The organism is Carnobacterium sp. CS13, from assembly GCF_016653495.1.
GTDB classification, from domain to species: Bacteria; Bacillota; Bacilli; order Lactobacillales; family Carnobacteriaceae; genus Carnobacterium_A; species Carnobacterium_A antarcticum.
This window is the reverse complement of sequence record NZ_CP067364.1, coordinates 2517032-2562218: the sequence shown is the minus strand read 5'-3', so window position 1 is coordinate 2562218 and position 45187 is coordinate 2517032. Positions and strand designations below refer to the sequence as shown.

At 40.5% G+C, this 45187-nt stretch carries 30 protein-coding genes, 1 tRNA gene, 3 rRNA genes and 1 other annotated feature (1 of these 35 only partly in view); of the genes, 31 read left to right on the top strand and 3 right to left on the bottom strand.

Annotated features, from left to right (window positions below):
* The first annotated feature begins 883 nt into the window (after nucleotides 1-883).
* The 9 genes from rpmH (at nucleotide 884) to treC (ending at nucleotide 12586) form a co-directional block, all read left to right on the top strand.
* Nucleotides 884-1018 (top strand): 50S ribosomal protein L34, encoded by a 135-nt coding sequence (rpmH, locus tag JHE06_RS12100; RefSeq protein ID WP_034551597.1) that lies wholly within the window; start codon nucleotides 884-886, stop codon nucleotides 1016-1018.
* Between the two features lie 106 nt (nucleotides 1019-1124).
* Entirely contained in the window at nucleotides 1125-1463 is a 339-nt protein-coding gene (gene rnpA, locus JHE06_RS12095) for a ribonuclease P protein component (protein ID WP_058919567.1), read from the top strand.
* A gap of 35 nt (nucleotides 1464-1498) precedes the next feature.
* Nucleotides 1499-2332: a membrane protein insertase YidC gene (gene yidC / locus JHE06_RS12090; RefSeq protein ID WP_058919566.1), complete on the top strand. Its 834-nt coding sequence runs from the start codon at nucleotides 1499-1501 to the stop codon at nucleotides 2330-2332.
* A 44-nt stretch (nucleotides 2333-2376) separates the two neighbouring features.
* Nucleotides 2377-3165 carry an RNA-binding cell elongation regulator Jag/EloR gene (gene jag / locus JHE06_RS12085; protein ID WP_201088895.1) on the top strand — a complete coding sequence of 263 codons (789 nt, stop codon included), beginning with the start codon at nucleotides 2377-2379 and terminating at the stop codon, nucleotides 3163-3165.
* 904 nt (nucleotides 3166-4069) lie between these two features.
* Nucleotides 4070-5593, top strand: a complete 1524-nt coding sequence (locus JHE06_RS12080) for a helix-turn-helix domain-containing protein (protein ID WP_201088894.1) — start codon at nucleotides 4070-4072, stop codon at nucleotides 5591-5593.
* Nucleotides 5594-5745: 152 nt separating this feature from the next.
* Nucleotides 5746-7257 (top strand): glycerol kinase GlpK, encoded by a 1512-nt coding sequence (gene glpK / locus JHE06_RS12075; protein ID WP_058919563.1) that lies wholly within the window; start codon nucleotides 5746-5748, stop codon nucleotides 7255-7257.
* A 14-nt stretch (nucleotides 7258-7271) separates the two neighbouring features.
* Nucleotides 7272-9107, top strand: coding sequence for a type 1 glycerol-3-phosphate oxidase (gene glpO / locus JHE06_RS12070; RefSeq protein WP_058919562.1), 1836 nt, complete (start codon nucleotides 7272-7274; stop codon nucleotides 9105-9107).
* Nucleotides 9108-9395: 288 nt separating this feature from the next.
* The gene (gene treP / locus JHE06_RS12065) at nucleotides 9396-10907 is read left to right on the top strand and encodes a PTS system trehalose-specific EIIBC component (RefSeq protein ID WP_201088893.1); all 1512 of its coding nucleotides are present in this window, start codon (nucleotides 9396-9398) and stop codon (nucleotides 10905-10907) included.
* A gap of 23 nt (nucleotides 10908-10930) precedes the next feature.
* A complete protein-coding gene (gene treC, locus JHE06_RS12060) occupies nucleotides 10931-12586 on the top strand; it encodes an alpha,alpha-phosphotrehalase (protein ID WP_201088892.1) in 1656 nt (551 codons plus the stop codon).
* Nucleotides 12587-13226: 640 nt separating this feature from the next.
* Here treC and treR read toward each other — a convergent pair.
* Both treR and JHE06_RS12050 read right to left on the bottom strand, forming a co-directional pair.
* Nucleotides 13227-13955 carry a trehalose operon repressor gene (gene treR, locus JHE06_RS12055; protein WP_201088891.1) on the bottom strand — a complete coding sequence of 243 codons (729 nt, stop codon included), beginning with the start codon at nucleotides 13953-13955 and terminating at the stop codon, nucleotides 13227-13229.
* Nucleotides 13956-14236: 281 nt separating this feature from the next.
* The gene (locus tag JHE06_RS12050) at nucleotides 14237-15082 is read right to left on the bottom strand and encodes a 3D domain-containing protein (RefSeq protein WP_201088890.1); all 846 of its coding nucleotides are present in this window, start codon (nucleotides 15080-15082) and stop codon (nucleotides 14237-14239) included.
* An 863-nt stretch (nucleotides 15083-15945) separates the two neighbouring features.
* Between JHE06_RS12050 and mnmE the strand changes: the two genes are divergently transcribed.
* The 3 genes from mnmE (at nucleotide 15946) to JHE06_RS12035 (ending at nucleotide 19844) form a co-directional block, all read left to right on the top strand.
* Nucleotides 15946-17334 (top strand): tRNA uridine-5-carboxymethylaminomethyl(34) synthesis GTPase MnmE, encoded by a 1389-nt coding sequence (gene mnmE / locus JHE06_RS12045; RefSeq protein WP_058919556.1) that lies wholly within the window; start codon nucleotides 15946-15948, stop codon nucleotides 17332-17334.
* A 200-nt stretch (nucleotides 17335-17534) separates the two neighbouring features.
* Nucleotides 17535-19430: a tRNA uridine-5-carboxymethylaminomethyl(34) synthesis enzyme MnmG gene (mnmG, locus tag JHE06_RS12040; protein ID WP_058919555.1), complete on the top strand. Its 1896-nt coding sequence runs from the start codon at nucleotides 17535-17537 to the stop codon at nucleotides 19428-19430.
* 341 nt (nucleotides 19431-19771) lie between these two features.
* Nucleotides 19772-19844 (top strand) — tRNA-Val (locus tag JHE06_RS12035).
* Between the two features lie 82 nt (nucleotides 19845-19926).
* Here JHE06_RS12035 and JHE06_RS12030 read toward each other — a convergent pair.
* Complete coding sequence (locus JHE06_RS12030) at nucleotides 19927-20943, bottom strand: PTS transporter subunit IIC (protein WP_058919554.1); 1017 nt, start codon at nucleotides 20941-20943, stop codon at nucleotides 19927-19929.
* Nucleotides 20944-21482: 539 nt separating this feature from the next.
* On the opposite strand from JHE06_RS12030, the gene rsmG reads away from it, so the two are divergent.
* From rsmG to gntK, 19 genes are all read left to right on the top strand, one after another.
* Complete coding sequence (gene rsmG / locus JHE06_RS12025; RefSeq protein ID WP_058919553.1) at nucleotides 21483-22199, top strand: 16S rRNA (guanine(527)-N(7))-methyltransferase RsmG; 717 nt, start codon at nucleotides 21483-21485, stop codon at nucleotides 22197-22199.
* 233 nt (nucleotides 22200-22432) lie between these two features.
* Complete coding sequence (locus tag JHE06_RS12020; RefSeq protein WP_058919552.1) at nucleotides 22433-23197, top strand: ParA family protein; 765 nt, start codon at nucleotides 22433-22435, stop codon at nucleotides 23195-23197.
* Nucleotides 23187-24077, top strand: a complete 891-nt coding sequence (locus JHE06_RS12015) for a ParB/RepB/Spo0J family partition protein (protein WP_058919551.1) — start codon at nucleotides 23187-23189, stop codon at nucleotides 24075-24077. The genes JHE06_RS12020 and JHE06_RS12015 overlap by 11 nt, the downstream gene beginning before the upstream one ends.
* A gap of 20 nt (nucleotides 24078-24097) precedes the next feature.
* Nucleotides 24098-24289 (top strand): DUF951 domain-containing protein, encoded by a 192-nt coding sequence (locus tag JHE06_RS12010; protein WP_058919550.1) that lies wholly within the window; start codon nucleotides 24098-24100, stop codon nucleotides 24287-24289.
* A gap of 40 nt (nucleotides 24290-24329) precedes the next feature.
* A complete protein-coding gene (gene ychF / locus JHE06_RS12005; RefSeq protein WP_058919549.1) occupies nucleotides 24330-25430 on the top strand; it encodes a redox-regulated ATPase YchF in 1101 nt (366 codons plus the stop codon).
* Nucleotides 25431-25491: 61 nt separating this feature from the next.
* Entirely contained in the window at nucleotides 25492-26175 is a 684-nt protein-coding gene (locus tag JHE06_RS12000; protein WP_058919548.1) for a DUF1129 domain-containing protein, read from the top strand.
* A gap of 222 nt (nucleotides 26176-26397) precedes the next feature.
* Entirely contained in the window at nucleotides 26398-27879 is a 1482-nt protein-coding gene (gene guaB / locus JHE06_RS11995; RefSeq protein WP_058919547.1) for an IMP dehydrogenase, read from the top strand.
* A 168-nt stretch (nucleotides 27880-28047) separates the two neighbouring features.
* The gene (locus tag JHE06_RS11990) at nucleotides 28048-28737 is read left to right on the top strand and encodes a response regulator transcription factor (RefSeq protein WP_201088889.1); all 690 of its coding nucleotides are present in this window, start codon (nucleotides 28048-28050) and stop codon (nucleotides 28735-28737) included.
* Between the two features lie 39 nt (nucleotides 28738-28776).
* Entirely contained in the window at nucleotides 28777-29910 is a 1134-nt protein-coding gene (locus JHE06_RS11985; protein WP_082664223.1) for a sensor histidine kinase, read from the top strand.
* Between the two features lie 167 nt (nucleotides 29911-30077).
* Nucleotides 30078-31400 carry a serine hydrolase gene (locus JHE06_RS11980; protein ID WP_201088888.1) on the top strand — a complete coding sequence of 441 codons (1323 nt, stop codon included), beginning with the start codon at nucleotides 30078-30080 and terminating at the stop codon, nucleotides 31398-31400.
* An 87-nt stretch (nucleotides 31401-31487) separates the two neighbouring features.
* Nucleotides 31488-31738: a binding site (T-box leader), on the top strand.
* A 107-nt stretch (nucleotides 31739-31845) separates the two neighbouring features.
* Nucleotides 31846-33129 carry a serine--tRNA ligase gene (serS, locus tag JHE06_RS11975; RefSeq protein WP_201088887.1) on the top strand — a complete coding sequence of 428 codons (1284 nt, stop codon included), beginning with the start codon at nucleotides 31846-31848 and terminating at the stop codon, nucleotides 33127-33129.
* A gap of 161 nt (nucleotides 33130-33290) precedes the next feature.
* Complete coding sequence (msrA, locus tag JHE06_RS11970) at nucleotides 33291-33827, top strand: peptide-methionine (S)-S-oxide reductase MsrA (protein ID WP_058919542.1); 537 nt, start codon at nucleotides 33291-33293, stop codon at nucleotides 33825-33827.
* Between the two features lie 583 nt (nucleotides 33828-34410).
* A 16S ribosomal RNA gene (locus JHE06_RS11965) occupies nucleotides 34411-35972 on the top strand.
* A 207-nt stretch (nucleotides 35973-36179) separates the two neighbouring features.
* Nucleotides 36180-39099, top strand: a 23S ribosomal RNA gene (locus tag JHE06_RS11960).
* A 92-nt stretch (nucleotides 39100-39191) separates the two neighbouring features.
* A 5S ribosomal RNA gene (rrf, locus tag JHE06_RS11955) occupies nucleotides 39192-39307 on the top strand.
* The 16S, 23S and 5S rRNA genes sit together here, the layout of an rRNA operon.
* Nucleotides 39308-39506: 199 nt before the next feature.
* Entirely contained in the window at nucleotides 39507-40673 is a 1167-nt protein-coding gene (locus tag JHE06_RS12275) for an HAD-IC family P-type ATPase (protein WP_236253584.1), read from the top strand.
* A complete protein-coding gene (gene mgtA / locus JHE06_RS12270; protein WP_236253520.1) occupies nucleotides 40630-42153 on the top strand; it encodes a magnesium-translocating P-type ATPase in 1524 nt (507 codons plus the stop codon). The genes JHE06_RS12275 and mgtA overlap by 44 nt, the downstream gene beginning before the upstream one ends.
* A 317-nt stretch (nucleotides 42154-42470) precedes the next feature.
* Nucleotides 42471-43835 carry a L,D-transpeptidase family protein gene (locus tag JHE06_RS11945; protein WP_236253519.1) on the top strand — a complete coding sequence of 455 codons (1365 nt, stop codon included), beginning with the start codon at nucleotides 42471-42473 and terminating at the stop codon, nucleotides 43833-43835.
* Nucleotides 43836-43961: 126 nt separating this feature from the next.
* Nucleotides 43962-45187, top strand: partial view of a gluconokinase gene (gene gntK / locus JHE06_RS11940; protein WP_236253518.1) — the 5' portion only. The gene runs 310 nt beyond the window's last position; the window shows 1226 of its 1536 coding nt (coding positions 1-1226); the start codon lies at nucleotides 43962-43964; the stop codon falls past the right edge of the window.

Here is a 45187-nt window from a genome sequence, read left to right as displayed (position 1 = left end):
ATAGAGAACCTCCTTTATAAATGTGTCTTTCTTATTTTAGCACTTTCTTTTAAAGTTTTCCACAAGTAGTTGCAACCTGTTGAAAATTCATACAAGACTTGTCAATATAGTTATCCACAGGCTAAAATAAATAGTGTATAACTAATTTTAAAAACCTTTCTGTTAATAGAAAAGGGGAAAACTTACAGTCTTTTAATGGCTATATATCAATGTTTTTAAAAGTTATCCACAGACTCGATCTGGTATGTGTAAGAAACCGTGCACAGCTTGTTCGTTTGTGGATAACAGCTTTATAACTCAATTTTAATAAAGTACTGAAAAAAAGCTATACCGAAGGCTGTGGATAATAAAAACCGGATTGTGGATATCTTTTAGAGCACGCAAAAACAGCCATAAGCTTTTTGTTATAGTTGTTTTTCTACGGTTTTTTTTTGGATAGATAAAAAGAAAAAAGGCAGTAAAAACAGGGAAAAAATGAACTGGAAATAAAATGTAAACTGTTAAGATTTAAGCGGGAAGGAATAAAATAAAGAGAGAAAAATGAGGGGAAATCGAATTTTTTATTCATTTTACGAACATGAATAAAGCTGTTAATAGAAAAGGAAGAGATAGAATAAAATTAGAATCCATTAGAAATAGTTGCTCAATGGTTGGTATTTTTTCAGCTCGGAAACTATTTTTTTAAAGACAAGGAATAAAAAAGTGAAAAGAAGGTTCCCTATTCTTGTAATTTATGCTATCATACTGAAGTGAATGAATAAAAAAGGTTTGAAATTAATTTTGATAAGCCCGTTTTTATTTCATTAGAATAAATGAGACTGTCTTGTGCTGCTAAACAACAATATAATGAGAGATAGTTATTATTACAGGAGGTGTATTACGAATGAAAAGAACTTACCAACCTAAAAAACGTAAACGTCAAAAGTTACATGGCTTCCGTAAACGTATGAGTACCAAAAATGGACGTAATGTATTACAAAGTAGACGCCGTAAAGGCAGAAAATCATTGTCTGCATAGATCACTGAACGTCTCAGTGGTCTTTTTTTTCTTTTTTTATTAAAAATACACATACTTATAGAAGCAATTTGTTCAGGTAAAGAAAAAGAGATGAGAGGTTATTTGAATGAGAAAAGCCTATCGTGTCAAAAAAGAATCAGAATTTCAAAAAGTATTTCATCGTGGAAAATCTACAGCCAACCGGCAATTTGTTCTTTATGTATTAGACAAAAAAGAACAACCGCATTTTCGAGTAGGGCTGTCTGTCGGTAAAAAAATTGGCAATGCAGTGGTAAGAAATGCCGTTAAGCGAAGAATACGTCAAAGTTTAACAGAATTAAAGCCTCATTTAAAATCGGAGAAAGATTTTATCGTCATTGCCCGTAAACCAGCGGCAACAATGTCGGTAAAAGAAACTAAAAAGAGCTTGATCCACGTTTTGAGATTGGCTAAAATGTTAGATTAAGCTTATTTTTTTATTGAAAGAATGGGGGAAAAACCGTGAAAAACCGTAAGCGATTACTTCTTTTATTAGGAACCGTTTTGTTAGCAGTTGTTTTAGTGGGGTGTGGTACATCACCTATCACTGCTGAAAGTACAGGATTTTGGGATCGATACATCGTTTTAAACTTCTCACGTGTGATTATTTGGTTATCTGATTTATTTGGTGGAAGTTATGGATTGGGAATTATTGTTTTCACCTTGATCATCAGGATTGTTCTATTGCCTTTAATGCATGGGCAAACCAAAAGCACACGTAAGATGAGCGAATTGCAACCAAGAATCAAAGCTTTGCAAGCACAATATTCATCTAAAGATGCTGAAACACAAAGTAAATTAAAAGAAGAAACATCTAAATTGTATTCAGAAGCAGGAGTTAATCCGGTCGCGGGTTGTTTGCCTTTACTGATCCAAATGCCTGTATTGATGGGTCTTTATCAAGCAATCAGCCGAACAGAAGCGCTAAGCACCGGGAATTTCTTATGGATGAACTTAGGTAAACCAGACCCAATGTTTATTTTACCTGTTTTGGCTGCTATTTTAACTTATGCAACAACAAAATTATCAAGCATGAGCCAAGCTGAATCAAACCCGACAACCACATCTATGATGTACATGATGCCGGCATTGATTTTATTTATGGGTATCACACTGCCAAGTGCATTATCATTGTACTGGGTAGTAGGAAATGCTTTTTCTGTTGGACAAACGTTATTACTGAATAATCCATTTAAAATCAGAAAAGAACGAGAAGAAAAACTCCAAGCTGAACGTGAACGCGAACGCGCTCTAGAAAAAGCGTTAAATCCGAAAAAGAAAAAGAAAAAGAAATAAGTCTTTACTATCAATCAAGAGTAGATAGAACGGAGGATCAACAGATGGATAAGTACACGGCTCAAGCAGCAACAGTAGCAGAAGCAACTCAAAAAGGTTTGAAGCTTTTAGGTATCCGCGAGGAAGAAGCTTCTATTGAAATCGTTACTGAGGGAAAAAAAGGTATTTTAGGTTTCGGTAAGAAAGATGCGATCGTGATCGTAGAAAAGAAAAAGATAACGAAAGAACCAATGACACGAGCAGATGCAAATATTGATTCAAAAGTTTTAAGTGAGAAAAGCGAGCACACAGAAATTCAAAAAGAAGAGTTTCCAGAAGATGTGAAAGAAGCTGCTCAGTTGGATCAACAAGTTACAGATGCGAATAAAAACTCGCAGAATAACGAAGAAGCAGTGCAATTGGTTTCTGATTATTTGGCTGACATTGCTCAACAAATGGGAGCTGCTGCAACCGTAGATGTTGAAAAGTCGCGCAATCAGGTTACTTTCCATATTCATACCGAAAAAGCCGGTTTGGTCATTGGCAAACATGGTAAGACACTGAATGCTTTACAATCGCTAGCACAAGTGTTGCTGTACCATCATGCACCAACTAAACTTACAGCTATTGTAAATGTTGGAGATTATCGTGAACGCCGTGAAGCTGTTTTAAAACAATTAGCTAATCGAACGGCTGAAAGAGTTGTTCGTACAAACCTTCCTGTTTTTCTAGAACCAATGCCTGCTTTTGAAAGAAAACAGATTCATTTTTATTTGAGTAAAAATAAACAAGTTGCGACTCACTCAGAAGGCAATGAACCTCACCGTTACTTAGTAGTCGAACCGGTGAAATAAAGCGAAAAAGCTTAACAACAAGGGAAACCTTTTTGTTAAGCTTTTTTGTATGGCTCTTTGTCCAATTGTGTTGGTGACTCTTAGGGGGTGGAATTGAATTACCTCCGTAGTTTACTACTCAAGCTTTAAACGAAGCGGAAACACCATTCTTCTTAGCGTCGATTCGGCTCGTTTTCTTGTTTTTGGGACGAACGCCCTTCTTTTTGGCAGTAGTTTGTCCCGTTCTAAAGCAGACACTGCAAATGGTCAAGAAAATAGCAGTGATCCGAAAATTTCACTACCTGCAGTTGAATAGAAAAGCGACAGAGATCGCGTATTGTAAGGAGTACATGAGAAAGAAAATAACCCGATGCAAGTAGGTAGCGTTCAATAAAAATAAGTTCTAATTTCTTTACCCCTTTACCAGAATATCTTGACACTAACATCAATATTCTTATGATAGAACTTTTATTCTAACGGAGATTTTCGTCTGTCATTACTTTTAGATGCCAACACTAAAGGATAGAACCTAAAAGCAAAGATGATGGAAAGGAAAAAGGAATTTGGCTGCAGTTGTCTAACCAATTTTTTAGGCTGTATTCCTGTATGATGACAGAAGAGAGTAGAAACGCTGGTAAGATTCCTTGAAAAGGTATGCAAAGTAGAGTTTAATGAATGTAAGAGTTTCACTGAAGGAGAGAAAACAGAATGGATGTAGTTAGTATTGGAGCATCATTTGCTGAAGTAACGGCAGCTTTAAAAGTTAGAGAACTTTAATTGCTCTTTGATAAGCAAAGCCATCGAATTCTCGGCGGTCAATTCTTGTTGGAGACGACTATCCTGGCGCTAGCTGAGCAATTAGCTGTGAAAGCATTGACCAGTTGTTTTGGCAAAGAAGTTAGTCAAAAGGAGTGAGGAACTCGTTATGGAAATAGAAGATCTACTGGACAAAAGTGAACGGTATCAGGTTCGTATTTTAAGAAAGCTCCTTTTAAACGGCGGACAAATCAGCTATCGTGAATTGTTCTCTTCTTTACAGATAGCGAAACCATCTTTTGATAAGTATTTGCAGAATATACAAGATCTTGCTGCTGTATCGCCTCACCTGTTTGCATTTGAGCGAATAGATGATGAATTGGTTTTGCGGTTGGAAAAACACCACACATTGCAGGAAATTTGTTGTTTATACATCAAGGATAGCTTGAAATTTCAAGTTTTAGATTATATCTATCAATATCAGGAATTTACAGTGCCTCAATTGACCAATCAGCTTTTGGTCAGTGAAGCGTCTTTCTATCGACGCTTAAAAGAAATAAACGGTTTTCTGAAAGAATTCGATATTCAAATCCGTAATGGAAAAATGCGGGGCGAAGAATTGCAGATCCGCTATTTTTTCTTTCAGCTTTACTGGTTTTTGGAACCCTATACAAATCATCAAATAAATCATACAGATAGCTGGCAAAGCAAAACGGTCAGGGTTTTAGAGCGGAATCTGGATGTTGTGCTCCATGACCATGACCGCCAACGATTGAACCTCTGGATGATCATTACCCGTAAACGAATTCAATTGAAATACAAAACTTATTGGCAATTACGGCGATCGATAATACCTTTTCAAGAAAATGAATTGTATAAAAAACTAAAGGAAACGGTTTTTCGTTTTTTGAGCCGCTATTCATTCGAAGCAGAAGAAGAGGAGGCGATGATATTTTTTGTATTTCTAGTTTCCATGTCGATTTTGCCTGAAGAATTTTATGGAAATCAGCCTGCTGAGTTGAAGTTGATTGCTTTTCCTCATGCTGAATATTATCAGCAGCTGCTTTCAAGAATCACTCAGAATTTTGGGTTGAAGTCTTTGTCTCCGTCTTTGCTTTCTAAGACCTTCTATTATCTAACCCAGACACATCTGCTTTTATTCTTTTTTCAAGGAGATCTTCAATTTCATGATTTAGAAAATTTGTGGGAAAAGGAAAAAGCTATTGTGCGTCCGAATGTTAAACAATTTTCCTGCATACTTCTAAAGGATACGTTAAAAACCATGAATCAAAAATCAGATGAAAAAAACACACTTCAAATGAACGCTCTGGGCCGGTACCTTAGTATTCTGAAACTTGTTGAGAATGAGAGTTCTTCTAAGATCCATATCGGAATCGACTTGCAGATGGAAAAACTATATGCTGAAACAGTAACAACGATGCTCATTCAAAGTCTGGATGAGCGCAATGGAGTGAGAATGGAGCCTTACCGCAGCGAGGCTTCTTATGATTTGGTGATCACCAATACCAATGCGGCTCTTTTTGGCAAATACCCTATCAAACAAGAAGTTTATGTGCTTTCTGAATTAGGATCGACTTATGATCTCCTTCAAATCAAGAAGGAAGTGCACCTGATTTTGGAGAACAAGAAAAAAGATTTTATGCAAGATCAACTTAAAAATACACCAAAGTGAAAGGGACTCTTTCCTCATATAGAGAGGTTTCCTTTCTTTTTTGTCACTTTTTTTGGAAACGGTAAAAAAAGTTGGTAGTTTCTCCTCTGAAAAACGCGTTATGATTAGACTATAAATGAAAGAGGTTACAATTTTTTGGAGGTAAGAAAAAAATGACAGAAGAGAAATATATTATGGCGATCGACCAAGGTACAACCAGTACAAGAGCCATTATATTTGATAAAAAAGGCAAAAAATTAGCTAGTTCTCAAAAAGAAATTCCGCAATATTTTCCTCAATCAGGTTGGGTAGAACATGATGCCGTTGAAATCTGGAATTCTGTTCAAATCGTGATTGCCGGAGCTTTGATCGAACTTGGGATCAAACCAAATCAAATAGCGGGCATCGGGATCACCAATCAGCGAGAAACGACCGTTATTTGGGATAAAAAAACTGGACGTCCGATTTACAAAGCAATCGTTTGGCAGTCTCGCCAAACATCTGACATTGCAGATCAGCTTATGAAAGACGATCACTCAGAAATGATCCATGAAAAAACTGGTTTGCTGATTGATGCTTATTTTTCTGCAACAAAAATTCGATGGATCTTGGATCATGTACCAGGAGCACAGGAACGTGCGGAAAAGGGCGAACTTCTTTTTGGAACGATCGATACTTGGCTTACTTGGAAATTATCAAATGGCAAAGTTCATGTAACCGATTACTCAAATGCCAGCCGTACGATGCTATTCAATATTCATAACTTAGAATGGGACGAAGATATTTTACAATTGTTGTCCATTCCGAAATGCATGCTTCCGGAAGTGAAATCCAATTCTGAAGTTTACGGCTACACACAGAGTTTGAATTTTTATGGCGGTGAAGTTCCAATCTCGGGTATGGCCGGTGACCAGCAGGCTGCTTTATTTGGTCAAATGGCGTTTGAACCGGGCATGGTTAAAAATACCTATGGAACAGGTTCGTTTATTGTCATGAATACTGGAGAAAAACCGCAATTGTCCGGCAATAACTTATTGACGACCATTGGTTACGGAATCAATGGGAAAATCTACTATGCTTTAGAAGGCAGTATTTTTGTAGCAGGATCAGCTGTACAATGGCTGCGGGACGGCATGAGACTGATCGAAACAGCAGCTGAATCGGAAGAAGTTGCAGCTGCTGCGTCCAGCGAAGACGAGATTTATGTTGTACCGGCTTTTACAGGATTAGGTGCTCCGTACTGGGACTCAAACGCTCGCGGTGCCGTATTTGGTATGACACGCGGAACAACACGGGAAGATTTTGTCAAAGCAACCTTGCAAGCAGTGGCGTATCAAGTTAGAGACGTCATTGATACGATGTGTCTGGACTCAGGTATTGATATTCCACTGCTTAAAGTAGACGGCGGAGCGGCTATGAACAACCTGTTAATGCAGTTTCAAGCCGACATTCTAAATGTTCCCGTCCAACGGGCAGCGGACTTAGAAACAACCGCGTTAGGTGCTGCGTTCTTAGCTGGATTAGGAGTGGGCTTCTGGAAAGACTTGGATGAAATTAAATCCTTCAGTGAAGAAGGAGAACGATTCACGCCGCAAATGCCTGAAGAACGCCGCGAAGATTTATATGCAGGCTGGCAAGAAGCTGTGGCGGCTACGCAAGTGTATAAACATAAGAGCAAAAAATAAAGGAGTGGGAAAAGATGACATTCTCATCAAAAACTAGAAAACAAGCGATAGAAAAAATGAAAACCGAGACCCTTGATCTATTGATCATTGGTGGTGGAATTACGGGTGCCGGCGTTGCTTTGCAAGCCAGCGCATCTGGTATGAAAACCGGATTGATCGAGATGCAGGATTTTGCTGAAGGAACTTCTTCACGTTCGACAAAATTAGTTCACGGCGGACTGCGCTACTTAAAAACATTTGATGTGGAGGTTGTAGCAGATACTGTTCAGGAACGTGCAGTGGTACAAAGCATTGCACCGCATATCCCAAAACCAGATCCGATGCTGCTTCCGATTTATGACGAACCTGGTGCAACCTTCAATATGTTTTCAATCAAAGTAGCGATGGATCTATACGACCGCTTAGCGAACGTGACAGACCCTCGTTATACGAATTATATGCTGACGAAAGAAGAAGTGCTGGAAAGAGAACCTCAACTGCAAGGAGAAAGACTTTTAGGCGGCGGCGTTTATTTGGACTTTAGAAACAATGATGCACGTCTGGTGATTGAAAATATTAAACAAGCTGCTCAAGATGGGGCGCAGATTGCCAGCCATGTGCAAGCTCAATCGATTCTGCACGACGAAAATGGTCAAGTGAATGGCGTACGAGTATCGGACTTGCTAACAGGAGAAGAATTTGATATTCATGCCCGTTTAGTGATCAATACAAGCGGACCTTGGTCTGATTTTGTACGAGAACTAGATGAAAATGACACGACCCCGTCACAAATGCGCCCGACAAAAGGAGTGCACTTGGTCGTTGATGCTAAAAAACTATCTGTACCGCAGCCAACTTATTTTGACACTGGAGATCAAGATGGCAGAATGATTTTTGTGATTCCTCGTGAAGATAAGACTTATTTTGGTACGACCGACACAGATTACCATGGAGATTTCAATCATCCGACAGTGACACAAGAAGATGTCGACTACCTTCTTGAAATCGTCAACCGCCGTTACCCAGAAGTCGATTTGACGATTAACGATATTGAAGCCAGCTGGGCTGGTTTACGTCCGCTTATTGCTTCAAATGGCGGATCTGATTACAATGGAGGAAACAATGGCAGCCTTTCAGATAAGAGTTTCGATGAAGTCGTTGCTGTTGTATCCAAATTCCAACGCAACGAAGCAACCCGTTGGGATGTAGAAGAAGTGTTGGAGAACGTAGAAAGTACTTTATCAGAAAGCGAAGCGAGTCCTTCTTCAGTTTCACGCGGAAGCGCACTTGAAACAGCAACTAACGGTCTCATCACGCTTGCTGGGGGTAAATTAACGGATTACCGTAAAATGGCAGAAGGTGCTGTTAACCTCGTTCAAGAGACGTTGGAAAATAAATTTGATTTGTCTTACAAATTAGCGGATTCTAAAAACTATCCAGTATCTGGCGGTAAAATCGATCCTGCTAATGTCGATGAAGAGTTAGAAAAAATCGCTCAAATCGGAATTGAAAAAGGGTTGAGTAAAGAAGAATCTGTCTACTTGGCTGATTTGTATGGTTCTAATGCTCCGAAAGTTTATGCACAAATCGACGAACTGGAAGCTGTTCCTGGGTTAAGCTTAGCGGATACGCTTAGTCTTCATTATGCAATGGAAGAAGAGATGGCATTGCGGCCAATAGATTTCTTCTGGCGCCGTACCAACCATATGCTCTTTATGCGCGATACGCTAGATGCGATCAAACAACCAGTAGTAGATGAAATGGCACGTTTTTATGATTGGTCAAATGAAGAAAAAGAAAAACAAATGGAAGAATTAAACCGCACTATTGCCGAATCTGATTTATCAGAATTGAAACAACGTAACGCTTAATAAGAACCAACAAAAATAGATTTAACAGCTGAACCGCAAAGAAACTAAACGTTTCCTTTGTGGTTCGGCTGTTATTTTTTTTGCTGTATAAAGCGATTTCTTTTCTTAGCGTACGCATTTCTTGGCTCATTGAAATGATGGGAACTGTTATAATTTAACACTTGGTTTTTTTAAAAGAGGGTTTATTGATAAAAAAATATAAAACGCTTGCATTTTTGTTTAAAAAAAGGTACATTTTACTTGTATATACAAGTTGGAGAAAAGCAGTTTATAGAGGAGGAAAAAGAAATGGCGGATTACAAGCAAGATGCGAAACAGTTATTGGAAGACATTGGCGGTCCCGAGAATATTTCTGCGGTCAGTCACTGTGCTACACGGATGCGGTTCGTATTGAACGATGCTTCCAAAGCAGATGTCAAAAAAATTGAAGATATCCCCGCGGTAAAAGGCACTTTCACACAAGCCGGTCAATTTCAGGTCATTATCGGAAACGATGTCGCTACATTTTATAACGAGTTTTCAAAAATTTCCGGTAAAGAAGGAGTATCAAAAGACGAAGTAAAAGCAGCCAGTAAACAAAATCAAAACCCAATTCAGCGGGCGATGTCTGTATTAGCTGAAATATTTTCACCCATTATTCCCGCAATTGTAGTAGGGGGTCTGATTTTAGGATTCCGTAACATTTTAGAAGGCGTTCCCATGGAGTCGCTTGGTCAACTTGTAGTTGATGGTACGGCACAATTTACGAATGCTGGTGCCCCAATTTATAATACTATCGTCGATGTAAGTCAATTTTGGAACGGTGTCAACAGCTTTTTATGGTTGATTGGCGAAGCGATTTTCCACTTCTTACCAGTTGGAATCACATGGAGCATTGCTAAGAAAATGGGAACGACTCAAATTTTAGGAATTGTTTTAGGAATTACATTAGTTTCACCGCAATTATTAAATGCCTATGCCGTTGCCGAAACAGCAGCAGCAGATATTCCGTTCTGGGATTTCGGTTTTTTCCAAATTGATATGATTGGTTATCAAGCACAAGTTATTCCTGCAATGTTGGCCGGTTTCCTACTAGCTTACTTGGAATTAGGATTGCGTAAAGTTATCCCGCAAGCTGTATCAATGATTTTTGTTCCTTTCTTCGCCTTAGTGCCAACTGTATTGATTGCGCATACAGTTTTAGGTCCTATCGGCTGGATCATTGGAGGTTGGATTTCAAGTTTAGTCTATGCTGGTTTAGGCAGTTCAGTGAACTGGTTATTCGGTGCTTTGTTCGGTTTCTTGTATTCACCTTTAGTCATTACCGGGCTGCATCACATGTCAAATGCCATCGATTTGCAGCTGATCGCTGACTATGGCGGAACCAATTTATGGCCAATGATTGCTTTATCTAATATTGCTCAAGGTTCAGCTGTATTAGCTATTATTTTCCTTCATCGCGGCGATAAAAAAGAAGAACAAGTTTCTATTCCGGCAGCGATTTCTTGTTACTTAGGCGTAACAGAACCTGCAATGTTCGGGATCAACATCAAATACGTTTACCCATTTGTAGCTGCAATGATCGGTTCCGGTCTTGCTGGAATGGTTTCGACGATCTTTAATGTCACAGCCAACTCAATTGGAGTCGGCGGTCTGCCAGGGATTCTTTCAATCCAAAACCAATACTGGTTCGTATTCATTATTTGTATGGTGATTGCTATTGTAGTGCCGTTTGCCTTAACAGTCGTGTTCCGCAAATACAATATCTTTAATAAATCAGATCAAGCAATTGAAGCGAGTCAACCAGAATTAGGACAATAATTTTTTAGAAAGTAGGAATAACATTGAGTACGTTTCACGAAAAAGTCGTTTATCAAATTTATCCGAAGTCTTTTAAGGATTCAGATGGAGATGGAGTTGGAGATTTAAAGGGAATTATTGAAAAAATCCCTTATTTGGCTAGTTTGGATGTGGATATGCTCTGGCTGAACCCTTTCTTTTCATCACCGCAAAAAGATAATGGGTATGATATTTCCAATTATACTGAAATTGATCCTTTATTTGGAACGATGGAAGACTTTGAACTGCTCGTTTCAGAAGCTAAAAAGCACCAAATGGAAATTATGCTGGATATGGTTCTGAACCACACATCCATTGAGCATGAGTGGTTTCAAAAAGCATTAGCCGGCGATAAGAAGTACCAAGATTATTATATTTTAAGAGAGCCCAAAGCTGATGGTTCTTATCCGACCAACTGGGTTTCCAAGTTCGGCGGCCCGGCTTGGGCACCATTTGGAGATACCGGAAAGTGCTACTTGCATCTTTATGACGTTACTCAAGCTGATTTAAACTGGCGCAACCCGGAAGTTCGTAAAGAATTATATGAAGTGGTTAATTTTTGGCTGGAAAAAGGCGTGACCGGATTCCGATTTGATGTTATCAATGTGATTGGAAAAGAGGAAGTGCTGGTTGATGCGGAAGACAACGTAGGCAAATCATTGTATACCGACCGGCCGATTGCTCACGAGTTTATCCATGAGTTGAACCAAAAAACATTTGGACATGTAAAAGACTCAATGACTGTTGGAGAAATGTCTTCAACGACTGTAGAAAATGGTGTAGCTTATTCAAATCCTGAAAACGAAGAATTATCGATGGTTTTTAGTTTTCATCATTTAAAAGTTGATTACTTGAATGGAGAAAAATGGAGTTTGATGCCGTTTGACTTTATGAAATTGAAACAGTTGTTAGATGAATGGCAAGTCGGCATGTCGGAAGGCAATGGATGGAACGCATTGTTTTGGAACAACCATGACCAACCGCGGGGCATCAGCCGTTTTGGAGACCCTGTTAACCACTTTGAAGCTTCAGCTACCTTACAAGCGCAAACGATGCATTTGCTGCGTGGAACGCCTTATATTTACCAAGGCGAAGAGATCGGGATGACCGATCCTGGTTTCGAAGAGTTAGAGGATTATGTTGATATAGAAACATATAATGCTTATGCTGAATTGGTGGGAAAAGGGTTGTCGCATGAAGAAGCAATGGAGATCATTAAAGTGAAATCTCGTGACAACAGCCGAACGCCTATGCAGTGGAACAATGACTTGCATGCAGGGTTTACAACTGGTAAACCATGGTTGAAAGTAGCTGAGAATTTCCATAGTATCAATGTAAAGCAAGAACAAGCAACCGGCTCGATTTTAAACTATTATAAACAGTTGATTCGTTTGCGGAAAGAGATGAAAATTATCTCTGAAGGCAGTTATCGAGGAATCTTGATGGATCATCCAAGTGTTTATGGTTATGTCAGAGAATACCAAGGAGAACAATTGTTGGTATTAAATCATTTTTATGCTGAACCAGTAAGTGTTGAGATCCCGGAAGAATTCTTAAATCGCAAATGCCGCTATTTGATCGGCAACGGTGAGAAACGAGAATTGACCGAGATGTTGACACTGGCACCTTACGAAACGATTGCTTTTTATTTTGAAGCGTAAATAAAAGATCACAAAAAGAGAAAGAGCTTTAAATCGAAGTTTAAAAACTTTGATTTAAAGCTTTTTTATTTAACTATAAAATAGTGTTGGTGGGCTCGTAAGGCATGTAATTTCCTCTGGAATTTACGTATTTTCTTGTGGAAAGTCATAGAACCTCCTGGAGCCTTGGTAGTCTCCAGAAGCTTCAAATGGATATGTGTGTGCCTTAACTGTACGCTAAGATTCGACTTAAGGCACGCAAAACCCGGATACGTACCTTAACTGGACAATAAGACCCGACTTGAGGCACGCAAAATCCAGATGCGTACCTTAACTGTATAATAAAACGCGACATAAGGTATGCAAACCCATTTTGAAGGCGATATGATAAGGATGAAAAAATTCTATCCATACGGTACATAAGAACACAGTACAAATTATATGAATAAGAGAAATCAAATAGAAAAATTCTTTCAAAATAGCTGTACTATGCACGACGAATCGTCTAACAGGTTTGTAGTAAGATCACAGAATAAGTAAGTAGAGTAGTTGGTCTACTCATCAAATCGCAATCATAAAAAAACTGTAGGGCGCAATTCATCATGCACTCTACAGTTTTTTTTATTTGTATAGGATAAGGCTATTATTTTGATTCCTTTATTTAAAGAGTTTCGCTTGGGTTTCTGCGTCGGGCAAATTCAACGAAGCGGAATCGATCTAAGCGGTGACGGGATTCGGTATACTGGAAGAGTGTTGTGTCTTCCAAATAAACATCGCTTCGGACCACTACGACATGCGTATCCTCATCATGCAGATCCATTAAAAGGTGATCCTCGGCGGTAGCTGGTTCAACAGTGATTTCTTTTTGAGCATAGCCGATCACTAATCCTAAAGTTTGCTCAATATAGGTGTAGAGAGAATCATGAGCAGCAGCATCAGGCATGTCTGAAATGACCGAAGCTAAAAGGTAATCTTTGTCTAAAATCACCACTTCTCCATTCACTTGCCGTTGTCTTTCAACATAAATAGCTGGCGTTCCTTCTGGCAGTTTCAAATGTTTGGCCAAAGCATCTGGCAATGGAGTATGGATATTTTTTGTAACGATCGTTTGGCTGTTGATGTGTTGAGCCGTTTGCAATTCTTTGTAGCTCGTCAAGCCAGAAACGGGAAAGTCAAAGCGTTTCACATCCAAAACAATCGATCCTTTGCCTTGTTTTTTTTGAATGTACCCATTTTCCAATAATAAAGATAAGGCTTTCCGAATGGTTTCGCGGGACACTGCGTATTTTTTTGCTAGTTCGTTTTCACTCGGCAAGAGGTCTCCCGCTAAATAAACCTGATTCAAAATAGCCGCTTCAATCGTTAAATAAATCTCAGTGAATTTGTTCATGTAAGTTGCCTCGCATTTCTTTATATCCCTTATAGTTTAGCACATTCGGCAAAGGAAAAAACGAATCTTAATCATTTCTTTAGGAACAACTGCAGTATGGTTTGCTTAATGAAAACTGTGAAAGAAAGACCGTTTAGATTTGAGGTAATTGCTTGCAGTGAACCGATTTTATTTTATTCTAATTCTAAAAAAAGGCAAAAAAATACCCCCAAGATGTATACTGGACATCATTGGGGGTTGTTTATACCTGTTTTTGCAGTTTCAAGCCGTTTTGTTACAAATTAGTTTGAAACTTGTACATTCAATGTTTGTCTGCCAAAGTTCATTGCTTGGTTTAAGTCAGTCATGTGAATGTCGATGCGGTTTCCTTGAATAGCACTACCTGTATCGCCAGCAATAAATGTACCGTATCCTGGGACAGTAATCGTTGATCCTAAAGGAATAACACTTGGGTCTACAGCAATAACATTAGGATTTTCATTTAAATTGATTCCTGTAGCTGTTGTGTCGCTTAATTCAGGTTGGTTAGTTGAATAAGCAGTAGCTTCAACGGAGACTGTTTGGCCAGATTGTGCTGCTGGTTCAGCTGTTTGTGTTTCTGCTGGTTGTTCTTCAACAGGGGCTGCAGCTGGTTCTTCCGTTTTTTCTTCAACGGGTGCTAGAGTTGTTTCCTCTGCTGGAGCTTGCGCTTCTTCTACTGGTGCTTGTGTTTCTTGTGGAGCTTCAGCTTCTACTTCAACCGCTTCTTCAGGTTGGCTCACATCGTAGCTCACAACTTCATCTTCATTTTCAATGGTCACGGTTGAATGATCAGCTGATAAATGAATCGTGTTGCCGCTATAGATTGTATTAGCGTTATTGATATCATTGATATCGACTAATGCATTAAGGGAATTGTCTGTAGCAGCTGCTACAGAAGATAATGTATCTCCCCATTGGATAGTGTATTCTGTGCTGCCATCTTCGTTATTTTGGATATCTTGTTTAATATCATCTACTGAACGAGCTTCCCAAGTAGTAGCTTCAAATTCTGCTGCTGAGGCTTGGGTTGGGTTTGAAACAGCTACGACTCCTGTTAAAGCTAAAGTAGCACCTGCGATAAATAATTTTGATTTAAAGTTAGACATTAATTTTTACTCTCCTTTTTATTTCCTAATAGTTTTATTGACTATATTTCGTTAAGAGCATATGACTGTAGTTTCGGACGACATATTCAATTGTATGTTATACGACTAAAGGTCTCTGAAGGACTCGTTCCTTCAACATTTGCTATCCTACCACGAATACTGAAAAAATAAAGGCATTACGCTAATCGTTATGCTTTCTTATCCTGTTTGTATTATTTGGGCCTTTTTTTGTCGAAAAAACGACAAATCGGCATTTTTTGTAAGATAGGGCTTTCTTTGTAATCTTTTCGATATGTTAATGCATTATTCGTAAACTAAGGTTCTGATTTTCACTGAAAAATCAAAAATCACTCGATTTTTTATAAAAAAAAGGAGGACAATCGAAAAAAGAGAGGCTGTTTAGGTTTAAATAACAGTGTTTTTAGGTTTTTAACTAAAGCATTGTAATGTAATAAGGAGTTGTTTTTTGTTTTAAAATGGGAAAAAGCAAAAGAGCAAGATCGTTTGCGCATCTTCTATAGGAAGACTTTAGTTTTCTGCTAGCCTTGAAACGAACTTTTTCTATATAAAAAAGCCACCAAGCAGTTTATCTCATTTTTTAAACGATTAAACTAATGAAGAGTTTTTTCAATAGATAGAACTTATTCTTAACTTGCTAAAAAAAGTGAACCGAAATTATTGACAAATAGTTAGAGAACTTGTATAGTCTTAACGGAGCAACAAGAAATAGAAACTAAACCATAAAATTAAACTTATCTGAATGATAAAAGTAGTCAAAGTGCTTTATCCATTCCATTTGTCAAAAGCAAAGGGGTGGAGTGGGCACTTTTTTCGTGCAAAAAATTAATAAGGAGTGAAGGAGTTTGTCATTAGAATTTGAAACAATCGCAGCCATTTCAACGCCTCCTGGTGAGGGTGCTATCGGTATTGTCCGTTTAAGTGGAGAAAATGCAGTAGAAGTTGCTGATCGTGTTTATCGCTCAGGAGCAAAAGTTTTAGCCGAACAAAAAAGCCATACGATTCATTATGGTCATATCCAAAATCCAAAGACGAATGAAGTGGTGGATGAAGTGATGATTTCAGTCATGCTGGCTCCTAAAACTTTTACACGTGAAGACATTATTGAAATCAACTGTCATGGCGGCATTACTTCTGTTAACCAAGTACTGCAAGTTGTTTTGCAGCAGGGTGCTCGTCTAGCTGAACCTGGAGAATTTACCAAACGTGCTTTTTTAAATGGACGAATTGACTTATCACAAGCTGAAGCTGTGATGGATTTGATCCGGGCAAAAACAGATAAAGCGATGCACGTTGCTTTACAGCAACTGGATGGCAACTTATCTAGCCTGATCCGGAGTCTGCGTTCAGATATCCTAGATACATTGGCACAAGTAGAAGTAAACATTGACTATCCTGAATACGACGATGTCGAAACGCTGACGTCTCAATTACTAGTTGAAAAAGCAACTCAAGTAAAAGCGCATATCCAGCAGTTATTGCAAACAGCTAGCCAAGGGAAAATCCTACGAGAAGGACTGGCGACAGCCATTATCGGACGCCCTAATGTCGGAAAATCTAGTTTATTGAACTTTCTTTTACAAGAAGAAAAAGCCATCGTCACGGAAATTGCCGGAACGACGCGTGATGTGATTGAAGAATACGTCAATGTCAGAGGAGTTCCGTTAAAACTGGTTGATACAGCCGGCATTCGTGAAACAGAAGACATTGTCGAACGCATTGGGGTCGAACGCAGCCGACAAGCGTTGAAAGAAGCCGATTTAGTGTTGCTGGTTTTCAATCAAAATGAGCCATTATCTGAAGAAGACCTTTTATTGATTGAAGCGACGAACCAAAACCACCGTATCGTTATTTTAAATAAAGTTGATTTACCGAATCAATTAGATTTGAACAAATTAGAAACGTTGGTCGATTCCGATTCTATTGTTAAAACATCGATTTTGACGAAATCGGGAATCGATCTCTTAGAAGAAAAAATAGCAGCTTTATTCTTTGCCGGCAACACAGGAGAACGGGATGCCACTTATGTATCAAACGTCCGCCATATTGCTTTGCTGAATGACGCTGAATCGGCACTGGATGATGTGATCACAGGCATTGAGGCAGGACTGCCGGTAGATCTTGTGCAAATGGACATGACCCGTTGCTGGGATCTGTTGGGCGAAATTACAGGAGACAGCGTTCAAGATGAACTGCTCAACCAACTTTTCAGCCAATTCTGTTTAGGAAAATAAAGATAATATGCGGAGCGTTCTGTTCAGCTCTGACAGAAAAATAGAAAAGTTCCCGCAAAAGGCTGTAAGCCTTGAGGATCATTTCTTCTTTTTTCCGGAGAGTTAGAGAGCGCAGCTCAATTAACAAGATACGAACATTATTTAACTTTACTATAGAAGAAAGTAATTAATTTGACTGACTAAACGAGAGGAATGATTTGATGCAACAATATGAAGCAGGTAGTTTCGACGTCATCGTAGTTGGAGCGGGACACGCAGGTTCGGAAGCAGCTTTAGCAGCAGCCAGAATGGGAAGCAGTACCTTATTGATTACCATTGATTTAGATATGGTTGCGTTTATGCCGTGTAACCCATCGATTGGTGGGCCAGCTAAAGGTGTCGTTGTCCGCGAAATCGATGCTTTAGGCGGAGAAATGGGACGTAATATAGATAAAACTTATATCCAAATGCGGATGCTGAATACAGGCAAAGGGCCAGCTGTTAGAGCTTTACGCGCCCAAGCGGATAAATTTATGTACGCAAATGAGATGAAAAGTACACTTGAAAAAACTGAAAACTTGCTATTGAGACAAGGGATTGTTGAAGAATTGATTGTTGAAGAGGGAGTTTGTAAAGGGATCATCACGAATACAGGCGCTATTTACCGCGGAGAAGCGGTTATTTTAACAGCGGGCACATCTTCACGTGGTCAAATCATCATAGGAGAATTGAAGTATTCTTCAGGTCCAAACAACTCACAACCGTCCATTAAACTATCAGAAAGTTTGCTGGAACATGGATTTGAACTAGAGCGGTTTAAAACCGGTACACCACCGCGTATTAAAGCTTCAACGATCGATTATAGTGTGACGGCCGAACAACCTGGAGATGAAAAACCCAACCATTTCAGCTATGAAACACCAGACAGTGCTTATTTGAAAGATCAATTGTCTTGCTGGTTGACTTATACCAATGAAACAGCTCACAGCATTATTCAAGCTAATTTGCATCGTGCGCCAATGTTTACTGGAATCGTTGAAGGAGTAGGCGCTCGGTATTGTCCTTCTATTGAAGACAAAGTAGTTCGCTTCAGTGATAAACCGAGACACCAACTATTCTTAGAACCTGAAGGCCGCAACACAGAAGAAGTTTACGTCCAAGGTTTATCTAGTTCGCTTCCAGAAGATGTCCAAGAGGATGTGCTGCATTCTATTGCTGGTTTAGAGAATGCCGAAATGATGCGGACCGGCTATGCCATCGAATACGATGTTGTTGTTCCTCATCAATTGCGTCCATCATTGGAAACGAAGACCGTTGAAAATCTTTTTACTGCTGGACAAATGAATGGAACTTCTGGATATGAAGAAGCGGCTGGTCAAGGTTTAATGGCTGGTATCAATGCAGCTCTTAAAGTCCAAGGCAAAGAGCCTTTTGTGATGAAGCGGAGTGAGGGATATATTGGTGTAATGATTGACGATTTGGTAACGAAAGGAACAAGTGAACCTTATCGCTTATTGACTTCTCGCGCTGAATACCGGTTATTGCTGCGTCATGACAATGCTGATTTTCGTTTAACAGAAATTGGGTACCAACTGGGTCTGGCGACAAAAGAACGCTATGAAACTTGTTTAACGAAAAAAATACAAGTTGAAAAGGAATTGGAACGTTTAAGCACGACTCGTTTAAAACCAACGGATGAGATCCAAGCCTTTTTAGCTGAAAAAAATATCGCTCCATTAAAAGACGGTATTTTAGCCATTGATTTTTTACGTCGTCCGGAATTATCTTATTGGGATATTCTTACTTTTGCGCCTTTAGCCGAAAGTCTTCCTAAAGATGTAGAAGAGCAAATAGAAATCCAAGTGAAATATGAAGGATATATCAAAAAAGCTAATCAAAAAGTAGATAAATTAAAACGCATGGAAAACAAACGTATCCCTGAAAATATTGATTATCTTGCTATTAATGGGTTAGCTACTGAAGCTAAACAGAAATTAACTCAAATCCGTCCTGAAACGATTGCTCAAGCAAGTCGTGTCAGCGGTGTGAATCCAGCAGATATTTCAATCTTAATGGTTTACGTAGAACAAGGGAAAATCGCAAAAGTTCAAGTATAATAAACGGCTGTTTGACAAATTGTATTGGTAACTCGTGAGGGACGAAATTTCTTCCGGAATTTATGTGTTTGCTTGTAGAAAGCCATGGGACCGCTTGGAGGCTTGAATTCTCTTCATGGCTACAAGCAGACACTATTCCTCCAGAAATTTCAAATCTGTAGCATGCAAGCATTTCACTTACCAATACTAAAATGATAGAATTTAATAAAAATGCCCTGACTTTGCAAAGTCAGGGTTTTATTGTGCAGTATAACGCGAAAAGGCTTTACTTAACGTTTCTATTCGCCTATAATAAGAATGTCGGTGTTTTTGCCAGCAATCCATGTTGACAAACCACTTTTGGTTCCTTAGCTCAGTTGGGAGAGCACTACCTCGACAAGGTAGGGGTCGCTGGTTCGAGCCCAGTAGGGACCATATCTTATAACCGAAAAGAAAGAGAACAGACATCAACGTCTGTTCTCTTTCTTTTATTTGTATTGAGTCAAAGGGCAAGTTTTTATTCTACAACAAGTGCCAAGTCGCCTTTGTTGACCCATTTAACTTTTTCCATAGCTGTATTGACCACGACGGCAATAGCAATGGGTACTAAAACACCGGCTAACATATAAACACCAAAACCAACAAATCCTTGAGCTGCCAAAATATTCAAAGGCGCGATCAATGAACAAAATCCAAGTCCGCCAAGGGCGCTAGGAGCTGTAAAACCTAGAATCACTGTAGCAAGTGGTGCAGCCACAGCTGCTGCTACGATTGGCCCGATCAATACCCTTGGGTTTTTAACGATATTTGGCAATTGCACTTTAGGTGTACAAACAAATTGAGCTAAAAATCCGCCAAGATCATTTTGTCGCATAGAAACGAATGAAAAAGCCATGTACATACTCGTTGTACCAACTAGCATAGCCGCACTTGAAACGGGGTCTAAATTCAAAGCAATCGCAATTGCTGCAGAAGAAGCCGGCGACATCAAAACCAGCCCGCCTACAACCGAGATAATGGCTGCTCCGATAATAGGAGATCCAGAAACAGACGCTGAAATAAAAGCACTGACAGTATTTAATAATGGCGCAATAACAAAGTTTAAGTAATAGCCAGCGACTCCTCCAGCTAATATAGCTGTAATGGGAATAGCCATCATATCTAAAGGCGTTTTTCCAGAGATGCGTTTGCCGACAAAAGTAGCAATCGTCGCTGCAATCAAACAACCGATCGGTTCCCCAGTTGCAATAGCTAAGACGCCTTCAGCGGTCATGTGAACAGCACCTGCTCCGATCGTACCAGCAGCCATCGCACTAAAGACGGTTAATGTGTTGGCTCCCAGCATAATGGCGATACCCGCACCAATCGCCGGCGCCATCAACATTTTTGTAGCCGTTCCGATCGTCACTAAAATAGCGAGGCCAGTCATGTTGCCGATGGTTTCGAGTAATAAACCAATTCCAATCGTTACAAAAATAGCATTTGCAACCCCGGATGATGCTTTGTACATACGATCGACTAAATAATTTTTCATTCTTCTTCGCCTCCAAATAAAATAGTGTTTGTAATTTCCTGACAACGCAGCTTATGATGGTCCCAAATTTTATTCGCCCTATAAAAAAAAGACAAGCCTTTGAGTTACAAAGGCTTGTCTCATCTATTAACAGATGATTGAGCCCAGTGTACGTAAACAAGGACTCAACTAAATGAATAGTTCGAATCCTGGGTCAAATCAATAAGTTAATAATGACTAGAGTTGTCTTCATAGTAGAACAGTTAGTGGTTTGATTCATTTTCGTCGTTTTCATATAAAGCAACTCCTTTTCATTTGTTGTTGTCAGACTATTAAAAACATTCTAACTGCTATTCACACCAAAGTCAAACTTTATATTCATTAAATTCTCATTTATTGTGTTTGTGGTTATTTTAATGGCTTAAACAGCTCTCTTTTTTGGCAAAAAAGAAATAAAAGTTTTGATTAAGCATTGCACTTAGACTAGTTTTGTTATACAGTTATACAGATGAACCTGTGAAACAAAATAGTGTTTCACACTATCAAAAGGAGTTGTCTTTATGAATCCAGAAGAGTTTAAAAAAGCCCTTCACGATAAAGGGATTGACGTTACGGAGAAGCAAATGCAACAGTTTGATCACTATTTGGTCTTATTACAGGAATGGAATGAAAAAATTAATTTAACAGCTATTACGGAACAAGAAGAAGTCTACTTAAAGCATTTTTACGACTCAATAACTGCTGGGTTGTATGTGGATTTTAACAAAGGGGTCCAAAGCTTATGTGATGTAGGTGCTGGTGCTGGGTTTCCGAGCATCCCCCTAAAAATTATTTTTCCTCAATTAGAAGTAACCATTGTCGATTCTTTAAATAAAAGAATCCAATTTTTAACGACTTTAGCTGAGAAATTAGAATTAGAAGGTGTACACTTCTACCATGACCGTGCTGAAACATTTGGACAAAACAAACAGTTTCGTGAATCGTTTGATTTTGTGACGGCTAGAGCTGTGGCTCGTATGAGCGTATTAGCTGAACTTTGCTTACCGTTAGTCAAAAAAGGCGGTGTATTTATCGCTTTGAAGGCTAGCAATAGCGATGAAGAAATGAAAGAAGGACAAAAAGCGCTTGCTACATTGGGCGGCAAGTTCCGGGAAGAGTTTGTTTTTGAACTTCCGAAAGAAGCTGGCGAACGTCATGTTCTACTAATTGATAAAAAGAAAGAAACGCCAAAAAAATACCCAAGAAAACCAGGAACACCTAATAAGAATCCTTTATAGAAGAAAGCTGCTAGAAAAAGTTCTTGTCTAGCGCTTCAATAAGCATCCAAAACGGAAGCGGTACCCGAAAAACGTCTGCAGCATCTGAGACGATCAAAAGTGAATAAAGAGCGATAAATGATAGATCATTTTGAACAAATGCGTAAGGGAAAGATGCGCATGCGTATTCTTTCCCTTTTTTTATATCAAGAACATGAGAGCAAACGACGAGGATCACAAACGGAGGGAAAAGAATGGCACGAATTATAGCAGTCGCAAATCAAAAAGGCGGAGTTGGGAAAACAACTACAACAGTTAACTTGGGCGCTTGTTTAGCTTATTCTGGTAAAAAGATCTTACTGGTTGATATCGATGCTCAAGGAAATGCAACAAGTGGGCTAGGTGTGCGTAAAGTGGACGTTGAAAAAGATATTTACGACATTCTGGTCAATGAAACGCCGATTGAAGAAGTGGTTTTGCCTTCTTCAAGAGAAAATTTATGGGTAGTACCGGCTACTATACAGTTGGCTGGAGCAGAGATTGAATTGACCAACCAAATGGCTCGGGAAACAAGACTGAAGCAGGCGCTGGCGAAAGTTTCAGACGATTATGATTACATTCTAATTGACTGTCCGCCTTCATTAGGGCATTTGACGATCAATGCGTTCACAGCGAGCGATACGATTTTAATTCCAGTGCAGTGTGAATATTATGCTTTAGAAGGTTTAAGCCAATTATTGAATACGGTTCGTCTGGTCCAAAAACATTTTAATCCAGATTTAAAAATCGAGGGTGTTTTATTGACTATGCTCGATGCACGGACAAACCTTGGCTATGAAGTAGTCGATGAAGTTAAAAAATATTTCCGCGAAAAAGTTTACAAAACTATTATTCCGCGGAATATCCGATTATCTGAAGCGCCCAGCCATGGGCTGTCGATTATCGATTATGATCCACGTTCAAGAGGAGCAGAAGTTTATCTTGAGTTAGCAAAGGAAGTGTTAGCGAATGGTCAATAAAAACAGTAAGGGTTTAGGCAGAGGAATTGACGCGCTTTTTAGCGATTATTCTGATTTAGATAAAATTGATGTTTCCAGTGAACGCGTTCAGGAAATTGAGTTGGGAGATATTCGGCCGAATCCTTATCAACCTCGAAAAACCTTTGACGAGGAAGCGTTGGACGAGTTAGCACGTTCGATCAAGCAGTCAGGCGTTTTTCAACCCATTATTTTGCGCGAGTCGACTGTCAAAGGTTTTGAAATCATTGCGGGAGAACGCCGTTTTAGAGCTTCTAAACTTGCCGGTAAAACTACCATTCCAGCCATCATTCGCGAATTTGATGAAGAGAAAATGATGGAAGTTGCGGTGTTAGAAAACTTGCAGCGGGAAGATTTGACTTCGCTTGAAGAAGCAGAAGCCTATGATATGCTAATGAAGAAATTAAAATTGACCCAAGAAGAAGTTGCTACTCGTTTAGGCAAAAGCCGTCCTTACATCGCTAATTACCTGCGTTTGCTAGGGTTACCTGAAGCCGTCAAACAAATGCTGCAAGACAACGAAATTTCGATGGGTCAAGCGCGGACGCTGCTGAGTTTAAAAGAAAAGAAGCAAATCGTTAAGTTAGCAAAACGGGTAGTGAAAGATAATCTAACCGTTCGTCAGTTGGAACAACTGGTCAGTCAAATGAACCAGCCAAAAGAAAAAGTTGCTAAAGCAGCCAAAGCGATCCAAAAACCTTATTACATTCGTGAAAGCGAAGAACGGTTGATGGACAAATTTGGGACGACAGTAACCATCAATGAAAAAAATAAAAAAGGCAAAATTGAAATTGAGTACCTTTCAACAGAAGATTTGACCCGTATCTTAGATGTACTAGAAATTCAATTTGATGACGAATAAAAAAGGCAGGGTGTGAAGATATGTATGACTTGAACGATGTGGTTGAAATGAAAAAACCTCATCCATGCGGAGAAAATCGTTGGCAGATTATCCGGATGGGCATGGATATTCGAATCAAATGTACTAAATGCGGACACATGGTGATGATGCCCAGAAGAGAATTTGAAAAGAAAATGAAAAAAGTCCTCGAGCATGCTGAACCAAAAGAGTAAAATAAGCTAGAGAAATATGAAAAGAAAGAGTGAGTAAAACATGTCATTAACAGCAGGAATCGTGGGTTTACCAAACGTAGGAAAATCAACCCTTTTTAACGCCATTACCAAAGCAGGAGTAGAAGCAGCAAACTATCCATTTGCAACGATCGACCCGAATGTCGGAGTAGTAGAAGTACCGGACTATCGTTTGAATCGTTTAACAGAACTTGTTGTGCCTAAGAAAACTGTTCCAACGACGTTTGAATTTACAGATATCGCCGGAATCGTTAAAGGCGCAAGCAAAGGCGAAGGTTTAGGAAACAAATTTTTGGCGAATATCCGTCAAGTAGATGCCATTTGTCATGTGGTACGTTGTTTTGATGATGAAAACATCACACACGTAGAAGGCCGCATCGATCCATTATCAGATATCGAAACCATTAATTTGGAATTGATCTTAGCTGACTTAGAAGCCGTTGAGAAACGTTACACACGGGTTGCTAAAGTCGCACGAACAAAAGACAAAGAGGCTATGATCGAATTAGCTGTATTGGATAAAATCAAACCAGTCTTAGAAGCAGGCGAGTCTGCTCGTACAATAGAATTAGATGAAGACGAACAAAAAATCGTTAAAAACCTCTTCTTATTAACAACTAAACCAGTGTTGTATGTAGCCAATGTGGCCGAAGAAGAAGTAGCCAATGCGGATGAAAATGAGTACGTTAAACAAGTTCGTGAATTTGCTGAAAAAGAAAACGCAGAAGTTATTGTGATTTGTGCGCGTATTGAAGAAGAGATCGCTGAATTGGAAGACGATGAAAAAGAAATGTTCTTGGAAGATTTAGGCATTGAAGAATCTGGATTGGATAAATTGATTCGTTCAGCTTATTCATTATTGGGCTTTGCCACTTACTTTACGGCAGGTGTTCAAGAAGTGCGTGCTTGGACATTCAAAAAAGGCATGAAAGCACCGCAAGCTGCAGGTGTCATTCATACTGACTTTGAACGAGGATTTATTCGGGCAGAGACAGTGTCATTTGAAGACTTAGACAAATACGAAACTATGCAGGCAGCCAAAGAAGCTGGACGAGTTCGTTCAGAAGGAAAAGAATATGTGGTTCAAGACGGCGATGTCATGTTGTTCCGTTTCAACGTATAACATATAGAACAGTTGCCAGCTACACTTTTAATCAAGAGGATTCAATAAGGAGGCTTTTCCGGTGGGACAAGAGAATACAAATGAACAGGTGATTAAAAAAGAGGAGAACGAAACACTCTTTCAGCAATTAACCAAGCGTAATGACCAATACATGATGAGCTTAGACAAAGCGTTGATTGCAGCTAATATTTCTGAAGAAAGACGAGTAGAAATCTATAACGAGATGCTGAAAAATTTAATTGAAGGCCAAAAATCTGGCCAAACAGCTCGTCAATTGTATGGAACCGTCACAGAACGCACAAATATTTTGCTGTCAGCACCAAAAGAAAGCGAAACTGGACGCTCTGAAGATTGGAAAATCGTTTTAGACGGCGGCTTGATGATGGGGGCAATGTTTGCTTTCATTACAGGTATTTCTGGCTTCATCGGCAGCGGGCAAGGGTCTGAGATGGGAATCATCACGATGATTCTGAACTTTATCATCGGCGGATTTGCGATTTTATTGATTTCAAAAAATGTACCGGATAAAACAAAACCTAAAAAAGGCAGTATGTTACGTTACATTTTAGTGTCGTCAGCTGGAATGATTGGGTGGATGGTCTTAATGACAGCTTCGATGACCTTCATTCCAAGTTCCATTAATATTTTAATGCCAGCAGGCGTAAATATAGCTATTGGAGTAGCAGCTTTTGCAGCTAAAATGTATTTCAAACGCACATTAAATATTCGCGGTGGTTTATTCTAATTGTATAAAAGTGAAAGCTTCAGACCAGGTTAGTGAAAATGGTTTGGAGCTTTTTCTCATCATTTTTTTAGAAAATAGACTTTTTCTATGAGCTTTTATGGGAAAACGTTTATGAAAGCCTTATTCTGATAAACTATTCTTGACGGACCGGGGTATCTCTGTTATTTTTGTAAGTAAAATCTCAACCAAATTCAAAGGGAAATAGAAGGAGTGTTTGTTTAAATGTCGAATTGGGAAACGAAATTTGCAAAAAAAGGCTTCACATTTGATGATGTTCTCTTAGTTCCAGCAGAAAGCCATGTTTTGCCAAATGATGTTGATTTAAGTATACAATTAGCTAAAAACATTAAATTAAGCGTGCCGATCATCAGTGCCAGTATGGATACTGTAACAGATTCAAAAATGGCTATTGCCATGGCTCGACAAGGCGGTTTAGGCGTTATTCATAAAAACATGAGTGCTGAACAACAAGCAGGAGAAGTCAGAAAAGTAAAACGTTCTGAAAGTGGTGTAATCATTGATCCTTTCTTCTTAACTCCGACTCATTTGATTTCCGATGCAGAACATTTAATGGGGCGTTACCGGATCAGCGGTGTGCCAATCGTTAACAATATGGAAGATCGTCTTTTAGTAGGGATCTTAACCAACCGTGATTTGCGTTTCGTAACCGACTACAGCATTCCAATTGAAGATGTGATGACAAAAGAAAATTTAGTCACTGCTCCTGAAGGAACTTCTTTGAAAGAAGCTGAAGCCATTTTACAACAGCATAAAATCGAAAAATTACCGATCGTTGATGATGCTGGACGTTTAAGCGGCTTGATCACGATCAAAGACATTGAAAAAATTCTGGAATTCCCAAATGCTGCTAAAGACGAACACGGACGTTTATTGGTTGCTGCTGCAGTAGGAGTGACTACTGACACATTTGAACGTGCACAAGCATTGATCGATGCAGGTGTCGACGCTATTATTGTTGACACAGCACATGGACATAGTGCAGGTGTTATTCGTAAAATCAAAGAAATTCGAGAAGAGTTTCCAGAAATTACGCTCATTGCCGGAAATGTGGCGACTGGTGAAGCAACCCGTGCGTTATATGATGTTGGCGTAGACGTTGTAAAAGTCGGGATTGGTCCAGGATCGATTTGTACGACTCGTGTCGTCGCTGGTGTCGGTGTTCCGCAAATCACAGCAATTTATGATGCAGCTGCGGTTGCTCGCGAATATGGCCGTACGATCATTGCAGATGGCGGAATCAAGTATTCAGGAGATATCGTTAAAGCTTTAGCTGCTGGCGGACATGCGGTTATGTTAGGCAGCATGCTTGCTGGTACAGATGAATCACCAGGCGAATTCGAACTTTTCCAAGGTCGTCGTTTTAAAACATACCGTGGCATGGGAAGTTTAGCCGCAATGGAAAAAGGGTCAAGCGATCGTTACTTCCAAGGTGGCGTAAATGAAGCCAACAAATTAGTTCCAGAAGGAATCGAAGGTCGTGTGGCTTATAAAGGCGCAGTATCTGATATTATCTTCCAATTATTAGGCGGTTTAAAATCCGGTATGGGATATGTTGGCGCAGCGAATTTAGAAGAATTGCGTGAAGACGCTCAATTTGTCCAAATGAGTGGGGCAGGTCTCCGCGAATCTCATCCGCATGATGTTCAAATCACTAAAGAAGCACCAAACTATTCAATCCAGTAATTGAGAATGCAGCCGAATGATTCCTTCTTTTTATAATAGAGGAACATTGCTGCCATAGAAGTTGGCCGAAAGACGTTAGTGTCTTTTGGCCAACTTCTATTTTTTAACGAATTCTTTAGTAATTTCTGTTATGATAAATAAAAATACACCTGAAAATGAGGGAAATGTATGAAAATTTTAGTAGTCGATGACGATAAAGAAATTGTCGAGCTCTTAAGCATTTACATTAAAAATGAAGGCTATGAGGTAGTCAAAGCTTATAGCGGCAAAGATGCTTTAACAAAATTAACGGAACATAAAGATATTGATTTAATGGTTTTAGATGTAATGATGCCAGTACTAGATGGAATGGAAGTCGTCAAAACGGTTCGTCAAAATTCACAATTGCCTATTTTGATGTTGAGTGCCAAAACAACCGATGTCGATAAAATCAAAGGTTTAGTAACGGGTGCGGATGATTATGTGGCGAAGCCGTTTAATCCATTAGAAGTAATGGCTCGAATCAAATCTTTACTGAGACGCAGCACTTATGCAACGACTCAAGATGAACCGGATAAATTAGAAATTGGTCCGTTGATCATCCAAAAAGAATCTCACGAGGTCTGGACGCTGACCAATCAATCGATTCAACTAACTGCTTTGGAATTTGGCATTTTGTATTTATTAGCCAGTCATCCAAATCGAGTTTTTAGTGCAGACGAAATTTTTGAACGGGTATGGCAACAAGAAAGTTTGGTTTCTGCTAAAACAGTGATGGTCCATGTGAGTCATTTGCGCGATAAAATTGAAGAAGCCACTGGCGGAGAAAAAGTGATCCAGACCGTTTGGGGCGTAGGGTATAAAATCGAAGATCGTTAAGTTAGAGAGGAATCCAAAATATAGGAGTTGAACAAGCGCTTGAAAATAACCAGAAAAGAAAAGAGCAAATTGATTCTGGAAGGATTTATCACTGTCGGATTGATTGGTTTAGTCTATTATGCAGCCTTTGTCATTCTCAGTCGGGCCATATCCGCTTTCCCTGGAATTATCCGTTCTTTATGGATTTTTGGGGACGCGATCATCAGTATTCAAAGCAATCGAGTGATTTCGATTACGCCTTTTTTTGCATTTGTGCTGATCATCATAGCAGCGATAGCGATTCACTGGCGGCTGAAGAGACGTTATAAGCAAATGCAATTGAACCATGTCATTAGTGAACTGCACTACATTGCAGAAGGACATTATGAACACCGTATCGCAACGGATCTTAGCGGAGATATGAAAAAAGTCGTAGACAGTATTCACGTCTTAGTTGATAGTACCGTTAAGGCAATGGAAGAAGAGCGGAAAATCGAACAATCCAAAGATGAATTGATCACTAATGTCAGTCACGATATTCGGACACCGCTGACGTCTATTATCGGCTACTTAGGTTTAATAGAAGAAAGACGGTATCAAAATGAAGATGAACTGCTGAAATATACCCATACAGCGTATGTTAAAGCTAAACAAATGAAAGTGTTAGTAGAAGATTTATTTGAATACACACGTGTGCGTCAAACAACAACGCCTTTAAATTTAACGGAATTTGATATGGTCCAGTTATTGGAACAATTAGCTGCTGATTTTGAATTAGAAGCTGAAAAAAAAGGCATGCAAATTGAAGTAGTCAGCAAACAAGAAGTGATCCTGATGGAAGCTGACACAGAAAAAATCGTCCGCGTATTCAATAATTTGATCTCTAATGCCTTGAATTATGGAAACGATGGACAACACGTTTTTATTGAAGTGGAAAAAGTAGGGCAAGAAGTCGTGATTTCAGTTAATAACGATGGCAGCCCAATTCCTGCTCAATCGTTGAAACAACTGTTTAATCGTTTTTACCGTGTAGAAGAATCGCGTTCGCAAGAAACCGGCGGAACAGGGCTAGGCTTAGCGATCGCTCAGAGTATTATCGACCTTCATGGAGGCAGCATTTACGCAAAATCAGATAAACACCTCACGCAGTTTATCTTGCATTTTCCTTTAACTCAGCCTTCCCAAAAAGATTAAAATGTTTCACGTGAAGCAATTGCAAGAAAACAATATTTAAAAACAACTGTCTGCTAAGGGATTATCCAAAAGAGGGTTGTTTTTTTTATGAGATTTCGCTACCATAGAACAATGAGTGGATTTTGTCCATTTAAAATCGAGAGAAAACTATTGAGGAGATTTAAGGAATGAAAAAATTAACGAAATTCGGACTGGCATTTGTGATTACCCTAATGGTAGGAACTGTTCTTCCAGTTTTTAATGCAAGTATGACCGTTTCAGCTGCAGAAGCTGCTCCAGAAATTGAAGCTGCCGCTGCATTTATTATTGAACCTACTACTGGGAAAGTGTTATTGAATCAAAACGGTGATGAAAAACTGGGAATTGCTTCGATGACAAAAATGATTTCAGAATACATTATTTTTGAAGCCGTTGAAAAGGGCGACATCACATGGGATCAAACTATTCCCATCAGTGATTATGCACATAAAGTTAGTCAGAACAATTCGTTATCCAATGTTCCTTTAAGACAAGACGAAACTTATACAATTGAAGAGTTGTATCAAGCTATGGCTATTTATTCCGCAAACGGTGCAACCATAGCGATTGCTGAAGCAATCGCTGGAAGTGAACCTGAATTTGTCGACATGATGCGTGAACAAGTAGAATCATGGGGAATTAAAGACTACGAACTTTACAACAGCACAGGATTATCAAATTCCGATTTATACGGCAACCTTTATCCTGGCAGCAGCGAAGACAGCGAAAATGCTATGTCTGCTCGCGATATCGCTATTGTAGCGCAGCAATTACTGAAATCTTATCCAGAAGTATTAGAAACAACAAGTATTCCAGTAATGAATTTTAAAGAAGGCACATCGGATGAAATAAAAATGGAAAACTGGAACTGGATGTTGTCAGGTTTAATTTCTGAACGTGAAAACGTCGACGGTTTAAAAACAGGAACCACTGATTTTGCCGGTGCTACTTTTACCGGAACCGCACTAGAAAATGATATCCGGATCATTACTGTCGTGATGAACGTGAAAGATGGACAAAAAGATTTGAGCAAACGGTTTGTTGAAACCGATAAGATGATGGACTGGGCTTTTGCGAACTGGGAAGTAACAGAAGCTTATCAAAAAAATGATGTTATAAAAGAAGTCAAACCTCTAGCTGTAAACAAAGGAAAAGCTGACACTGTAAAAGTAGCCGCTGGTTCTGATATCAGCTTACTCGTACCTACTGGAACCGACTTGGAAAACTTAAAGGTTACATACCAACCTAAAAAAGAGTTGTTAAATGAAGAAAACCAAGTATCAGCACCTATAAAAAAAGCTGACAAAGTAGGAACGGTTCAAGTAACAACAGCAGACGATGAATTAGGCTATGTTAATGGCGATATGGGCGAAGAAGCAGAAGTTGTTGCAGCTCAAACTGTTGAAAAAGCTAATGTCTTCGTTCTAGCTGGACGCTGGATCAAAGGCTTCGTTTCTAACTTAATAGGCTAGATAAAAAAGGAGACCGTTGATGGTCTCCTTTTTTATTGACATGCGAGTGGCCATCGGGTAGAATAAACTCAAATCAATTAAATAAGTCGAACGTTAGTAGTGTGAGCTAGTAAAAGAGATAAAACGCATAGAGAGTCAGTGGTTGGTGGAAACTGATGGTTTGTTTTTTTGAATCCGTCACATGAAGTAAACAATGAACCAAAGCCAACTGAAGAAACGGCTTTGCCTAAATTGCTTCGGATCCAGACCGTTATCTGTTGTAAAGCGTAGAATCTGTCTGTCTGATGGTTTCTAAATTTGGGTGGTACCGCGAACTTCGAGGCCATTTCGTCCCATGAACCAAGGGAGGAAATGGCTTTTTTTGTTGCTCTGAAAAAGATTGAATCTCGTTCAATGAGGGGTTAAGTTCGAAATCCTAAAGAAAAGAATAGAAAGGAAGAGAAATATGTTAGATATAAAATTGCTTAGAACGGACTTTGAGAATGTAGCGGAGAAACTTGCTACACGAGGAGTGAAACCAGAGGTATTAGAAAACTTTGTTCAATTAGACAGCCAAAGACGCGAGTTATTGGTGGAGACCGAAAAGTTAAAAAAATACCGTAATGAAGTTTCAAGTGCGATCGCTGCTATGAAACGCAATAAAGAAGATGCTGATGCTAAAATCCGTGAGATGCGCGAAGTTGGCGATCAGATCAAAGGCTTAGACGAACAAGTGACAGAAGTCGATAATCAAATCGATGCGATTGCCACCGGCTTGCCTAATTTGCCTCATCATTCTGTACCCGTTGGGGCAGATGAAGAAGATAATGTTGAGATCCGCAAATGGGGAACGCCGAAAACCTTTGACTTCGAAACTAAAGCTCATTGGGAAATTGGCGAAGACTTAGACATTCTGGATTTTGAGCGGGGTTCAAAAGTATCCGGGAGCCGTTTCCTTTATTACAAAGGTTTAGGCGCCCGGTTGGAACGGGCTGTTTACAATTTCATGTTGAATCTGCATACGGAAGAACACGGCTATACTGAAATGATCACACCTTATTTAGTGAATAGTGAATCTATGTTCGGTACCGGTCAGTTCCCTAAATTTAAAGAAGATGTGTTTCAAATTGAAGGAACAGATTTAACGCTTATTCCGACAGCGGAAGTTCCTTTAACAAATTACTACCGTGGTGAAATCATGAAAGAAGAACAACTGCCTGTTTACTTTACAGCAATGAGCCCTTCATTTAGATCAGAAGCAGGCAGTGCTGGACGCGACACTCGTGGGTTGATCCGTCTGCATCAATTCCATAAAGTTGAAATGGTGAAATTCAGCAAGCCAGAAAACTCTTATGATGAGTTGGAAAAAATGACTCAAGATGCAGAGTCTGTTTTACAAAAATTAGATTTGCCGTATCGTGTATTGGCATTATGTACAGGAGATATGGGTTTTTCAGCTGCTAAAACATATGATTTAGAAGTTTGGATCCCTACTCAAGATGTTTACCGAGAAATCAGTTCATGTTCAAATACTGAAGCTTTCCAAGCGCGCCGTGCTAAAATCCGCTACCGGAATACAGCAACAGAAAAATTAGACTACGTGCACACATTGAACGGTTCTGGTTTGGCAGTTGGACGTACCGTTGCTGCTATTTTGGAAAATTACCAGCAAGCAGATGGATCCGTTAAAATTCCGGAAGTTCTGCTCCCTTATATGGGTGGCGTAACAGAAATTCGTAAAAAAAACTAGCAGGTCAAAAGGGAGCTGGAGGTGTAATATAACCTCTAGCTCCTATCTGCTTTTTATCTTCGTTATTTTTTGAACTTAATCCTTCTATTAAACAAATTAGTGTAATCCCTCAAAAAGGAGTGCTATAATTTAGCCAGACAGATGAATGAGGGGGAAACAAGATGAGCGAACAAGACTTTCAAAAAGCAACATTTGCAGGCGGTTGTTTTTGGTGTATGGTAAAACCATTTGATACACAGCCAGGCATCATATCCGTTGTTTCTGGATATACCGGTGGACATACAGTCAATCCTACCTATGAAGAAGTATGCAGTGAAACAACTGGACATACTGAAGCCGTTCAAATCACTTTTGATCCAGAAATAATCAGCTACAAAGACTTAGTCGAGGTTTATTGGAGACAAACGGATCCGACTGATGCGGGTGGTCAATTCGCAGATAGAGGTTCCTCTTATCGCCCAGTAATTTTCTACCATAGTGAAGAGCAAAGACAGATCGCAGAAGCGTCAAAATTAGCACTGCAAAATAGCGGACGCTTTAAAGAGCCGATCGTGACGATGATCGAACCGGCAGAACCGTTTTATCCAGCAGAAACGTATCATCAAGACTTCTATAAGAAAAATCCTGCTCATTATTCACGGTATAGCCGGGGATCAGGCAGAGTTAACTTTGTTGAATCAGTTTGGCAAGGAAAATAAAAAGTAGAATTCACCAAGCCTTTTTCTCTATCTAGTAGAGGAAAGGCTTTTTTTGAACAGTAATAGTCCTTTTTCTGTACAAAACAAACTGAAGCTTGAGTTAAAGCTTATTTATTCAGAATAAAAGAAACATGAGCTTATTAATAAAGCGAACTAATTTCGTTTTAAATTAAGTGATGTTCGTTTTAATCGCGAATGAAAGCGCGTAAGTATTTTCAGTCATTTAAACGTTCAGATTTCTGAGAAAAAGCATTTTATTTGACAAAAAGCGTTGACGCAGGACCAGATTGCTGGTATATTAATACATGTCGCTGCGAGAGATTGCGGCAACACGAAAAAAAGAAAAACAAAAAGGTTGTTGACAAACAAGTCGACATCTGATAATATTAAGAAGTTGTCAAAACGGCAACAGCAATCAAATTAGACCTTTGAAAACTGAACAAAGCAAAACGAACCAAATGTGTAAGGTGGTTTAACCAAGGGTTAAACCAACAGAAACAAAGTGAAATAAATTTCGCTAGCAATTCAATTAATGAGCTTCAAGCATCATTAAAAGGGTGAAGTCCTAACGGACAAAGCCAACTTTTATGAGAGTTTGATCCTGGCTCAGGACGAACGCTGGCGGCATGCCTAATACATGCAAGTTGAACGCTTCTTTTCTACCGGGTGCTTGCACCCACCAGAGAAGAAGAGTGGCGGACGGGTGAGTAACACGTGGGTAACCTGCCCATAAGTGGGGGATAACAGCCGGAAACGGCTGCTAATACCGCATAATTCCAGTGATCTCCTGATCGTTGGATGAAAGGTGGCTTCGGCTACCGCTTATGGATGGACCCGCGGCGTATTAGCTAGTTGGTGAGGTAATGGCTCACCAAGGCAATGATACGTAGCCGACCTGAGAGGGTGATCGGCCACACTGGGACTGAGACACGGCCCAGACTCCTACGGGAGGCAGCAGTAGGGAATCTTCCGCAATGGACGAAAGTCTGACGGAGCAATGCCGCGTGAGTGAAGAAGGTTTTCGGATCGTAAAACTCTGTTGTTAGAGAAGAACAAGGATGAGAGTAACTGCTCATCCCCTGACGGTATCTAACCAGAAAGCCACGGCTAACTACGTGCCAGCAGCCGCGGTAATACGTAGGTGGCAAGCGTTGTCCGGATTTATTGGGCGTAAAGCGAGCGCAGGCGGTTCTTTAAGTCTGATGTGAAAGCCCCCAGCTCAACTGGGGAAGGTCATTGGAAACTGGGGAACTTGAGTGCAGAAGAGGAGAGTGGAATTCCACGTGTAGCGGTGAAATGCGTAGATATGTGGAGGAACACCAGTGGCGAAGGCGACTCTCTGGTCTGTAACTGACGCTGAGGCTCGAAAGCGTGGGGAGCAAACAGGATTAGATACCCTGGTAGTCCACGCCGTAAACGATGAGTGCTAAGTGTTGGGGGGTTTCCGCCCCTCAGTGCTGCAGCTAACGCATTAAGCACTCCGCCTGGGGAGTACGGCCGCAAGGCTGAAACTCAAAGGAATTGACGGGGACCCGCACAAGCGGTGGAGCATGTGGTTTAATTCGAAGCAACGCGAAGAACCTTACCAGGTCTTGACATCCTTTGACCACTCTAGAGATAGAGCTTTCCCTTCGGGGACAAAGTGACAGGTGGTGCATGGTTGTCGTCAGCTCGTGTCGTGAGATGTTGGGTTAAGTCCCGCAACGAGCGCAACCCTTATCTTTAGTTGCCAGCATTCAGTTGGGCACTCTAGAGAGACTGCCGTCGACAAGACGGAGGAAGGCGGGGATGACGTCAAATCATCATGCCCCTTATGACCTGGGCTACACACGTGCTACAATGGATGGTACAACGAGTCGCAAGACCGCGAGGTCAAGCTAATCTCTTAAAGCCATTCTCAGTTCGGATTGCAGGCTGCAACTCGCCTGCATGAAGCCGGAATCGCTAGTAATCGCGGATCAGAACGCCGCGGTGAATACGTTCCCGGGTCTTGTACACACCGCCCGTCACACCACGAGAGTTTGTAACACCCGAAGTCGGTGAGGTAACCTGCAAAGGAGCCAGCCGCCTAAGGTGGGATAGATAATTGGGGTGAAGTCGTAACAAGGTAGCCGTATCGGAAGGTGCGGCTGGATCACCTCCTTTCTAAGGAATATTACGGAACCTCACACATTCGTTTTGGCTTTGTTCAGTTTTGAGAGGTCTAATCTTCTCAATGCATCAAAAATGTTGTTCTTTGAAAACTGGATAGTGTTTAACAATTGTAACAAAGTAAGAAACCAAGTAAAAACCGCGTTTTATTTTTTACGATTCGCATCAATTGATGTTGGATCGCTATTAACAACGACCATAGGTTAAGTTAATAAGGGCGCACGGTGGATGCCTTGGCACTAGGAGCCGATGAAGGACGGGACTAACGCCGATATGCTTTGGGGAGCTGTAAGTAAGCTGTGATCCAGAGATTTCCGAATGGGGAAACCCAGCACCTTTGATAGGGTGTTACTGCTGACTGAATACATAGGTCCGTAGAGGTAGACGCAGAGAACTGAAACATCTAAGTACCTGCAGGAAGAGAAAGAAAATTCGATTCCCTGAGTAGCGGCGAGCGAAACGGGAAAAGCCCAAACCAGAAAGCTTGCTTTCTGGGGTTGTAGGACTGAACACATAGAGTCATAAATGAACGGTGTAAGAGAAGCGACCTGGAAAGGTCCGCCAAAGAGGGTAAAAGCCCCGTAACTGAAACCCCGTTCACTCTGATCAGTATCCTGAGTACGGCGGAACACGAGAAATTCCGTCGGAATCCGGGAGGACCATCTCCCAAGGCTAAATACTCCCTAGTGACCGATAGTGAACCAGTACCGTGAGGGAAAGGTGAAAAGAACCCCGGAAGGGGAGTGAAACAGCACCTGAAACCGTGTGCTTACAAGTAGTTAGAGCCCGTTAATGGGTGATAGCGTGCCTTTTGTAGAATGAACCGGCGAGTTACGATCCCATGCGAGGTTAAGTCGATGAGACGGAGCCGTAGCGAAAGCGAGTCTGAATAGGGCGAATGAGTATGTGGTCGTAGACCCGAAACCAAGTGATCTACCCATGTCCAGGTTGAAGGTGCGGTAATACGCACTGGAGGACCGAACCCACGTATGTTGAAAAATGCGGGGATGAGGTGTGGGTAGCGGAGAAATTCCAATCGAACTTGGAGATAGCTGGTTCTCTCCGAAATAGCTTTAGGGCTAGCCTCGGAATAAGAATCATGGAGGTAGAGCAACTGTTTGGACTAGGGGCCCTTCTCGGGTTACCGAATTCAGATAAACTCCGAATGCCATTGATTTATATCCGGGAGTCAGACTACGAGTGATAAGATCCGTAGTCGAGAGGGAAACAGCCCAGACCACCAGCTAAGGTCCCAAAGTTTATGTTAAGTGGAAAAGGATGTGGGGTTGCTTAGACAACTAGGATGTTGGCTCAGAAGCAGCCATCATTTAAAGAGTGCGTAATAGCTCACTAGTCGAGTGACCCTGCGCCGAAAATTTACCGGGGCTAAACATAACACCGAAGCTGTGGATAGAACTTAGGTTCTATGGTAGGAGAGCGTTCTAAGGGCGTCGAAGCTAGACCGTGAGGACTGGTGGAGCGCTTAGAAGTGAGAATGCCGGTATGAGTAGCGAAAGACGGGTGAGAATCCCGTCCACCGAATGACTAAGGTTTCCTGGGGAAGGCTCGTCCTCCCAGGGTTAGTCGGGACCTAAGTCGAGGCCGATAGGCGTAGACGATGGATAACAGGTTGAGATTCCTGTACCCGTTTGTTTTGTTTGAGCAATGGAGGGACACAGTAGGCTAAGGAATACGCACTGTTGGATATGTGCGTCCAAGCAACAAGTCTTGAAGCGAGTCAAATGCTTGCTTCTCTAAGGACAAGTTGTGATGGGGAGGGAAATTAAGTACCGAAGTTCCTGATGTCACACTGTCAAGAAAAGCTTCTAGTGAGAAACAAACGGCCCGTACCGCAAACCGACACAGGTAGTCGAGGAGAGAATCCTAAGGTGTGCGAGTGAACTCTCGTTAAGGAACTCGGCAAAATGACCCCGTAACTTCGGGAGAAGGGGTGCTGACCATTTGGTCAGCCGCAGTGAATAGGCCCAAGCAACTGTTTATCAAAAACACAGGTCTCTGCTAAATCGAAAGATGACGTATAGGGGCTGACGCCTGCCCGGTGCTGGAAGGTTAAGAGGATGGGTTAGCTCTCGAGCGAAGCTCAGAATTGAAGCCCCAGTAAACGGCGGCCGTAACTATAACGGTCCTAAGGTAGCGAAATTCCTTGTCGGGTAAGTTCCGACCCGCACGAAAGGCGTAACGACTTGGGCGCTGTCTCGGCAAGAGACCCGGTGAAATCATAATACCTGTGAAGATGCAGGTTACCCGCGACAAGACGGAAAGACCCCATGGAGCTTTACTGTAGCCTGGTATTGGAACTTTGTGCATCATGTACAGGATAGGTGGGAAGCTGAGAAGCAGGGGCGCCAGCCTCTGTGGAGCTGTCGGTGGGATACCACCCTTGATGTACGGAGTTTCTAACTCGTCGCCCTCATCGGGCGAGAGGACCATGCCAGGTGGGCAGTTTGACTGGGGCGGTCGCCTCCTAAAAGGTAACGGAGGCGCCCAAAGGTTCCCTCAGAATGGTCGGAAATCATTCGTAGAGTGTAAAGGCAGAAGGGAGCTTGACTGCGAGACCTACAAGTCGAGCAGGGACGAAAGTCGGGCTTAGTGATCCGGTGGTTCCGCATGGAAGGGCCATCGCTCAACGGATAAAAGCTACCCTGGGGATAACAGGCTTATCTCCCCCAAGAGTCCACATCGACGGGGAGGTTTGGCACCTCGATGTCGGCTCATCGCATCCTGGGGCTGTAGTCGGTCCCAAGGGTTGGGCTGTTCGCCCATTAAAGCGGTACGCGAGCTGGGTTCAGAACGTCGTGAGACAGTTCGGTCCCTATCCGTCGCGGGCGCAGGAAATTTGAGAGGAGCTGTCCTTAGTACGAGAGGACCGGGATGGACACACCGCTGGTGTACCAGTTGTTCTGCCAAGAGCATCGCTGGGTAGCTATGTGTGGACGGGATAAACGCTGAAAGCATCTAAGCGTGAAGCCCCCCTCAAGATGAGATTTCCCATCACGTAAGTGAGTAAGACCCCTGAGAGATGATCAGGTAGATAGGTTGGAAGTGGAAGTACAGCGATGTATGGAGCGGACCAATACTAATCGGTCGAGGACTTAACCAATTTTTTAAACGGTGTCTTGGTTTCGACACGATGTTGCAAAAGAAAAACACTATCCAGTTTTGAGAGAACACCGTTCTCTTGATGAAAAAATGTGCGGTGGTGACGGCAAGAAGGTCACACCTGTTCCCATGCCGAACACAGCAGTTAAGCTTCTTAGCGCCGATGGTAGTGAAGGGTTTCCCTTTGTGAGAGTAGGACGCTGCCGCGCAATCTAAAAAGGTACCATCTTCGGATGGTACCTTTTTTGTGTTATACTGAATAACAATAACGGATTTAAGGTTATATTAAATGAAAAATCACCATCGTAAACGGTTATCTGAAGAATTTTTAGGTAAGATACATTCCATGAGCAGCATCTTTAATTTCTTTACTGTTTTGTTTTTTAGAACAATGGAGGTGTGTGGGTGATGAAAAAAAAAACTGAGACTTCACAAAGCCAATCAAAAGCAGCTATTCAAACATTAGTGAGATTCAGTAAAAAGGATATTGACCAAATCTATAGTGAATTGGACACAGATAAAGAGGGATTTTCTGATGAAGCGGTAGCAGAAAAAATAGAAAAATACGGTCTCAATCAACTAACTCATGAAAAAAGTGTTCCATGGTATAAACAGTTGATTAAATCTTTTATCGATCCATTTACTTTAGTATTGATGACATTAGCAGTAATCTCTTTTATAACTGACGTTTTGTTATCTCCTCCCGAAAGCCGCAGTTTTAAGACTGTGATCGTTATCAGTACTTTAGTAGCTATTAGCGGATTTTTGAAATTCTCACAAGAATACCGTTCAAGCAAAGCCGCGGATAAGCTTAAGACATTGATCAGTTCGACTTCAGATATTCTGCGAAAAAAATCAGGTATTCAAGAAATAGATGTGGAGAACATTGTGCCTGGAGATATTATTAGTTTAGCAGCGGGTGATATTATTCCTGCTGATTTAAGGCTGATAGTCAGTAATGATTTACTGGTAAGCGAATCATCTTTAACAGGTGAATCAGAACCGGTTGAAAAAGTTGCTTCTCCTTTAAACAGCATTTCTGACGATACAGCGGTAACTGAACTGAGCAACATCTGTCTGTTAGGAACGACGATTGCAAGCGGTAGTGCGACAGGCATTGTGCTTGCTACGGGAGATGCTACTTACTTTAGTTCAATCGCGTCTTCTATTGTAACGCAAAAAAATAAAACCAGTTTTGATAAAGGCATAAAAAAGATTAGTTTGCTTTTAATTAGATTGATGATATTAATGGTTCCTTTAGTCTTTGTCGTAAATGGGATCACGAAGGGCGATTGGCTGCAAGCGCTGTTATTTGCTATTTCTATTGCGGTAGGACTGACGCCGGAAATGCTGCCAGTCATTGTGACAACGAACCTTGCAAAGGGAGCCATTTTGATGGGCAAGCATAAAACGGTGGTCAAAGAATTGGACGCTATTCAAAATTTCGGTGCAATGGATATCTTGTGCACAGATAAAACCGGAACGCTGACAATGGATGAAATGACCGTTACAACGTATTTGAACGCTCGGGGTGAAGAAGAATCCAACGGTCTTAAGAAAAGCTTATTTGAATAGTTTCTTTCAAACAGGTTTACGCAATTTGATGGATGTTGCAGTTCTTGAAAAGGGAAAAGATAAAGGGTTCAGCAATCTTGAATACCAGTACAGTAAAGTAGAAGAAATCCCATTTGATTTTATCCGAAGAAGAATCTCAGTGGTTTTAAAAGACGCGGAAGGCAAAAATAAAATGATAACAAAAGGTGCTTATGAAGAGATAATAGGCATTTGTACTCAAGTAGAAAACGGCGGAAAAATAGAAGTACTTACAGCAGTCGAAAAGAAAGAAGCTTTGGATAGAGCTAAAAAGTTAAGCAGTGAAGGCATTCGAGTGATTGCCATTGCTCAAAAAGAACAACTAGCAGCTAGCGAAGCAACAAGCAAAGCGGAAGAAAAAGAATTAGTATTAGCAGGTTTCGTGGGTTTCTTAGACCCGGTCAAAGAATCTGCAGGCGAAGCTCTAAAAGTGCTTGAAGAGGATGGCATAGACGTTAAAATTTTAACAGGGGATAGTGGAGCGGTCACTCTTAAAGTCTGTCAAAATTTAGGATTAGTTGTTCAAAGAGTTTTGCTAGGCAACGAAATCGGCAAAATGTCAGATGAAGAGCTGGCAGCTGCTGTAGAAGAAACCAGTGTCTTTGCCAAACTTGAGCCGTTACAAAAATCTCGTATCATCCAATCTTTACAAGAAAAAGCCCATATTGTAGGCTATATGGGAGATGGCATCAATGATGCTGCCGCACTTCATCAAGCGGATGTTGGCATTTCAGTCGATACCGCTGTTGGGATCGCTAAAGATTCAGCCGATATTATTTTACTTGAAAAAGATTTGCGGGTATTAGAAGAGGGCGTTATTGAAGGACGCAAAGTCTTTGGCAATATCATGAAATATATTAAAATTACAGTCAGTTCTAACTTTGGGAATGTTTTTAGTGTCTTACTGGCTAGTTTGGTACTGCCGTTTTTGCCGATGCTGCCCATTCAGCTGCTCGTTCAAAACTTATTGTACAATATATCTCAACTAGCCATACCTTGGGATACAATGGATCAAGAATATTTAAAAAAGCCGCGTAAATGGAACGCTGATGATATCGGAAAGTTCATGTTATTTGTTGGACCGATCAGTTCTATTTTTGATGTCGTAACGTTTTTAGTGATGTGGTTTATTTTTAAAGCTAATACACCAGCCATGCAGTCTTTGTTTCAAACAGGCTGGTTTGTGGTCGGGCTTTTATCTCAAACGTTGATTGTACACATGATTCGAACCGAAAAAATTCCTTTTATAGAAAGCAGAGCTACGCTTCCAGTAATGGCATTGAGTGGCGGTATGATGCTGATAGGAGCTGGTTTGCCGTTTACACCTTTTGGCACATCTATCGGCTTAACAGCATTGCCGCTAGCTTATTTTCCTTGGTTGATTGGAATTTTATTCAGTTATAGCTTGTTGTTGCAATTGGTTAAAAAAAGATATATTAAAAGATTTAATCGATGGCTTTAAAGGAGATGAAAAAACAAGCAGTGGGGAAAAAGAGCCGTATTTAATGATCAAGGATAAAAATCAGCGGTATTTTACGGGTTCGTCCACTGTTCAATAGTACAAATCTTAGGATAAGCAGTTGAATAGTTGAACATTAAAAATAGGCCTGCTCTTTTCTTAGAGGAAATGAAGAAAGGAATGGAATGTTCTTTAATTACGGTCAAAACATGGTAAAATAAAGGTGACCACGTAGGTTATCTTTTTAAAAATTGTTTGATGGTTGGGCACTCTCTCATAACTCAGGAACTTTACGTATAAACAAAAAGGAATGAATACAAATGGAGACTAATAAAAAATCAATGTTTATTGGATTAGGGATATTTTTGATTTTGATTGGAGGCTTTTATATTTTTAAAAGCATGCAGTACCAGGATCAATTTCTGCCTAAAACCACTGCTGACGGTATCTCTATCGGCAAGCAAACAGTAGAAGAAGCAAACAAAACACTTCAAAAACATTACCAAGAAAAAACGTTTAAAGCGACCGAAAAAGGCGAAGAACTGTTTGCCTTTACTGGATCTGATATAGGTGTATCGAATGATTTTAGCGAAACGCTAGAAAAACAATTAGCGAAACAAAATCCTTGGTCATGGCCAGTGAGTCGTTTTAGTTCCAAGAACAAACAAGTAGCCATTGAAGGGGCTGCCTCGGATGAAGCACAAGTAAAAGAATTTGTAGCTGCTTTGCCATTGGGAAATGAAAACCGTACAAAACCGGTAAATGCAACGCTTAAAAAAACAGAAACAGATTTCGAAATTCAGCCTGAAGTGAAAGGGAACAGTTTTGATTTAGAAAAAGTCAATCAGCTGATCAGAGAGGCTGTTCAAAAAAACTCAACTACTATAGAGTTGGAGCAAGCGTATGCTACTCCAACGGTTTATGCAGACGATGAAGCATTGCAAGCCAATTTGGCAGAGGCAAAAAAACTAAGCGATCTGTCGATCACTTATCAAATATTTGGTTCAGAAGAGATTGTGCCACGTGAAACATTAGTCAATTGGCTGAATGTGGATGATACAGGTTCAGTGGGAGTAGATAAAGCTCAACTCACTGCTTATATGCAAAAATTAAGCGATAAGTACAGTACGTATGAGAAAGCTCGTGATTTTACCTCTTCTAAAAAAGGTGTGGTCAGTGTTCCAGCTGGAACGTATGGTTGGACTTTAGATGTGGCACGGGAAACAGAAGCTCTGGCTGAGGATATCTTGGCTGGTAAGGATGTTGACCGGACTCCCCGCTACAATGGATCTGGATATGCAGATGATGGTAATGAGTTTGGAGAAAATTATATAGAAATCGATTTAGAAGCACAACACATGTGGTTTTACAAAGATGGAAAGTTAGCTTTAGAGACGGATGTTATCACTGGTAAACCAAGTACACCGACTCCTAAAGGAATCTTTTATGTTTGGAAACAAGAACGCAACGCTACCTTAACCGGTGAAGATTATGCAACGCCGGTTGATCATTGGTTGCCGATCGACTGGAGCGGAGTAGGAATCCATGATTCACCATGGCAAACGAATTATGGTGGGAAAACTTATTTGACCAAAGGTTCTCATGGGTGTATAAATACTCCTCCTGAGGTAATGGTAAAGATATATGATCAAATTGAGATCGGAACGCCTGTAATTGTTTATTAAAATAGAAAAAGCACAACGAAATGAAACTTTTCGTTGTGCTTTTTTTATGAAAGGCTATACTTTTTATAAGGCAGTGCCGTTAAATAATCAAGTTATCAAGAGAAAGATAATTAAGGAGGACTTTTTTTGAAACAACAGTATGTTATTGGGGTCGATATGGGAACAACCAGCACAAAAGCGGTTTTGTTTGAATCGAATGGAACAGCGATAGATGTAGCGTATACAGCCTATCCGTTGATTAAGGAAACACCCGACATGGCAGAACAAGATTTAGATGTTTTATTTGAAGCCGTGTTATTAAGTGTTGGAACATTAATGGATAAGACAGCCTGCCGACCTGAAGATATTCTATGTGTCAGTTTTTCAAGTGCCATGCACAGCTTGATTGCGATGGACCGACTGAATCAACCCTTGACGAGAAGCATTACATGGGCAGATAATCGTTCGGCCAAATGGGCGGATCAATTAAAAGAAACAAACGGTTTAGAAATATACCACCGGACAGGAACACCGATTCATCCTATGTCTCCATTAGCTAAAATCATTTGGTTGAGAGAAGAGCATCCTGTTATTTTTAATAAAACAGCAAAATTTATTGGTATAAAAGAATACATTTTTTATCAATTATTTGGTGAATACATAGTTGATTATTCCATTGCTTCTAGCACGGGTTTGTTTAATATTCATGATTTCAAATGGGACAGTCTGGCCTTAGCAACCGCTGGTATTGACGAAAGTCGATTGTCCAGTTTAGCAGCACCGACTAATCAACTAGCGGGAATGTCGGCGAAGTCTGCAGAGCAAATGGGGCTTTTGCAAGATACTCCATTTGTTCTGGGAGGAAACGACGGCTGTCTTTCCAATTTAGGAGTAGGAGCTGTGGAGCCAGGGATAGCAGCGGTCACTATTGGAACAAGCGGCGCAGTTAGAATGGTCACCGATCGTCCGGTTACAGATCCGCAAGGGCGGACCTTTTGTTATGTTTTAGATGAAAAACATTGGGTGATCGGGGGCGCAGTCAATAACGGCGGCGTGGTTTTAGAATGGGCAAGCCATCAGTATTTTCAAATGGAACAGCAATTGGCTGGTGAAAAGGAACAAACAGCTTACGATTGCTTGATGGAACAAATTGCTGCTGTGCCAGCCGGTTCTAAAGGCTTGTTTTTCCATCCTTACCTCAATGGCGAACGTGCGCCGTTATGGGATGCAGAAGCACGCGGTTCGTTTTTTGGAATCAATACGATGCACCGTCCTGAACATTTTTTGAGAGCGGTTTTAGAAGGCATCTGCTTTAATCTTTACGACGTTCTACATGATTTGATTGAATTGGCGGGCAAGCCTAAAAAAATCAT

Coding starts and splice junctions, on each gene's coding strand:
- rpmH (WP_034551597.1), top strand. CDS start 884: ATGAAAAGAACTTACCAACCTAAAAAACGTAAACGTCAAAAGTTACAT.
- rnpA (WP_058919567.1), top strand. CDS start 1,125: ATGAGAAAAGCCTATCGTGTCAAAAAAGAATCAGAATTTCAAAAAGTA.
- jag (WP_201088895.1), top strand. CDS start 2,377: ATGGATAAGTACACGGCTCAAGCAGCAACAGTAGCAGAAGCAACTCAA.
- JHE06_RS12080 (WP_201088894.1), top strand. CDS start 4,070: ATGGAAATAGAAGATCTACTGGACAAAAGTGAACGGTATCAGGTTCGT.
- glpK (WP_058919563.1), top strand. CDS start 5,746: ATGACAGAAGAGAAATATATTATGGCGATCGACCAAGGTACAACCAGT.
- glpO (WP_058919562.1), top strand. CDS start 7,272: ATGACATTCTCATCAAAAACTAGAAAACAAGCGATAGAAAAAATGAAA.
- treP (WP_201088893.1), top strand. CDS start 9,396: ATGGCGGATTACAAGCAAGATGCGAAACAGTTATTGGAAGACATTGGC.
- treR (WP_201088891.1), bottom strand. CDS start 13,955: ATGAACAAATTCACTGAGATTTATTTAACGATTGAAGCGGCTATTTTG.
- JHE06_RS12050 (WP_201088890.1), bottom strand. CDS start 15,082: ATGTCTAACTTTAAATCAAAATTATTTATCGCAGGTGCTACTTTAGCT.
- mnmG (WP_058919555.1), top strand. CDS start 17,535: ATGCAACAATATGAAGCAGGTAGTTTCGACGTCATCGTAGTTGGAGCG.
- JHE06_RS12030 (WP_058919554.1), bottom strand. CDS start 20,943: ATGAAAAATTATTTAGTCGATCGTATGTACAAAGCATCATCCGGGGTT.
- rsmG (WP_058919553.1), top strand. CDS start 21,483: ATGAATCCAGAAGAGTTTAAAAAAGCCCTTCACGATAAAGGGATTGAC.
- JHE06_RS12020 (WP_058919552.1), top strand. CDS start 22,433: ATGGCACGAATTATAGCAGTCGCAAATCAAAAAGGCGGAGTTGGGAAA.
- JHE06_RS12015 (WP_058919551.1), top strand. CDS start 23,187: ATGGTCAATAAAAACAGTAAGGGTTTAGGCAGAGGAATTGACGCGCTT.
- JHE06_RS12010 (WP_058919550.1), top strand. CDS start 24,098: ATGTATGACTTGAACGATGTGGTTGAAATGAAAAAACCTCATCCATGC.
- ychF (WP_058919549.1), top strand. CDS start 24,330: ATGTCATTAACAGCAGGAATCGTGGGTTTACCAAACGTAGGAAAATCA.
- guaB (WP_058919547.1), top strand. CDS start 26,398: ATGTCGAATTGGGAAACGAAATTTGCAAAAAAAGGCTTCACATTTGAT.
- JHE06_RS11990 (WP_201088889.1), top strand. CDS start 28,048: ATGAAAATTTTAGTAGTCGATGACGATAAAGAAATTGTCGAGCTCTTA.
- JHE06_RS11980 (WP_201088888.1), top strand. CDS start 30,078: ATGAAAAAATTAACGAAATTCGGACTGGCATTTGTGATTACCCTAATG.
- serS (WP_201088887.1), top strand. CDS start 31,846: ATGTTAGATATAAAATTGCTTAGAACGGACTTTGAGAATGTAGCGGAG.
- msrA (WP_058919542.1), top strand. CDS start 33,291: ATGAGCGAACAAGACTTTCAAAAAGCAACATTTGCAGGCGGTTGTTTT.
- JHE06_RS12275 (WP_236253584.1), top strand. CDS start 39,507: ATGAAAAAAAAAACTGAGACTTCACAAAGCCAATCAAAAGCAGCTATT.
- JHE06_RS11945 (WP_236253519.1), top strand. CDS start 42,471: ATGGAGACTAATAAAAAATCAATGTTTATTGGATTAGGGATATTTTTG.